The following is a 55,898-nucleotide window of genomic DNA, read 5'->3' on the forward strand; positions in this document are numbered from 1 at the left end:
CAACGTCTACGAGGTGGAAAACCGGACGGTTCCGACCGGGCCGGGGGGCTTCAGCCCCCACGCGGACCCGTCGGAGGACACACCCAACCCGGGCGGGAACGCCTTCTACGCGGCGGAGCGCCAGCTCGAGAGCGAGCAGGAGGCCCAGCGGCTCATCAACCCGCTCGAGGGGCGGTACTGGAAGGTCTCGAACCCCAACGAGACGAACCGCCTCGGCAACGAGGTGGGGTACCGCATCGAGCCGTACGAGAACGTCAAGGCAGCCCAGCAGGACGACAGCAGCGTCGTCCGGCGGTCGGGCTTCGTGAAGAACCACCTCTGGGTCACGCCGCACGACGAGGACGAGCGGTTCCCGGCCGGCGACTACCCGAACCAGGCCGAGGGGCCCGAGGGACTGCCCGTCTGGAGGGAAGCCGACCGCGACCTCGACAACGAGGACCTCGTCGTCTGGTACACGCTCGGGAAGAACCACGTCACGCGACCGGAGGACTGGCCGGTGCTGCCGGTACAGATGGCGAACGTCAAGCTGACGCCCGACAACTTCTTCGACCGCTCGGAGGCGCTGGACGTGCCGCCGGAACACGCGATAAACGAGGGGCACACCATCCCCTCGCGCGACGAGTTCGACGACGAGACCCCCGAGAGCGTGGACGGCACCGCGGACGACGACTGATCGCCCCCGACTCGGGCGTTCGACCGCCGAGATCACGACGAGCGGTCGTGACGTCCGCCGGGCCCCCGACTCGTGGGGCGACCGGACTGGGCGAACGATCCACGCTCACGACCCGCCGCTGGTGGTCGTGTCGGGGTCCTCACCGACGAACACGGAGAGCAGCGCGCGCTCGGCCTTCCGCAGGTGTTGGTGGAGCGTCGAGGACGCGATGTCGAGGTCGCTGGCGATCTCCTCGGCGGTGTGTTCTCGCGGCCACTCGTAGTACCCCGCCTCGAACACCGTCCGTGCGATCTCACGCTGTCTGGGGGTCAACAGCTCCGAGACGTCTCCCCGGAAGGCCGCCGGCGGTCGGTCGACCCGATCCCGCTTCGCGACGAGTTCCGCGTCGGCGTACCGCGACTGGATCGCGTCGACGACGGCCCTGATGTCGGCAGTTCCGGGGGCCGCTGCGGTCAGACGGGCGACGCCGTCCTCGGCGACGATGCCCTCTAGGACGGCCCCCGACTCGACGAGCACCTCCGGCGGTGACTGTTCGACGACGACCGTCACGTGACACTCGTCGTCGTGGTCGTGTCGGACCGTACAATCGATGACCTCGTCGGACGCCGCCGCGAGTCGCGACACGTCGGCCGCCGACGCTCCTTCGATTCGGACGTGATGCTTGATCTGCCCGGCGGCGAACGGGGTGCCACCCTGGTAGACACACCGACACCCGAGTCGGTCCGAGAGGTGGACGAAGAAGGTCCGCCCACGGATCTCGAACACCAGTTCGACGGCGGTGTCGGTCATGAGCATGTTCCGTCGGTGGAGGGCGTCGATGGCGTAGCCGACGAGGTTTCCGAGCGCCTCCAGGCCCGCCGTCGCCTGGTCGCCGAACACGTCGGAGCGCGAACTGGAGAGGACGAGGACGCCGTGGGTGCGGTCGCCGGACAGGAGCGGAACCGCGGCGACCGCCCGCAGTCGACCGCTCTCGATGCCGACCTCGTCGACGCCGGCACCTGTCGCGACGTACCGTCGGTGCACACGCGCCGTCCCCCTGTCGAGCGCGTCTGCGACGAGCCCCCCGTTGACGGCGTTCAGATCGACCGAACCACGCTCGAGCACGAGCTCGGCCCGTTCGCCGGCGGCCGCCTGTGGCGTGACCGTCTCGTCGACTTCGTCGACGCTCCCGATCCACGCCTGTTGGTACAGCTCCGACGCGACGAGATCCGCACAGACGGTCTCCTCGATAGTCCGCCTCGATTTCGCCTCGACGAGCGCTTCGAGCAGGTCCCGCACGAGGACGTTCACCCGGTTCAACGTGTCCAGTTCGTCCCGCTGGGTGCGGACGGCTCGTTCTTTCGCTTGCAGCGTCGCCTCGCGGGCGGCCCGCTCGAGCGCCGCGGTCACGATCCCCGCGAACACCTCCGCGGTTCGGCGTTGATGATCGGTGAACGTCGCCTCCGGTGCGACGACCGAGAGCGTCCCGTACTCCCCGAGTGGGAGGTGGAGGCTCGATTCCGTCTCCCCGCGCTCGTAGGGATCGGTGGCCGACGTCGTGTTTCGGACGGTGGTCCCCGAGCGGAACGCCCGACCGGCGTAGGTCGCCTCGAAATCGTACGCCGGTCGGTCTGCGAGGAGCGCGTCCGCCGCGTCCGTCGTCGCCACGCGGTCGAGCGCGTTCGCCGACTCGTCGTAGGAGCGGACACACGCCGCGTCGAAGCCGAGCACCGACGAGACGGCCTCGACGGCCTGGGCGGCGACGTCCCGCCCGGTCTCCGCACGCAGTAACTCCTCCGAGACGGTCGAGAGCGTCCTGAGTCGGCGTTCGCGCCGTTTCTGGTCGCTCACGTCCCGAACGACGAGCACCATCCCACCCCCCTCCAAGAGCGAGAGCGTGAGCTCCTGTGGGAACGTGCTGCCGTCGGTTCGCGTGCCGACCGCCTCGCCCCGCCAGGACCCGTCCTCGCGGAGTTCAGAAAGCGCCTCCCACTCCAGCCGGTTGACCTGTTCGTCGCCGTAGAGCTCCTGCCACGGGCATCCGACGAGGTCTTCCGGGTCGTCGTAGCCGTACATCCGGGCGTACGCCCGGTTCACGTAGACGAACTGCTCTTCGGGCGAGAGGATCGCCGTCCCGTCCATCGCGGCGTCCATCGCCTGTGACTGACGCCGAAGCTCCACCTCACGCTCGTGCCGCTCGGAGATGTCACGGATGCTCGCCAGTACCTGGCGACTGTCTCCGTCGCCGACGACCGAGGCCGAGATCTCGGCGGGGACGACCTGTCCGTGCTTCGTGTAACAGCTGAGTTCGCTCGTGAAGCTCGCCCCCTCCTCAAGGACGGTTTCGACGAACGCCTCCAGTCGGTCGACTTCGTGTGGGTGGACGTCCGCCGGCCGCAACTGCAGGAGTTCCTCACGCGCGTACCCGAGGAGCGAACACGCCTGTGGGTTGCACTCGACGATCCGTTCGTCGACGGGGTCGAGGATCAAGATCCCGTCGTTGCAGTGTTCGAAGATCGTCCGGTACCGCTCGGAGGCCGTGCGGAGCCGATCGGTCGCCCCACCCTCGGCGTCTCCGACGACCACGACGTACTCCACGGCCGCGTCGTCGAACGCGTACACGACGAGTTCGGCCGGAGCCGCGTCCGCCGTGTCGACCGAAAGTCGTACCGGGCCGTCCGTCCGGTCCGTCGTCTCACCACTCCAGTCAGCCGGTGGCCACGGCCCGTCGACGTACTCGCTCAGCGACTCGCCGACGAGTGCGCCGCGCGTCGTCCGGAGTCGGGCGGCCGCTCGCTCCGTCGCACCCGTCACGCGGCCGTCCGCACCGACCGTGATGAGTCCGTCCGTTGCGGGTGCTGGCCGGTTGAGAACGGTGCCGGAGTCGGGTGGATCTGTGCTCATAACCGATGTGATGACCCCTCGGAGATCGATCCCGGAGCGTGCGACCGATGGTCTACCGCGTCGGGGTTGTGTATCGGCAGAACCGAAGCGCCCGACTCAATTAATTGTTTCTCAGCGCACGAGTTCGTCCGAAGGTGGCGGTGCTGTCACCGACCCCATCGACGAGGGCGATCGGGTCGCTCCCGGAGTGAGGCGAGAGGCGTCGCTCGTCACGGGCGAACCGGTCGATTGCCGCGACACGACGAGTTATGACTGGAGGGAGAGACGTCACCCGAGAAGATCGACGGTGTCCGAGTACACGATCACGGACGGGGACACTCCGGGTGTCGTCGGGAGGCGCACCGACCGATACGACGGACGTACACGCCGGGTGGGGGACGACAGTTGGGGATCGGTTGTTCGAGTGGGCCGGATGCGGTCTGCTCTCCCGTCGACTCATCCGATCGGCAGGAGTTCGTATCCCTCTTCGACCAGGAGGGCGACGTCCGGGGCGTGTTCGTCGGGCGAGCCGAGCAGTGTCACCCCCGCCTCCTCACACGACGCCGTCGTCTCGTAGGCGCTTGCACAGAGAGCACACGCGCCGACGGTCGCGCCCAGTTCGAGGAGGTCGTCGAAGTACGTCCGCATCGGATGGTCGAGCCGTGAGACGAGTTCCCCGGGCCACGCCGTCGCGGCCCCATCGAAGTACACCGCGACGTCGTGGTCGGCCGCGGCGAGGGTCGCCGCGTATCGCAACGCGTTCGTCGCGGGTCCGGCGTCCTTCGGTCCGGCGTTCAAGAGGACTGCGTACTTGCCCATCGTTGTCGACTCGTCGTGACGGCTCGGTTTATACTGCGGCTCACCTCGGGGTAACCCGGCTGCCCGAGCGGACGGGCGCGTATTTATGCATTCGGAGGATGTGCCGGGGTGGCGCACATCGGCGGAGTCTACTGATGTTCCCGGAGCCTTCCTCAGGCCACGGAGCACCAGTATGCAACGAAACAGCCCTCCGCGGACGGGACGGTCCGACGGGGTGGTGACGCCGGCTCGGTCCCAAGAGGCCCTCGTCTCCATCACGGACGTCGTCGGGAGGAAGTGGCAGCCGGTCATCGTGTATCACCTCCACACCGCCGGCCCGCACGGGTTCGGCGAGCTGCAGGACCGGATCGACGGGATCTCACCGAAGATGCTCTCGACCAGCCTCACCGAACTCGACGAGACGCACGCACTCGTCGAACGGCGCGTCATCAGCGAAACCCCGTTTCGTGTCGAATACGCGCTCACGGCCGCCGGCGAGTCGCTCGGTTCCGTCGTCGAGGACCTCCGGCTGTGGGGACTCGAACACTGCCGGTCCTGAGGTCACTGTCTGTCCACGGTCGTGTCCGTGGCGTCGCTGGAACCGACCGCGGACAGCGTCTGCCACGGGCCCGACTCCCGCCGCGGCCTCCTCCGGGCCCTGGAAGGCCAGCGACGAGCCTGCGAGCGCGGGTCCCTCACGGAGCGCTCAAAAGCCCGCGGGTTGCTCGACCGCGACTGCAGAGCTCCCGGACTCACGCAGGGAGAGGGCGTCGACGAGTTGGGCGGCCGCCAGCCGTGCACCGATGACGTTGCCCGCGAACGGACCGACGGATCCCATCGCGAGGGCACCCACGACGTGAATCGACGACGAGACGCCGTCGGGTCGAGTCCACGCGAGCGTTCGGTCGTCAAGGACCGGCATGCCAGCCTCGCCGCGAACGAGCTCTTCCGCAGCGGCGACACGCTCGACGAACGGGTGGTCGAACGGCGACTCGAAGCCGGTCGCGAGTGCGATGTGGTCCGCCCGCAGGCACCGACCGTCGGTGACTGCGAGGCGGACGCCCGACTCGTGATCGTCCCGTGCACGCAGCACGTCTCCGTCGACGACCGAGAGCTCGTTCTCGGCGACGGCCGCCTCTATATCACGCAGCAGATACGAGGGCACTGTCCCGTCGTACCGCGCCCGACTGATGCGTCGGAGTCGGGCCCGATGGCCCGGTGGGTGGCCATGGAGCGTCTGCTCGATGTGGTTCCATCGCTGCCACCGCTGGTCCGCTTCGATCGTCCGTTCGGTGAGCCCGCTCCGGGCGAGAAGCGTGACGTCGGCCCCGCGTTCGGAGAGCGAGAGCGCCGTCTGTGCGGCCGTCACACCGCCGCCGACGACGACGACGCGTCCCCAGTGGTCGAGGTCGAAGGAGCGGTCCCAGACGTGGTCGACGGCCGACCCGTCGAGTGCCGTCGTCCAGGACGGACGGGTGTACCGGTTCCCGTGGCCGATCGCGAGCACGCACCGGTGTGCGTCCAGCGTCCCCTCGTCGGTCTCGACGACGACCCTGTCGTCGGACTCGCGGAGAGCAGTCACCCGTGCCCGGACGTGCAGGTCGTCGAGGTCGTACCTGTCGACGACGTGGTCGACGTGGTCGAGAAAGAGCGAGAGCGACGGACGGGGAGGGTAGTCGTCGGTCTCGAACAGTTCGTCAGTGCGGTTCCGCCGTGCGGCGAACAGCTCCAGTTCTAGGGGGTGGACACCGACGTGATCGAGAGACGACGAACGCATCGACTCCATCCCACACTGCGTTGCCTTCGCTCGGAAGTTCGTCGCGAGCCGGTGGTTGAGGTCCACGATGCGCAACTGGCCGTGGTCGATCTCCGTCTCCTCGAGGAGTTTGGCCGCGACGTGAATCCCGTGGAGCCCGCCACCGACGATGACGCACTCAGACGGTCGACGGTCGAGCGTGCCGCGTCCCGGGCTGTCCTCCGCTGGCCGGCCCGGGACGGCTGGTTCGTCCGGACGGCGCGTGTCGGTCGACATCTGTGCTCGTCGTCGACACGGCCTCGCCCCCAGTAACGTGGGCCTAGGTGTTTGTGCGACCCCGGCCGACGTGCTTCACCCCGGCCCGTGTCGGCGGACCAAATCGCTCGCGGGCGTCGCTCCCCGGGCTCCGCGTCGATCACGGAGCTACCCCCGCTGGCGCTCCGTTTCGATGCAGGCTCTCCAACGCGAGCGGTTCCAGACTCATCCGTGATAAATATACTTTCTCTCGATGTGCGTCCCGTTCGACGAGTTCAAAAAGAAACGTATCAATGGCTATTTAGAGTTTTTACGGATTGAAAATGTAAGACATTGATAAGCTTTGTCGAAATCGGTTTTGGTATCTAAGACGGTGTCGAACCACCGCCCGCGAGCGCTCGGGCCGGGTGTTTCGACTCGGTCGGCCGAGGGCAACTCACGCGCACAGCCCCGAAAGTGATACACACGTATGACTGTCTGTCGTTCTTTCGTCGACAATCCGGGCCGGGCGGCACCGCGTCCAAGACGGGAGACTGCCCGGTGTCCTGGGCTGTCGTGTCCGCGCCAGGCGCTCGGGCCGGTGTGGGCGGGAGAACGGATCGGCGTCCGTGAGCGTTCAGCGCCGCCCGTCGATCACTTTCGCCGCCGTCAGGATGGGGTCCCACGTCGTGTTGAACGGCGGTGCGTACGCGAGGTCGTAGTTGGAGAGTTCGCTCACGGTGAGCCCCTCGGTCACCGCACCGACGATAGCGTGACTCCGGTGGACGGCTCCCTCGCCGTACTCCGAGACGAGGCTCCCACCCAGGACGCGCCCCGATGGACGGTCGACGGTGAGTGTCACCGTCACCGTCCCTCCGTCGGGGTAGTAGCCGGCCCGGGACTTCGCCTCGATGCTCTCCGTGATCGGCTCGAAACCGGCGTCCCGGGCGACGTCGTGGTCGAGGATGCCCGTCCGGGCGGCTTCCATCTCGAACGCTTTGACCGCGGCCGTCCCCGCGACACCCCCGCCATCCGTCGGTCGTCCCGCGACCGTCCGGCCGATGGCTCGTCCGTGTCGGTTGGCCGTCAGTGCGAGCGGGACGTACACCGCTTCCCCCGTGACGACGTGTTCGGCCTCGGCGCAGTCGCCCGCGGCGTACACGCCGGGGAGGTTCGTCTCCCGGGAGGCGTCGGTCGCGATGGCACCCGTCTCGCCGAGTTCGACACCGGCCGCCTCGGCGAGGTCCGTTCGGGGCCTGACCCCGGTCCCGACGAGGACCATCTCGACCGGGACGCGGGTGTCGGCCGTCACGACCGCCTCGACGGCCCCGTCACCGTCGAGTTCCCGGACCTCCGTGTCGAGGGAGACGGCGACGTTCTGTCCTGCGAGATGGTCGAGCACCGCCTCGCTGGTCGCCTCGCTGAAGGGTTTCAGCACCCGGCCGCCGCGCTGGAACAGGTGAACCTCGAAGTCGTTGGCCGCGAGCGCCTCGGCCATCTCGACGCCGATGTAGCCGCCGCCGACGATGCCGACCGGTCCGTGACACGTCTCGAGGAACTGGCAGGCGGGGCCGCGGTCGGGTTGCTGGAGGTTCCCATCCGACCGCGCCCGGGCGACGTACTCGCGGAGTTCCTTCCCATCGGACATCGACCCGAGCGTGTAGACCCCCTCACGGTCTACCCCTTCGATCGGGGGTGTGACCGCCACCGAACCGGTCGCGACGAGGAGGGCGTCGTACGCCTGCGTCACGTCTCCGTCGTCGTTCCGGGCCGTGACGACCGCGTCGTCGGGATCGATATCGACGACTTCGTGGCCGGTGCGGAGGTCGATGTCTCGCTCCTCGCAGAACTCCTCGGGCGTGACCGACACCAGGTCGTCGAGCGACTGGATCTCCCCTTTGATATAGTACGGGAGCCCGCAGGCACCGTAGGAGACCCACTGCCCCTTCTCGAAGACGACGACGTCGAGATCGGGGTCGTCACGCTTTGCTTTACTGGCCGCGGACATCCCGGCGGCGTCACCGCCGACGACGACGAACGTTGACACGGAGAACGGATCGGGAAGCGAGGAGATAAAGCTCGGGTGGCTGTGCGCTCGTCGTCCGTGCCTTTCGCGGCTGTGCGATCGGGGTGACCCCCCGCGCGAGGTTCTTTATCGGCTGTGCTGTCGCTGTGGTACGTATGACCGACTTCGACGTCCTCGTCATCGGTGGCGGAACCGGGAACAACGTCGCGGCGGCGGCGGCCGACGCCGGGCTTTCGACGGCGCTCGTCGAACCGGGGCCGCTCGGAGGGACGTGTCTCAACCGCGGCTGCAACCCGTCGAAGATGCTTATTCAGGCCGCTAACGCGGTGAACCACGTCCGGGACGCTGAACGGTTCCACGTCGACGCGGCGCTCGACGGCGTCGACCACGCGGCGGTCGTCGACGAGATGGAAGCGCTCCTCGGCGGGATCTCCGAAGGGATGCAAGCGCGGTATCGCGAGAAGGAGAACCTCACGCTGTTCGACGAGTACACGCGGTTCGTCGACGACCGGACGGTCGTGCTCGGTGGCGCCGAAGTCACCGCCGAGAAGGTCGTCGTCGCGGCGGGGAGCCGTCCGATCGTGCCGCCGATCGACGGCCTCGACGAGATCGACTACCTCACCAGTCAGGACGCCCTCTCGCTGCGAGAGACCCCGGACAACCTCGTCGTCATGGGCGGCGGGTACATCGCCGTCGAACTGGGCTACTTCTTCGACGCGATGGGCGCTGACGTGACCATCGTCGAGATGATGGATTCGCTGGTCCCGCGCGAAGACGGGGACGTCGCCGACGCGTTCACCGAAATCGCCGCCAAGCGGCACGAAGTCCACACCGGCTATCGCGTGACCGCCGTCGAGGGGACGGCCGCCGGCGTCCGCGTGCGCGCCGAAACCGAAGGCGGAGACGAACTCGTCGCCGACGGGGACGAGGTGTTGGTCGCGCTCGGGCGACGACCCAACAGCGATACGCTGGACCTGGAGGACACGAACGTCGCGGTCGACGACCGGGGGTTCATCGAGACGAACGAGTACCTCGAGACGACCGCGGAGGGCGTCTGGGCGCAGGGTGACATCGCCGGGAACGCCCTGTTCAAGCACGCCGGCGACTACGAGACGCGTGTTACCGTCTCGAACGTCGTCCGGGACGAAACGCGAGCGATCGACCTCTCAGCGATGCCACACACGATCTTCACCGAACCGCAGATCGCCGGCGTCGGGGCCACTGAGGCGGAACTCGTCGACGGAGGGGTCGAGTACGTCGTCGGACGGGCCGACTACGCCGACTCGGCGATGGGGCGAGCGAAAAAACTCGACCACGGCTTCGTGAAGGTGCTCGCCTCGCCCGACGGCGAGATCCTGGGTGCACACGCCATCGGATACGAGGCGTCGACCCTGCTCCACGAGGCGGTCCTCGCGATGCGCGCCGAGCTCACCGTCGACGAGGTCGCCGGGACGATCCACGCCCACCCGACGCTGAGCAAGATCGTCGAAGCGGCGTTTCGAGACGTCCCGGCGTAGGCGATTTCTTACGCCCTCCCGCTCGACACTGCGTCGGACGAACGTCTACTCTCAGTTGCGCGGCGAGCGTTCCGATCGCGCCGAACGTGTTACAGTCGGGCTCGAAACTCCTCGGCCCGTCGCTCGCCCAACGTCGTCAGCTCCTGGATGAACTCCGGGCTCCGGTCGACCTTCGTCGAGCAGTGATACGCCCGGCCCATCGGGATCCGGTGGATCTCGGTCCTCGTGAACTCGCCCTCGGGGAGGTGGCCGGCGTCGACCCACTCGTTGACGCGCTCGATGACCCGGAGTTCTTGATTCAACGAGATGTTGCCCGACAGTTCGTTGCGGCGATCGGCGATCGCTTCGAGCGAGGTCGGTTCACCCTCACGCTCCTGAGGGTTGACCTGGATCACCCACAGCTCGTCGGGCTTTCGGTCGGCGTCGACCGTCATCAGGTCGTCTATCGGTGGATTCTGGCTGAACAGCCCGTCCCAGTGGTAGTGTCCGTTGATCTCGACCGCCTCGAAGAGATGAGGGACCGCTGCGCTGGCGAGCACCGCCTCCGGCGTCACATCCTCGTTGGTGAACGTCTCGAAGATGCCAGCGTTGATGTTCACCGTGCCGACGACGAGTTCGGGCGTGTCACGGCGACAGAGGTCGGGAACCGCGTCGAAGTCGATGTGCCGCTCGAGCACTCGTTTGATCCGGTTCTTTCCGACCGTCGAACCGGGTGTGAGATACGGACTGAGCTGTGGAGCGGGAAAGCCACTGCTCTCGATTCGAGAGAGACCGACGACCCAGTTGTTGGCGAGTCGGTCGGAGACGCTATCGGCTGCGAGATCCTCCCAGAGCGCGTCGAGCAGTTCGATCGACCGCTCCATGTCGGCCGTGACGAGACCGTACCACGCCGCGAGCGCGTTGAACGCCCCGCCGGACGTCCCGCTGATCCCGACGAGTTCGTCCGCGTCGTCCCACTCGCGGAACAGCCCCTTCAGCACGCCGGCGGTAAAGGCGGTGTGACTCCCACCCCCCTGGCAGGCGATCGCGACCCTCGTCCGTTCACCCTCACTCATACGTCGTGGTGTAGCCGCCGTCCCAGAGCAGGTCGCCGCCGTTGAGATGTTTGCCATGACGGGAGAAGCCGAACGTGAAGAGGTTCGCGACCTCGGCCGGTGTCATCATCTCCTTCGTGCGCGCCTGTCCGAGCATCACGTCCTCGACGACCGCGCGTTCGGAGATGCCGCGCTCCTCGGCAGTGTCCTCGATCTGGTCGACCATCAGCGGGGTGAGGACGTATCCGACGCTCACCGAGAAGCCGCGGAGCGTTCCTTCGCCCTCGGCAGCGATAGACCGAGTCAGTCCCTGGAGCCCGTGCTTGGCAGTGATGTATGCGGGTTTGTCCTGCGTCGCGTAGTGGCCGTGGACCGAGGACATGTTGCCGATCGCGCCGACGCCGTCGTCGGTCGCGCGGATGTGCGGCATCGCGAGTTTCGCGGTCAGGAACGGAGCGCGCAGCATGATGTCGAGGAGGAGGTCGTACCGCTCCATCGGGAACTCGTGGATCGACGCGATGTGTTGCATCCCGGCGATGTTCGCGACGTATCTCAGTTCACCCGTCTCCGCGGCGACCTCGATCATCGTCTCCACGTCGGCGTCGTCGGTGAGATCGGTCGGGACTGGGTGGATCTCCCCCGACGCACCGACGTCGTCGGCGAGGTCGACCGTCGCTTCGAGTCCCCCTTCGTCGATGTCCGCGCCGACGACGGTGAGGTCGTTCGCCGCGAGGGCGACCGCCGTGGCCTGGCCGATCCCCGAAGCCGCACCCGTCACGACGGCCGTCGTCTCGGGAGTGAAGTGTGGATCGTTCAGCACGAGCAGGTCGTCGGCGGTCAACTCCGGTTCCGTGAGATCGAACTCGGTGGACATGTTCGCACGGGAACGAACGCCGAGCGGTCGTATAGTGCTACAGCGGGTGTGTGACGGGGGCGCACAGGGGGCTGCGTGCCGGTGGCCGCCGGTTCAGCAGACCGTTCCCCATCGAACACCTCAGTCAACAGCCCGGCACCGATCGCCTGCGAGGAGGAAGAGGCCGACGACCAACATGAAGCACGGGCTGAAAAAGAGCGCGCCCGACGAGGGGGTGATCGCACCGGTTACCCTCGCGACGGGACGGCGACCACTCCAGTGGCGCCGAAGAGGCCACTGTACATCAGGGTCCGATTACGACGCATGGTCCGTTGTCATATGAGCTGCCGTGTTCGAGGTCGATGCCGGGACGGCTACTCGAAGAGCGCTGTGACTAGCTCTTCGTTCGGCGTCCAGCCGACGAACTCCCCGCCCTCGAACGGAAGGTCGACGGAGGCGATGTAGTTACACAGGCCGACGTAGAAGTCGACGAGCAGGCCGATGGCGACGACTTCGCTCGGCGCGTAGTGTCGGGTGAGCGCGTCGTGGATCTGGTCGGTGACGGTCCCGGACTCGACCGCACGGGCGTACTGGAGGAGGACGAACTCGGCGTCGTCGAACAGCGACAGCTCACCCCCGCCGATCGCTCTCATCTCCTCGATCGTGACGCCGCGGTCGCGGGCGATGTCGACGTGTTGGTGCCACTCGTAGCGAGCGTTACGGGCTCTCGCGACGGTGAGGATCACCAGTTCCTTGCGCCGGTCGCCGAGTTGGTCGTACAGGACGTTCAGGTACTCCAGCGTGGCTTCGAGGACCTCGGGGTTGTGCGCCCACGCGCGGAAGATGTGGCGGTCGCCGAGGTAGTCGTCGGTGAACAGGTCGTGGTACTCGTCGGGGATCTCATCGAGTTCGAGCAGCGGGAGTCGTGACATGATCGGGTTGAGGCCGTGTCATCGGTCCGGACTCGACGACGCTCGTCGTCCGGACACCCTCACCGGCCTCGACGACGATTACGGCACCTCAGCCGGTGGCGACGGGATCACGGTGAGGGGAGCGAGTTACCGGACACAGCCAGTCGCATCAGATTCGGGCGGCGCAGTAAACCGCGACGCGGTCGGTGAGCACTCGTGCACACGCGCGAAAGGATTGATACTGATGTCGACAGCAGTCCAGTTCGCGTCGACAGCGCGTCGTCGAGCGCTCCGCGACTGAAACGCGCGGGGGCTCTGCGTCCCCGTTGGGCGCTGCGTCGGGGCGTCGTGGACCAGTCGCCGGCACGTCGGCGAGCGACTGCCGGTCTCTCGCGTCGGGCGCTTTCGAGGTTACTTACGCCAGAAGGCCCGCGCGCAGGAAGCCACCGAGGACGACACCGGAGACAGCTTAGCGCCTACATTCAGCGACATCGCGATGCGGTCGGTGTGTCTCGCTGCACAGCCCCGAACCGACGGCCGAGCCCGTGGCCCGTCGGTTCGTGGGTTCAGGAGGGGATCACGGTGAGCGTGCCGGTCGCTCCCGCGACGACGAGGAGGTAAAAGACAGTTCCGAGGGCCGCACTACCGAAGACGGTTCGGTCGGGGTCGCAGTCCGGGAGGGTGTGCCGAACGACCGGAACGGCTCTGATTTCGGGGTGCGTGAGCACGTGATTCGTCGCGACGGCGAACACGCCGATCAAGACGGGTCCCGGGAGGAGACTATTGACGACCGCCAGCAACGTCCCCGTCGTGGCGTCGGAGAGGGCGACAGTGGCCACCGGGCCGAGCACCCCCGCCGGGTCCGGAAGGACCGGGAGCGACCCGCCGTATTTCGCGTACACGAACAGGAGCGGGCCCCCGACGAGTGCGGAAAGTTTGCTCCCGCTGGCCGCTCGCGGCGAGGCGAACTGCGGGAGGACGAGCAACCCGACGACGAAGACGAGGTTCATCCCGATCCATGGACCGAGCGCTTGCAGCGACAGTGGGAGGCCCGTCGCGAGGATGCCGACGCTGAACCAGTCGAGACTCAGCAGCTCGGTGCGCGGACACGACCCCGAGAGGACCTGCTGTCGGTGGACCGGGTGAGCGAGGTGGAATCCCGCACGAAGCGCGAGGAACGTCGGGACCAACAGCAGATAGGCGACGACACGGAGCTGCAACCCGGCCGGGGAGACGACCGCACCGAGGACGAGCGCCGTCGAGAAGTCGAGCACGCCGTTGATGAACCAGAAGGTCAGCAACGAGGGGGCGAACAGACAGCCGCTCAGGAACGCCGTCAGGTGCCCCGTCGAGAACGCAAACTCGCGTGAGAGCAACTCGGAGGCGGCCGCTCGGAGGCTCAACCAGCGCCCCCGAGCGAGACGAGATCCAAGCGGCGATGAGTCCGAATTCATCGAGTACGTCGCGGCGGTTCCACGCGAGCGCTCGTTACCGTTCCCGGGTCGAGAGTTCGTTCGTCGTCGCCGCGCGGTACAGACAGTGGAACCCGGCGACTCGTCCGTAGAAGGCCAGGAGGACGTCGGTTCGGAGGTCCGCGTCGGATCGATCCGCGAACGCCTCCCGTGCGTCGTCGATCGATCGCTCGACGTGGGGCGGGACCTCGGGCTCGTCGACCGAGCTCAAATACGCCCAGACGAACGCCGATTCGAGGCGGTCGAAGAGCGAGTCGTCGGGTGAAAAACCCGCTCGTTCGGCGGCCGTGAGCCCGTAGTATGTTCGGGTGACGAGGTCGACGGCGTCGTCGACGCCGTGGTCGCTGAACGACTCGGTCGTCGTGCAGTCGCCCGTGCTTCTTTCCTGACCCGGGTCGAACTCGCCCATACACGGAGAGTCGGTCCGGGGAGACAAGTAAGCAGTCAGCGTGTGCCGTCCGGATACACGACCGACGAACCCTCATATCCGAGGTAGAGACGGCCGGGTGGGGGACCGTGGCTCCCTCTCGTCGTTCGACCCGCTCGGCGACAGCGGTCTATCCCTCGAGTCGGAGCCAGTCGTGGTCGTCGAAGGGACAGTCGTACGCGATGTCGAGTCGTTCGTACACCGTCGCGGGGATCCCGATGTCCGCGACGAACACCTCCCCGCCGACCCCGATGAGTCCCGTTTTCGGGAGCGCGAGTGTGACCGTCCTGTCCGGCGTCACTGTCGCCCCGAGCGGTTCACCGGTCGTCGCGTCCGTTCCGGACGGGACGTCGAGTGACAGGACCCGCGCGGAGTGGTCGTTCATGCTCTCGATGAGGGTGCTCGCTGGCGGGCGAACCGTCCCTGACAACCCGTATCCGATGAGTGCGTCGACGACGACCGAGTCCGCGACGGTCTCGAGTGACGGTTCGCTCGTGGTGACGGGGACCGACATCTCCGCGAGGATCCGGTGTTGGTGCGCGGCGGCACCAGTCAGTTCGTCCGGAGTTCGGTCCAAGACGACCTGCACCGGAACACCTCGATTCGCGAGATGTCGGGCACAGACCATCCCCCCACCCCCGTTCCCCCCGTTGCCGGCGACGACCGCGACGGACCCGGTGTGGAGGTCTCGGACGTGCCAGGCGAGTGCGCGGCCTGCGTTCTCCATCATCTGCATCAACTGGAGGCCGATCCCCTCGACGGCGACCCGGTCGACCGCTCGCATCTCGGCGGCCGTCACCGCACTGATCTCGCGGCCGGTGGCTGTTTCGAACGACTGTCGAGTCACACCCGACGATGCGGGGCGGCGTCTCAAATACTCACTGTCGCACGGCCGACCGAGGCGACCGTGCGACGACCTACTCGGCGTCGCGGACGACCCACCGCGTGCGTATCCGATTCGGATCCTCGGCCACCACGAAATCGTCAACCATGTTCACAGAGCGACCGATCCAGCGGGAACGGCGGACGGCTCAACCACCCGTGTCTGATTGTCGATAGCCGTATGCTCCGAACGGTCGACAGAGGATGGATCGTTTGGGCGATCCAATCAGTATTCAGCCTCACTCGTTGGTCAGCGTTCCGGGGGTGCCGAGAGACGGTGATTTCGACTGAATCGTTCGAACTGATACGGCCCGTCGCTCGTTCTCACGAACGACGAGGGACGGCCGTGCCACGGCGGGCGATACGTTGACCACGCTACGTGTTGTGCCCCCGATGGGGACAGAGCGCCCGTCCGCCCGCTGAATCCAAGCGCTCTGCTTCCCGCAGACAGTGTCTGTGCAGAAGTTGAGACCGGAGCTCTCAACCTATAGGTGACGGAGTTTGTCTGACCACCCACACTAGTTCTCCCTACTCCGCCATCTCGAACTCGAACCGTGCTCCACTATCTGTTCCCTCAGTCACTGACAGCTCCCAGCCGTGAGCTTCCACGATTCGTTTTACAATAGTCAACCCGAAACCAGTGCCACCACGGGCCGACGAATGGCCCGGTTCGAGAACTTCTTTCCGCTTGTCTGCTGGGATTCCTCGCCCATCGTCTTCGACGTGAATTCTTTGTTCGCCATAACATCCGACACGAACGGTCACGTCAGAGCCACCGTGTTCGACAGCGTTCCGGAACAGGTTCTCGAACACGTGCTGTAACCGGTCGGGGTCGCCTTGGAAAGTCATCTCGTCGACGATTTCGATGGTCGCGTTTTCGGTGTCTACTGTCGCCCAGCACTTCCCGACGAGATCGGTCAAACCGATTGACTCCGTCTCGTCAATCATATCGCCTTGGCGAGCGAGCGTCAATGTGTCCTCGACGATAGCGTCCATCCGGTCGAGCGCTTGCAAGAGTGGGTCAAGATGTTCGCTTTCTGCTTGCTCGGCAAGGAGCGTCGCACGACCCTGTGCGACGTTGAGTGGATTACGCAAGTCGTGCGAAATAACACTTGCAAACTCGTCGAGTCGCTCGTTTTGCTGGCGTAACTGTCGTTCCCGTTCGACGCGATCGGTCACATTCCGAGTGACCCCAATGAGGCGAGTTATCTCATCATCGGTGACAACGGGTTGCCTTGTTGAACGCAAGACAGCGTCGGGGTGGGGTTGCTGATCTACAATTTTACGGCGCTAAAGACGGCTTCTCGCCCTCAGAAGATGCAGTAGCTGTCACTCACAGCGGTTGCTGATGAGTCAAAACTATGGTACCTTGCTCCATTGTTCCGGTGACGGCGGCGATGCCTCTCCCGGATACGTCCGGAGAAGGGGAGCAGACGGCGAGCCCTAACTCGCCGCCTGCGTCAGGTTATGCACGATGCACTTGCGAGTCAGCTCCCGGAACTGGCCATGCCAGCTCCGGGAGCGGAGCTTCTCGCCGTCGTCTTCCTTCAACTGCGAGAAACCTGTCTCGCTCATCCAGCGTTGGTTGTAGTCCTCGTTCATCCGGGCGTTGTGGGCCTTCTGCAACGGTGTCTGCTCCCTGTGCTTGATCAACGGTCGCGTTGAGTTGGAGCGACACTCCTCGCGGAGGTCGCTCCACGAATAGTTCGCATCAGCAGACAACACACGCAGGTCTTCCGCGTTCCGGCGGAAGACCTGCATCCCGATGTGGCCGTCCCAGGCTTTCTTCGTCGTGAAATGAACGTCCTTGATCGCCAGCGAGTTCACGTCGATCAAGATCGTCGTCTTCATCGACTGGAACGAGTAATTCGCGCGGTCGCGGTAGTGGTAGCTGGTTTGATCGCGCTGGAAGCCACTCGCGTCAATCGCGGCTTCACCACTCCAGCCCGCCTGCTCCGCCGAAGCGCGGAGCAGGCGGCGCAGGTCACGCATCCGGTACTCTTGTTCCCACCGGCAGAACGAACTGTAGTGCGGTGCCTCGTCAAGTTCGAACACGGCGAGGACACCGGGCATCTCGTTAAGATAGTCTTCAGTCTCACGGAGGCTCTTCTCCAACTCGACGCGGTACAGAATCAAGGCGATCTGCACCCATTTCGCGTACCCGCCCGCGCCGTCCGGCGCGGCGGGTACTTCCGGGTCGTCAACGTGCTGTTTGGCAAGATCTCGACACATCCGTGCTAGCCGTCTGAGCGATGCCATATCGCCAGACGGCGTCCAATTACGGGTTAGCGTGACGGAATCTTCCCGTGAGAGCGTCTGAAGCTGCCGTTAGTCGACCGCAAAACAAGGCACAACGGGTGCAAGCTTCGTTTGCCAGAAGCGTGCTCCCTCCTCGACCCGTAGCTCCTCTTGGTACGAAATTGGCTCACCAACGTTGACACAGCAGTGGTAGTTTGCTTCGAGGCCCGCCCCCTGCTCGTCACCGAATACGTTTCGTGGCGTCCGGCCTTGCACTTCCTCGGTCGTAATCCCAGTTTGTCGCTCATAGGACGGACTGAGCCGTTCAAATTCGAATCTGACAGCACCATCATCCGCCTGTTTAACGTCGATAAGAAAGATCGGTCCTCCACGTTGTTCAACAGGGCTTCGTACTCTTCGGCGAGTTCCCGAACTTCGATCTCGTACTCTTTTCGCTCAGTGATATCTCGACTGCTGAGGAGAATCCCATTGATCAGGCCGTCGTCAAGTCGATTCCTCATTGTGGCTTCGATCCAGCGCCACGATCCGTCAGCATGCTGGAACCGGACTTCGACAGTCTGAGGTTCAGACGGGGTCGATAGAACGGTCTCGACCGCCTCGGCGTTTCGCTCTTGATCGTTGGGATGGACGTATTCGTATCCCTCGTGGCCAACCAACTCGTCAGGTTCGTAGCCAAGAATGCGTGTGACGGCTGGACTGACGTAGGTTATCGTCCCGTCGGTATCGACGACTGTTGCAAGATCGTTCACTTCTTCAACGAGCGTCCGATACCAGTCAGCCCCGTGTTTATCATCCTCGCCGGGGGTCGCACCGTCTTCCATTGATCCTAATGTGATCAGTACATACAAAAACAGTCCCAAACATCAACAGAAGGCATCGGATCATCCCTCCGCAAGCGCCTGCTGGACCGTCACCTCGACGGGCGTCTGCTCGATGGGAACGACCGACTGCAGGTCCCGGTCGGGGTCGACCGTCACGGGGTTTCGCATACTCTCGGCCAGCGGCCGGGCGATAGCGTACTGGACGTCCGTTGTCAGTCGGAGCCAGTGCGAAGAGAGTCCCGGGGACATCACCGGCACCGGCACGATCAGGACCCGCTTTCCCTTCTCCTCGGCGGTCAACTTCAGCAGGGACTCGTAGGACCACACTGTCGACGCGCCGATGTCGTAGATGCCGCCACGGGTCTCCTCGACGTCGAGGACGCCGACCAGATAGGCGACAGCGTCGTCGATACCGATCGGCTGGCACGGCGTACGCACCCACTTCGGAACCGCCATCACGGGCAACCGGTCGGTGAGGTCGTCGATGATGCGGAAGCTTGCGCTGCCGGCACCGATGATGATCGCCGCCCGGAGGACGGTCAGATCGAAGCTTCCGGCCTCGAGCACCGACTCGACCTCCCGGCGAGATGCGAGGTGTGGCGAGAGGTCCCGCTCGTCGCCGCTGATTCCGCTCAGGTAGACCACCCTGTCGACGCCGGCCGCCGACGCCAGCTCCCGGAACCGGCGGGCGTAGGTCCGGTCTAGCTCCGCGAAATTCTCGGCCGTCAGCGAGTGGATCAGGTAGTAGGCCACATCGATCTTCTCACAGAGCCCCTCCAGCGATGCCGGATCGCCAAGGTCGCCTTCGAATATCTCGACATCGTCGGGGAATCTCGACTGGCTCGCGCTCCGGGAGAAGGCGACGACCTCATGGCCGGCCGAGCGCAACGACTCGACGAGCCGGCCGCCGACGAACCCGGTCGCTCCAACAACGAGGACACGCATTGTTGAATGTACGGACCGTTACCTCAAGGGTGTTCGGTTGGCCTACTACCTCCGTGGTGAAAACAGCGAGGGCAGTTCGTCGGGCTGTGACCGGCGACGATACTTGGTCTCGCCGTCTCTCAAGCTATAGTAATCTCCAGAAGTTTCTACTCCCATCTCTCAGAGCATTCCAGGAATCGATAGAGTACACGTATATTCGTCAGTTGACACCGCAAAGACTTCCAGATTCTACCATAGACCAACTGAAAAAGATATTACAAGACTCCAGGAACTGAGAGCGAGGAGTCTCTGGCGACCCGCAGTGCTTCGGGTCGAGGTTGGGGGTGTTTTGTCCGTCGGCCCCCTATAACACGTAATGAGTGAACTCCCAGAAACCCTGGCGGGCGTGTCCGACGTCGACTGTACCGGACTCCAGGCCCTGGTCACGGGATCGACGAGCGGAATCGGCCGCGCCGCCGCGCTGGCGCTCGGCCGACTCGGCGTGGACGTCGTCGTTCACGGCCGGGACCCACAGGCCGGCGCGGAAGTGGTCGAGGAACTCTCCCGGACTGGCGCCGACGCGACGTTCGTTCAGGCAGACTTCGCGAATCTTGAGGCGGTCCAGGAGCTCGCGAGCGCTGTGCGCGAAGAGACCGAGGGGCTCGACCTCCTCGTCAACAACGCCGGCGGGCTGTTCCGGAACGGGGGGCTGACCGACGCTGGCGTCGAGTACACCTTCCACATCAACCACCTGTCATCATACCTGCTGACGGCTGACCTGCTCGATCACCTCCGTGAGGGCGCCCGGATCATCACGACTGCCTCCGACGCTCACAAGGGGGCCTCGCTGGATCTGGACCGGGTGCGGGGCGCCGATCGATACACCGGATTCAAAGCATACAGCCACTCGAAACTCGCGAACATCCTCTTCGCCACGGAACTTGCCAGAAGACTCGACACAACCGATCGCGGAGTCACCTCCAACAGCGTCCATCCGGGCGCGATTCCGGGGAGTGGATTCAGTCGGTTCCTCCCTGGACCGCTCCCAGGCCTGTTCCAGCGACTCGAAGCGGTCCCCGGGGTGACGTCCGTCGCCGACGGGGCCGCAGAGATCCTGTTCGTCGCCGTCTCGCCACGCGCTGCGGAGGTCTCCGGGCGGTACTTCACGAACCAGCAGCCGCGCATCCCTTCGGAGGCCGCCCGAGATAGCGAGGCTTCCCGGCGGCTCTGGTCGGAGAGTGCAACGCTACTCGGCACCGAGGAACCACTGGTGGAACGCGACCGAGACCCCGTCGCTGCCGGTGATGGGACAGCCCCGGGTGACGTCTGACTCCCCCAGCATGAGTCACGACCGTATTCACGCACGGGGGCCCGCCCACCACCGTGATCGGTGGTCGGTCGGGACTATCGCGTCGGTCGCGGAGCGGGACGGCCACTGTGTCGTCACGGTCACCCACGAGGAGGGCGAGACGATAGACCTCGTCGTCACGCTGGCCGTTCGCGACCTGTTCGTGAGTCGGCTGGATATCGACGAGGGTGAGTCACCCGTTGGCGAGCGCGTCTGGTACGGAAACGCGGCGGTCACGTGTCCCAGTCATAGACCTGAGATACGTTTCTCACGATCACATCCAGGTCCTTCCGATCATCTCTGTGGTTGACGCAGGTTACAATCTGACGACGCAATACCTGATACTGTGAAACGCGTTTGCTATCATATACAGCTTATCGTCAACCAATCACCGATTACGCTGTTGACCCGCCCCTCGGATTGGAGCACGGGAATTGATCTGCTGAAAGGGAACTTCTAGAAGGGTGCGGTCGGGGCTCCATCATCGCCTCCACCGCTTTCTCCGCTGTCGGTTGTTTCTCCAGGGAATGACGGGCTCTTGTCGCCGTGGCCACTCCCACCACCACCGCCAGTGTTAGCCTGAACGGTCTCTATCTCGGCAATCTCGTTCACCATCCGTTTCTTGATTGCCTGGATCGTCATCGGCGAGATACCGCACCCGCTACACGCACCCCCGAGTTGGATGCACACTTCGCCGCTTTCTCGGTCAAGGTTCTGGATCGCTGCCGATCCCCCGTGCATTTCGATTTGTGGGAAGTTCTTCTGTAGGAAGGTCCCGATCTCCTCGCGCAGGTTCTCCTCACTTTTGACTTCGGAACTCATATGCCCCCTGTTTCGACTCTGGCTGTATAACTCTGAATCAACATGATTTTTGATTTGTTTCAAAGTGACATCACCAGCGGTATAATTGGTGCCCCGACTCTCGAGTGGCCGGGGGTGTAGTTACTGCCAGGTTCCGCCACTGAATCTTTTATTTCTTCCGACCGTCGATCCAGTGATGACCGAATTCGATCCAGAGAAATTCGAAGAGAAATACGTGCATTATTTCGAGGAACTGGAGACGGCATACTCGAACGCGTATCAGCAACTCCACGGGCAGGCTAACTCAGAGGTGCTCCGCGCTATCGACCGGCAGGTGCTCAACGAGAGTGAGCCGGTCTACGAGGGTGATGGACAATTTCGCGTCACCTTGCCCGACGACGTCGAAGAGCGGAAACAGTCCTTGCCCGGCGACGAGGAGACCTTCGATGCCCTTCTCACTGAGTTCGTCGATCGGATCGAAAATGAATTACGCCAAATTTTCGGATTTGAAGAGTAAGCGCGGGGTAGGGTCCTTTGATCTGGAGGGCGGATAAAAAAAGTAGTCTCGACGAATACAGCGGTAGCGATATCCTTGCGCTCTCGCCCCCTGCTCTGCTGAATTGAATTATATTTGATCGCTACGCTCGCGTGTGGCTTCTCCGATGCCAGCGTTCGCTGAACAAGCAGGACACGCGTACACTACGCCACTCTCCTCGCCAAACACTCGTATGAACCGATCTGAAACGTGCTCTCCGCAGGTACTACATTCTGGCATGGTGTTATCGATACGGTATGCATCTGACCACGGATCTGGGAGTGGCGTCGTCTACGCGATTCATCACAGCCCCAATGCTGATCAGAGCGTCTGTACACCCACGATAGTGCGACACGACACCGGTTGGGACAGCGACCGAACGATGAACCGACATATCAGTATCTATCATCGCTCAGTAGAACTCCCGGACGAGGTCCATCGCGTCGTCCGGGGCGCCGTCGGGAATGTCGGCCATGTTCTCGGTGAGTCCTTCGCGCTGTTCCCAGGGGATGGAGCCTTCGTCTCGGTAAATGATGCCCTGATACTCTTTGTCGGCGTCGAGGATGGCATCTTTGGCATCGTCGTAGTCGGTGGGGTCGTGGTCACTTTCTTGTAGGTCGACGATGGAGTCTCTGAAGTAGTCGTAGGTGTCCACGTCGTTGAACGTCACACATGGTGAGTAGACGTTGACGAAGCCGAAGCCGTCGTGTTCGACCGCCTGCTGGACGATCTCGGTGTGGCGCTGTGCGTCCGACGAGAACGACTGGGCAATGAACGTCCCGCCGGCAGCCAGCGCGAGCGCGAGTGGGTTGACCGGCGGCTGTTTCGGACCATCGGGCGTCGTCGACGTCTCGAAGTCCTCACGCGATGTCGGCGAAGCCTGCCCTTTCGTCAGCCCGTAGATGCGGTTATCCATTACGACGTAGCTCATATCGACGTTGCGACGGACGGCATGGATGAAGTGGCCCGCACCGATCGAGTACCCGTCACCGTCACCACCGGCGACCATTACCTCCAGGTTTGGGTTGGCCAGCTTTGTCCCAATGCCAACCGGCAGGGCGCGACCGTGGACGCCGTGGAGCGCGTAGCTGTGCATATAGGTGCCGATCTTCCCCGAGCACCCGATACCGGCGACGACGAACGTGTTGTCCGGGTCATTGCCCGTGTTCGCGAGCGCGTTCATCATCCCGTTCATCGTCCCGAAATCACCGCAGCCGGGACACCAGGTGGGCTGCTTGTCGGATTTGAAGTCGGTGAATCTGACGTCTGAGCTCATGTTGTTATCCTCTCTGCCTCCCGATCTTGACAGCCGGATTCGCCGGCGTATTGTTTCTCATTCCCGGTCACCAGTCGCTCAAGTGATTGCCTGTCATCACTTCGATTGTTTCGGTGTGTTTCCACCTACTCGTTCAATTCCTGCGTCAGCGAGTTCGGTTTTCACTGCCGGGGGAAGCGTTTCGAGTGTCTCGTCTACTTGTGGAGCAACTGATATACCGTCGACTCTCAGTGCCACTAACTTTCCACGATTGCCCTGTGCGGCGACCTCGAATTCGAACGGGCGATCCTGTTCGTCGAGCGCATACACCCAGACTTTCGAGAGGCCGTTTGCACTCTCCCAGTGAGCGCTGTTGAGGACGCTGAGACTCCCTGCAGGGGGAACACACGGCGAGCCACACGCCTGGCACTGACCTGGATGAGGCGAGGTGCCGACGTACTCGTAGTCGGTTCCGCATCGGTAACACTGCAATGCCAGGATCATCGTCAGCGCTCGTCCACCCGGAGTTTAGAGCCTCCCCGCTCGTCCCGGGTCAACGTCGATGGCGTCGACAGGACAGACATCGACACAGAGCATACAGTCGATGCACTGGTCCTCGTAGGTGGGGTCGGCCTTGATTTCGGACTCGGGGTGGCCAGGGGTATCGGTCCACTCGAACACGTCAACGGGGCAGTCCTCCAGACAGGCCCCGTCCGCAATACAGATGTCGAAATCCACTGCGACATGGGTTCCGTGGATGCCCTGTTTGTCCTCCGTTGGTTCCTCACCATCTGTCGTCCATACCCGGTGGTCCTCGTGGCGGTCAACTTCCTCGTAGGTGTTCTCGAAACTCGAATCGATAGCCATTGAGATATCCTCTAGTACGTTGTTTAGCGATCAGACGACCTGGTCACTACCCGAGCGATCCCTCCATCTCGAGTTCGATGAGCCGGTTCATTTCGACCGCGTACTCGATGGGCAGTTCCTCCGTGAGCGGCTCGATGAAGCCAGCGACAATCATCTGCTTGGCGTCGTCGTCGTCCAGCCCACGCGATTCGAGGTAGAAGACGTCCTCGTCGCCGATCTTGCCGACCGTCGCCTCGTGGGCGACGTCGACCTTGCTCTCCTGAATCTCCATGTAGGGCATCGTATCCGACGTACTCTCGTTGTCGAACATCAGGGCGTCACACTCGACGGAGGTTGAGGCGTTCTCGGCGCCGTCGGCGATGTGGACGAGGCCGCGGTAGTTCGTGCGGCCGCTGTCCTTGGAGATGGACTTGGATTCGATGGTTGATTTCGTGTCGGGCGCGTTGTGGTACACCTTCGCGCCGGTGTCGATGTTCTGTCCTTCGCCAGCCATGGCGATGGTGATGTGGTTGTCCGTTGCTCCCGGTCCGTTGAGGATCGTGGAGGGGTACAGCATGGTGGCCTTCGAGCCCATCGAGCCCGAGACCCACTCCATTGTGGCGTCCTTTTCTGCGATGGCGCGCTTGGTGTTGAGGTTGTAGGTGTTCTTCGACCAATTCTGGACAGTCGAATACTGGACGTGAGCGTTCTCCTTGACGAACACCTCGACGCCCCCGCTGTGGAGGTTGAACTCCGAGTACTTCGGGGCGGAACAGCCCTCGATGTAGTGGACTTCAGAGTTCTCCTCGGCGACGATGAGCGTGTGCTCGAACTGGCCCATCCCCTCCGAGTTCATCCGGAAGTACGCCTGCACGGGCATGTCGACAGTTGTGTCCTCGGGGACGTAGACGAACGAGCCACCCGACCAGATCGCGCCGTGTAGCGCCGCGAATTTGTTGTCGCTGGGCGGGACGGCCTTGGTCATGAAGTACTCCTTGACGATGTCTTCATGTTCCTGGACGGCCTTGTCCATGTCACAGAAGATGACGCCCTTCTCTTCCCAGCGCTCCTGCATGTTCTGGTAGACGATCTCGGACTCATACTGAGCGCCGACGCCCGAGAGGGCGTTCTTTTCGGCCTCGGGAATGCCCAGTTTGTCGAAGGTGTCCTGGATCTCCTCGGGGAGGTCTTCCCAGTCCTCGGCGCCGCCCCGCGTCTCGATGTCCGGGCGGATGTACGGGACGATTTCGTCAATATCGACCTCCGAGAGGTCCGGCTGACCGGGCCAGTCGGTCGGCATCGGCATCTCCTGAAACTGCTTGAGGGCGCGCAGGCGTCGTTCGAGCATCCACTCGGGCTCGTCCTTGTCTTCGGAGATGACCCGGACGGTCTCCTCGGTCAGGCCCTTCTCGGTCTCGAAGGCCGATTTCTCCTCCTTCTTGAACTCGAAGCGTGCTTCGGTATCGGTGTCCTGAAGATGGTCCTGTTCCGAACTCATAAATTCACGTTGAGACTCTGTCCCCATAAGTTTGATTTATAACTATCTTTGATAGCTATCTGAGCAAATATTCTCTAAAACTCCTATATTGAGTATCTAAATTGCTAAGCGAATTTTTCGATATAAAAACTTAGTATCGCTCAGATGCAACAGAGCTGTATGGTATCATTGCCCACTGATTGTCCATCCAGGAAGCAGTCAGACAACCGATCTCCGCTCAGAGTTAGTATACCCAGCTCGTATGCTAGCTTCCGGAGTGGCCGGGATTGGGATATCCGTTTGTCCAGCCGGCAGTGCCGCTCCCGGCTTCTTTCCGGGGGTAGCTGAACGTGACTGAATCATTTACCACGTCAGGAGTTCGCGAAGAAAGCCGTCCAGAGGAACACGAAAAAACAGGTGAAGAGGAGCAAAATGAACCATCGGCCAAAACGTGTCCCGAGTGCAGTGGACGCATCGTCCACGACGAGGCACAGGCCGAAACCCACTGTCAAGACTGTGGTCGCGTAATCGAATCAGATCAGATTGACCGCGGGCCTGAATGGCGCGCGTTTGATTCGCGCGAAAAGAACGACAAGTCGCGGGTTGGAGCCCCTCAAACCCAGCAATTACACGATCGTGGCCTGTCGACGGTTATCGACTGGCGAGACGAAGACGCGTATGGACGGTCGCTCTCGTCCCGTCAGCGAAAGAAAATGCAACGCCTCCGGAAATGGGACGAGCGATTCCGGACAAAGAACAGTCAAGAACGGAATCTAAAGCACGCGCTGGGAGAAATTAACCGGATGGCGTCTGCGCTTGGGTGCCCCGATCCGATCAGGGAAACGACGGGTGTATTGTACCGGCAGGCACTGGAAAAGGACATGCTCCGGGGCCGATCGATTGAGGGAATGGCGACAGCAGCCCTCTACGCCGGGTCACGTCTGGAGAATGCACCCCGGACACTCGATGAAGTTGCTGCCGTGAGTCGTGTCGATAAGCTTGAAATAGAGCGCACCTATCGCTATCTCGCAGACGAGTTGGAGCTGGAAATGGCGCCAACGGACCCTGAAGCATACATTGCTCGGTTCGCTTCCCAGTTGGGGTGTCCGGATGAAACGGAACGCCGAAGTCGGGAACTAACCCAAGCCGCGGTCGAAGCGGGTGTTCACAGTGGGCGAAACCCTGTCGGGATTGCCGCAGCAGCGCTGTATGCGGGTGCCAAGCTCACACATCAGGACGTCATTCAGGACGATCTAGCCGAAATCGCTAATGTTAGCAAGGTCACGATTCGGAACCGGTACACAGAGATTCTCGAAGCAGCAGAAGAGGTGTCGAGTGGGTGAGCAGATCTAAGCGGAAAGCCGTCCTGTTTTGTTCGTCATGTGGGCACGAAAGCCCTATTGAAGGCGATTGGAACGCTCCTTCTGATAGTGGCCAGTACCGGCTCGAATGCCCAGACTGTGGATCTCGGCTATTCGCCTCTAGCTAGGGGTCAGCGCGTCATAGAAACGTTCACAGCCAATCTACTGCGGCGCAGCTAGAAGTGAGAGATGTTGGAATAGGTATAGGAATAGGGAGCGTTGCGAGATATAGAGCATCTATTCAGCAGTTCGGATGAGAGGAGAGATAGTTTGACGAGTATGACCTAGTTCGCTATATCTAAGAACGAATACACGCTGATACGCAAGATATTTTCGCTTTCAATCAGATGTTCACGCAATGACTGGGGATACCCTGTACGACCGGCTTGGAAAGAAGGAAGGGATTCGGACGGTCGTTGACGACTTTTATAATCGGCTTCTCGCAGACGCCGAGTTGGGTCCGTTTTTCGAGGGAGCGGATATGGAGAAACTCCGCCGAACGCAGACGGATTTTTTGTGCGAAGCAGCGGGTGGCCCGGAAACGTATGACGCTGAACCAGTCCGTGAGGCACATTTCCACCTCCCGTTCACCCCCGATCATATCAAGCGAGCCGTTGAGTTACTGCATGATAGTTTAGACGCGTTCGACGTGCCTGAAGAGGATGCAGACGCCGTCGTTCAGGCAATCGCCGCATACGAAGAGGATCTATTAGCAAGACCCGACGACACCGACGAAGAGTGAGCCGATAAACTGCAACAAACCCGCCTCACAGACGGGGAGGCTTTTGACCGTGGATCACGCTCTATCGGTATGCCCGGACGAAATGTCCTTGGCGAGGAACTTGCCACCTGTAGTACTGATCCGAGGACTGGCTTTGACCGCGATGGCTGCTGTGGAACGCATCCCAACGATCGAGGTAGACACGAGCTTTGTGCGGTCATGACCGACGAGTTCCTGTCGTTCAGTAAAGAACAGGGTAACGACCTCGTAACGCCGCGTCCGGAGCTGGCGTTTCCCGGGCTTGACCCCGGCGATCGCTGGTGTCTCTGTCTCGGACGGTGGATCGAGGCGCTGGAAGCCACGCAAGCCAACCGTCTCCCGGTGACGACCGTCCCACCCGTAGTTCTCGAAGCAACCAATGAGGCAGTGTTGGATTCCGTGGCTCTGGAGACGCTCGAAAGCCACTCCTACGACGCGTGAGCATCCGACGGATATGAGATCGTGCGAGTATACACGATAATTTCGACTGCTCTCGCTTCGGTGTTCATCCTCACTGGTGTGATGATGATGATGATCGTTCTCCGACACCCTGTCTAGTGAGTATTTGTAATTGGTGCAGGCTACCTGTAACAGCGAGAGAGTCCTGCCCTTCCCGTGAGGGACGAGTGTTCCGACACGCAGTCGGAACCGAGGACCGAACAGGGCGGGCGTGAAGCGCGTAAGCTCCGGCAAGAAACCACCGCGTTACTACTGGTCTTGAGTCTCCAACGTGTCGAGTCCTGTTTCCAGAACCTCGATATACGCTTCATCAAGCGACAGGTCGTTTGCTTTGGCGTAGTCTTTCACCCGTCCGTGGAGGCTATACGAAATATCTATTGCTGGTCGCATTGTCTCAGCAGACTTATTTGACACAGCGACGTGAAAACGATTGTGGCATGAAGCGTACCAACACGTTCGCCGTGCGACCGCTCTCCGAGGATGGAGAGCAACTGCTGGGGGACCTGTTGGACGCTTCCGCCGCTCTCTGGAACGAAGTCAACTATCAGCGTCTTATGCAGTACAACGATGAGGACGGCTTCGAGGGCGACGTATGGGAGGCTGATACTGGCAGTCTCGAAGGCCGATACAAAGGCGTTCTCGGTGCGTCCACTGCCCAACAGGTGATACGCAAAAACAGCGAAGCGTGGCGGGCGTTCTTCGAGAACAAGAACGCGTATCACGACGAGTCGAACACGTCGGTCACGGAACACCCGGAACCGCCGGGGTTCCGTGGCAACGAGGATGAAGGGCGACAACGCAAAGGCGTCATTCGCAAGGATGCGTACACCGTCGAATGGGGCGAGCGGTCCCGGCTTGAGATACTGGTCGGGAGCGAATTGAAAGACCGATACGACCACACCGGGCGTCTCCGGCTTGAGATCGCTGGCGACCCGAACTGGCCCGAGTACGAGAAACAGGGCCGGTTAGACCTGTGGTACGACGAGACAGATTGTACGTTCAGAGCTTCGCAACCCGTGACTGTTTCTGATGATGCACGGGACACTCCACTGGCCGACGAGAAGGCCGCTCTGGACATTGGTGCGAACAATCTCGTCGCCTGTACCACGACGACCGGCGAGCAATACCTGTACGAAGGCCGTGAGTTGTTCCAACGATTCCGTGAGACGACACGAGAAATCGCCCGGTTACAGTCCACGCTACCGGAAGGCCGCTACAGTAGCGAGCGTATCCGGCGGCTGTACCACAAGCGCACCCGACGCTGGGACCACGCGCAAGAGGCACTGTGTCGTGACCTGCTGGACCGACTGTACGCCGAAGGTGTCGATACCGTGTATATTGGCTGGTTGACCGACGTGCTGGAAACCCACTGGTCGGTCGAAACCAACGCCAAGACCCACAACTTCTGGTCGTTCAAGAAATTTACCGAGCGACTGGTCTGTACCGCCGAGGAATACGGTATTTCGGTGGAGGTCCGGTCGGAAGCGTGGACCAGCCAAGAGTGTCCCCAGTGTGGTTCGACAGAGCGAACGACACGGCACCAGGACACGCTCACCTGTCGGTGTGGGTTCGGGGGCCACACCGACCTCACGGCGTCAGAAACGTTCCTGAAGCGGCACACAGAACAGGTAGTCAGGCCGATGGCACGGCCCGTGCGGTTCGAGTGGGACGACCACGACTGGTCGGAGTTACCACGCTCTCACCGTCCCAGAGAACAGCGCACAGACCCGAGTACCGTCCACCGTGACAGGAATGTTGCTTCCGGGGAATCGGTATAGCCGAGACTCCCACGGAGGAAACCGCGCCGTTCAGGGCGTGGAGGATGTCATTCTGGGGCGTATTCTTCGTGAATCCGATCCATTCGCGCCGCCATTACGAAGTCGGTCTTGTGCAGTCCGTCAATTTTGTGCGTCCACATTTCGACTCGCACCTCGCCCCATTGGAGATGGATGTCCGGGTGATGCCACTCTTTTTCAGCAAGTTCTCCGATCTCGTACGTGAACTCAAGTGCATCGCGGAAATCTTCGAACGGATACGCCGCTTCAAGATGATGGTCGTTAATGACTTCCCAGACATCATCGTCGATTTCAGTTAGGTACTCGGCGTACTCTGCCTCTGTGAGCGGTTCGTCCTCTGATGTACAGGCCTCACATGCTTCGTCGGCAAGTGATGATGCCATGCCCATACGTTCGACGGGCCCAATACTTGTGTGTTCGTTCTCCGGTCCCGCTACGCTACAGAAGAGCGATCTTACCAGATATCTCAGAGCGTTCCAACCCTGCCGAGAACTCTACTGGAGTCCGGACGAGAAGCACTCGAACACGCTGTCGAAGCCACTCTCTGAATCAACAATGTGCTCGAGAAGAACGTTCGTCAAATCCGGGGTTGATCCCGACGTTTTAGATTGACGGGGCACAGTCAACGAGCGCTCGAGGTCAGGGGCTCTGTTCCCCGGGTCCGAACGTTCGGAATGTAGGCGGGTGTGGAAGCACTAGCCGACAACCGATGATAGAGTAGCGCTAATCAACCTCGAAAACTGAACGAATTCCCGTTTGCGTCTGCAACCTCCTCCCACGAGTCGGCACGTTCCGAGTCGTGGGCCGTGACATCGATGGTGCCATCACGTCTTTAAACCGGAACGTCACCCGGTACACGGGCGTATCATCAGGCTGATGGTAAACTCGGATCTGCGCGGTACCGCTGTCGTGGGGGTAGATCTCGGTACTGCCACCTTCGCCGTATTCCCACTCATCCAGGGTGAACCGTCTTATTTGAGCCGTTCTTGAAGAACAGCCGGGCAGGCCGTGGTCACGCCCTGAATGGAGAGAATCTGATCGCTAACGATCTCATTCAGCTCGGTACTTCCTGTCGCCTCAAGTTCGGCCATCAACATGTGGTCCCCGGTCGCGGTATATAACGCAGTCAGCGAGTCGAGATCCCTGAGTTTACTCGTCGCCTCAACGTACTGGTCACTCTCGATGTCAATTCCCACCATCGCAATACTCTGGTGGTTGACTTTCTTCGGATCAATTTCGACAGTGTAACCGACAATAGCGCCTTCTTCCTCGAGTTTCTGGATATACTTCCGGGCGGTAGGTCGCGCGACGCCAGCCTGGTCGGCGATCTCTCCGAGGGAAGCTTTCGAGTCCTCTTTGAGAATAGAGAGAAGACGATGCTCGAGTTCCTCAGCGTCCATTGTGTCTACTTTTATTTGCAGTGGTGATCATCGTGCTGGCAGTCGTATTCAGGTGCGGAAAGATTCGCCACAGCCACACTCCGAGACGACGTTGGGATTTTCAACATCAAAGCCTGCGCCTTGGCGTCCTGTCTCATACTCAACAACACTACCCGAAATATATTGAATACTCGCAGGGTCAACGAACACCCGTGGGCCGTGGTGCTCGTAGACAATGTCATCTTTATCCGGACTCGTGTCGAACCGCATACCATATGACAGACCCGCGCAGCCTCCTTGTTGGACGAACAGTCCAAGTCCTGCCGTCTCAGTGTCCAAATTTTCTTTCTCTAGAGGAGCGAGAGCCCTATCCGAGGCAGTTCCTGAAACTTCGATCTCAGGTTGTTCACTCTCCTCGGCCGTTGTACTCATATGTTCAGTTGATTGGGCCAGGGTGTTAACCATGACGCTCAAAAGGCTCTTACCGAACACAGTGAAACAATCATCGAAATAGTGATATTATTACCGGTTGTCGTGCAAGATATACAGGGTGTAGTCAGCCGACGAGAGCCGTCGCATCGAGAAGCTTTTCAAGCGCTTTCATCGGGCAACGTGACTAAGTTCTCTCGACCGAGTTGGAGTTTGTCAACCGACCCCTCGTCCGACAGCCGCCCGACCACACGTGATGTTTTCGAGGGAGACCAGTCGAATTCATCGGCAATCGCCGCCTGTCGCAGTCGGCCCCCATTCGCGTTCAGGAGTTCGAGAACCCGCTCCTCGTCGGTCAGAACTGCCTCCTGCGTTTCGTGACCATTGGGACCGTCAGCTCGGCCAGTCGTCGGTGATTCCCCGGCGTGTCCACCGGTTCTCTCCGCCGGTCCGTCAGGGTCATCGGTGTCACCGTTGCGTCGGCCGTACATCACGGCTCCACCGAGTCCAAGAAGGACCACAGCGACGATACCAACGAGAGCGACCCTCCCGATATCCTGCAGTGGGGTTCCCCCTACGTTTGATGGCGCGTCTGAACTCGTGCCCGAGTCGTTCTCGCCAGTCTGCTCAGTTGACGGAGCGAACACGACGCGTGGATGAGCATCCGCGAAGTCCTCCCGACCGTTCCACGTTACCACATCAATATCTCGGCTGTCTGGGTTCGGATCGACCCGAGTGACGCCATATCCGTCGGGGCCAACGATCTGGATCGTGTCGTTCGCTGCAATGAAAAACCCGCCCTGGAAGATGTCGCCGACGATCACCTGGCCGTTCTCCTGGGCCGCGAAGTTCGTCCACGTGAAGTCGTACGTGACGACCCCCCATCGCCGGGGAACCTCCTGAATACTGGTCGAGGCAGTGAAGTTCGACGCTTGCATCTGTCGGCCAGTCGCGTCCTCTGCGTTCGCGACGACCCCTCGCATTCGACTGCGGAACGGGCCGAGATACTGCGCCGTGTCGTTCCTGAACCGGGACTGGAACGTGGTGTAGTCGTTGACACGCCGGTCGGTGTCGAGTCGCGTCCGGATCTGAATCGTCCAGCGTGCCGACCCGTTCTCGAACACCTCGATTCGCGTGACCGTGTTGTCCGTGTCGGGCTGTGTCTGCTGGGCAACGGCCGTGTCGCCTGCGACTGGCGCCAGCGCCGACCCGATCAAGAGGCTGATGACAGCGACGGAGATGACCATCTGTCGCCCAGCAGGTGATAACACAGCCATTCAGATACAGTGATTTCCGACGGAGGCCATATGACTGTTTCAGTACACCATTCGCCGACTCAGCCCGTAAATCGACCGGTGAACACGGCGATCCAGGCTGGCGCATCCCACGGCAACCGACGGTTCGTCCGGTCGGTCATGCCATCGGAGGCGCGACTGTATCAGTCGTCCTCGCGTTCGTTTTCGTCGTCACCTTCGTCCTCGTGTTCGTTTTCGTCTTCGTCTTCACCTTCGTCTTCACGTTCGTCTTCGTCCTCGCGTTCATCCTCTTCCAGTCGTTCGACATCCTGCTCGTATTCGATCACGTCACCGCTGCTGCCATGGACGCGGATCTCGACCTCACCCGGGCGGTCAGCGTCGACGAGGACGTACTCGAATTCGTAGTAGTTGTCCTCCTCGTGTGCGTCCGCTTCGACGAGCCGCCAGTTACCCTGTGGCGGCTCCTCGAGGGTGGCGTCCGCAGTGGCACGCGCATCAGCCATGCTAACACTTAGCCGCTCGTCGTCGCTGTACTGCGTCGTATTGTCGTCCTCGCGATCCCCTGCTCGCTCATACTCGTACTCTTCTTCCAGTAGCGAGAGCGAGCCCTTCTCGACGCGGTACTCGAGTTCGGCACTGAACACACCTTTCGTGAGGTGGACCTCGAAGATTGTGACGTTCCGCGACTCGTTTTCGGGCGTGAGGTCGAACGCAGTCGTCCCGTTCGCATCGGTTGTCCCGATGCGCTCGTACGCACTCTCGTCGTCCTCTCGTGCGTCGTAGTCGCCCTGGTACTCACGCTTCACGTCGACGGTTGCGTTCGCGATACCCTCGCCTTCGTCGACGAGGGTCAGGGCCACCGTCCCGTTCTCGTACGTTGTGTCCACGTCGGCGTTCGTCACACTTCCTGCGTCACTCGTTGCAGCTTGGCCACTGCTCCCCGTGCCAGCGGCCGTGACGGCGCCAGCTGCGAGTAGCACCACGAGACCGGCTGCGAGGATCTTTGTGAAATCCATTGCAGATCTACCTTCGGACATTGTGACAATAAATCGAGAAGATATTCGCGGTGAGTTGCAGCCTGCAAACGAGTGGAAACGACGAAAGTGGCTGCAAACGTCCGCAACTCGCCCCCAGTACCTCGTCGGTTTATGCCGCTGTGGGTTGTTCCTCTTCCCAATAATGGATCGGACGGCACTCGGCTCCGTCCTGTTCGCGACGCTCGTCGTCATCGGGATGGCTGTCCCGGCGATGGCACTCTCGGCGAACACCGGCGAGCCATCGACCAGTGATCTCACAGGGACGTCAACCGAGGTGACCGCACAGACCGACTCGACCACCCAGACCGCACAGACCGACTCACGCGTAAACGCCAGGGTCGGGCCGCAGCTCTCGACGGTCATCGACGTCTCGAGCGACGAGGTACAGACGGACTTCGATAACACTGCCTTCGAGCTCTCCGTTGAGGGTGCTAGCGAGGAAGCCCGGGCCGAAGTGATAGCGGAACGGGCCGACGAACTCCGTGACCGTGCTGAGTCCATCCACGACGATTTCGACGAGGCCACCGAAGCGTACGAGGAAGGCGACCTCACCCAATCCGAGTACGCCCAGCGCCTCGCGGTTCTGAACGCCCGCGCGACCAATCTACTCGACAGCTACGAGCAGCTCCGACAGCGGGCCGCGAACGTCTCCGCGCTTGAGCTCAGGGCCGCCGGCGTCACCCAGTCAGCGATCGACAGGTCCGTCGAGAACCTGAGTAGCGTCACCGGTACTGGCGCCAACGCGCTCCTCAAACAGTTCACTGGCGAATCGGACGGCGAAATCGAACTCGAAACCGAGAACGGCCTTTCGATCGAGGTGGAGAGCGAGGACGGCGAGCGATCCCGCGAGTTCGAGCGGCCAAGCGACGATACCGACACCGTCACCGTGAGCCAATCCGCCGCCCTCGAGACGGCACGCGGCGCACTCTCGTCAGTGGGCGGAGATTGGGTTCTCAGCAGCTCGGAGGTCGACGCGGACGATGGCGCCTACGAGTTCGCGTTCGTGCTCCGGAACGCCTCGAACCTGACTGGCGAAGCCGAGGTCGCCGTGGATGGCTCGTCGGGTGACATCTTCTCACTCGAAGAAGAGATCGAACCCCGGGACGATGATGGCGAGGCCGCCGACGAAGAGGACGACAGCGACCGGGAGCTGACGATGGTCGTCGCCGAGGGCACGCCGGGCCCGAACGAGAGGATTACCGTTCAGGTCCTCGTGAACGGTGAACCAGCCGGTGATGTGCCTGTCTACCTGAACGACCGGCCAGTGGGAACGACCGACAGTGAGGGCCGGGCGACAGTCACGCTCCCCGCCGCTGACGAGGCCGAACTCACTGCGGAGACCGACGACGCCGAGGCCGAACTCGAATTCGAGTTCGAAGACGCCGAGGAGGACGACCAGGAAACGGAGTCCGAACCCGTGTCGGAGTCCGAGGGTGACGACGAGGAGGACGACCAGGAAACGGAGTCCGAACCCGTGTCGGAGTCCGAGGGTGACGACGAGGAGGCGGAGACGCCGAACGACGAACACGAAGAGGAAACCGAGTCCGAGAGCTGAGCAGTCTTTATCTGTGATTGAGGGCGCTAAGCCCCCTTCCTCAGCAGCGTCAAAGACGCGAGCAGGGGGATACAGCGCCCGCCCGAGTTGTTTGCACGTTCTTCTTCACGTTTAGTATCTACGCGGTCGAGCAGGGTAGTACGATGCTCGCCATGTCTCCGACGGTGTTCAAGCGTGACAAGAAGCGCGCACCGTCGGTCGTGGCCGAGTGTCCATCCGGTAGGAGTGGGACACTCCGAACCACCCGTGAAGGGAAGCCGCCTGCGGAGTCTGGAGCCGCTGTGTCCACGTCGGGTGCAAGCTCCGACACAGAAACAGGAAGCCCCACCCCCAACAAGCGAGGGGCCAGTAGCCCCGAGCGCGGTAGGGTGGGGTAGTTCACCTGGCCGGTTTCCCGCTCGGCCGTCATAACGAGAGCGGTAGTAACTGCGCCCTCAGAGGAGGTAGTCAGCATATCCCGGTGACGCGATAGCTGCTCTCTGCCAACCGAGTTCGCCGTTCCCCTCGCTACGTAATTCAGATGATACGGAGGTTTTCGAGCTGTCTCTCTACGGCCCAGCGTTTCGCGGGCACGTACTCATGCCCAACACGGAGTAAACGGGACAGGAGCGAGTGGCTGCTGTTCCAAGCATGATGAGCGCAACGACACCGAGCACCGGCGAGGCGAGAGTGGGGACGGCGAGTTGCCCGGCAAGGATCGCAAGGGAAAGCACCCCAGCGATGGCACCGATGAGTGTCCGCACGGACTTGTCTGTGGCACCAACGTTGATGTCCATGGAATACAACGGCGGTGCTGAGGTTTAACAATGCGTCGCCTGTGCGGGACGCTCACCAGACCGGTTCGGGGGGGGGTGGGCCGACCGCCGTGCAGCCATATGCCCGATTCACGCCCTCTATGCAGCAGTCGATTCACTGATTCCTTGATTCCTGTCAGTATTGGCGTGACCGGTGCAGAGGATGTAGCAAACTCACTGATGTCGAAGCGGTTCGACCGCGGAGGCCAGCGCTGGGAGCCTGTCGCGGGGTCGAATCGTTCCGCACGCCTCTCCCACCCGGCCTCCCCGTTGGAGTTCGGACAGACTCCCTGCGTGACGCAGGTCAGCACCGAGCGGGCCACGAGACCAAACAGCGGATCAGTTCACGCTCTTCGACAGCTCGGCTCCCGATTTGAACTTCACATCCGCCGACGCACGCCCGGCGTTCACCAAATGCAGGATCGGGACATCCAACACGAGGTGCGACAACCGGACGTTCCCCACGTTCTCGCTTCCACGACGGGGGCGCTTCCGAAGCAGCGCGTCGACCCCCTCACGCCCACCCTCGGATAGCATGTATCCGACGAACGTATGGAACGGTGCCGAGTACAGCCGTGCCCCCTGTCGGGCACGGGCACCCAACTGCAGCCGCGCCACCACATCCGCGAGCCCGTCACCATCCGAATCCAGATCATCGAAGTCGACACCGACAATCCGTCCCGCGCTCTCCATCGTCAGTACGGTCACCGACCCCGCATAGAGCGCCGCGTCGTCGAGAACCCACCCACCGGAGTAGACAAGCTGGCCATCACTCACCCCGCGACTCACGTGCAACAACACTTGAGTTCGAGTTGGAGTGGGATGAAGACGGAACCGGTACTGGAGATCTCAATATCGAGTGAAGAATCTCTTACAAACCGAACTCGGTACGATATGGAATATATGGCACAGAGCATCGGACAACGAATAGACGAATTAGACACATCTCGCCTGCATCGGGCGAGGGTGCACAGCGGCAACCGCACGACACGAGACCTGGGCGGTCAGGATTGTTCGATGTCGGTCGCCGGTGGGTTCGACCCATACAGCGCAGGCACCCAGTTCTGGCCGTCGATCGCCGGGCGCTCGTAGTTGGGATCTTGCTGTCGGTCCGGCAACTCGGTCGGCCCGGGCATGGTGTCCTCGTACTCGATCTGTGAGAGGAGGTGACTGATACAGTTGAGCCGGGCATGTTTCTTGATATCGGCGTTGATCACGTGCCACGGCGAGTTACTCGTATCCGTGTAGGTGAACATCGCGTCTTTCGCTCGCGAATACTCGACCCACCGCTCTCGGGCTTCGAGGTCGATCGGGCTGAGCTTCCAGCGACGTTTCGGGTCGTTGCTACGCTTCTGGAAGCGTCGTTCCTGTTCCTCGTCGCTGATCGAGAACCAGTACTTGATGAGGATGATCCCCGAGCGCATGAGCATCCGCTCGAACTCGGGGGCCGACCGGAGGAACTCCTGGTACTCCTCGTCGGTACAGAAATCCATCACGCGCTCGACGGTCGCACGGTTGTACCAGCTCCGGTCGAACAGCACCATCTCACCGGCCGCGGGGAGGTGCTCGACGTACCGCTGGAAGTACCACTGACTCTGCTCGCGCTCGGTGGGTTTGCCGAGCGCGACGACTTTTACCACCCGGGAACTCGTCCGGCGGGTGATTCGGTGGATCGTTCCGCCTTTACCGGCCGCGTCTCGACCATCGAAGAGCACGACGACCCGGAGTCCCTCCTCTTTGACCCACATCTGGAGCCTGACGAGTTCCTCTTGGAGGCGCTCGAGTTCCCGCTTGTAGTGTTTTTTCTTGATTTTGCCGCTCTTCTTGTACAGGTTGTCCTCGTCGACCGTGGTCAACACGGACTCGTCGTCCGGTAGCACCGGGTGCTCGGTCATCGGAACTGCCGCTCCTCGTCTCCGCCACTGGTCATCGATGCGTACATGTAGAACTATCCATGATAGTAGTACATAATTCTCTCCCCGCAAAACGGCCGGCCAACTCCCCGAGCGTGCGGTGTCCGGAGAGACGCCGGGCGAACACGCCGGTCCGCCGCAGACGGCGAACCGTCGGTGTCAGGGGAACTGGCGTTGATCGAACTGGATAACGGGCGAAGACGCGGCTGATACTGCATTCTCTCGCTATCGTGTGCGTGATTTCTTCCAACGCCAGTACATACTGCGTTTCGGAGCCGACGGGGGCGTATCCGTTCCGAGGTACGACACCACTCCCGGTGGCTATGGGTGCGATACTGACCTGATACACGCTCACTAGATTGCAGTATCAGAGCAGACCGCCAGGATTCCGTCAGAACTGGATTGCTGCATAGAGAAAAATCATGCAGCAGTCCGGCTCTGCTTGTCCAGACGCTTGCTACCTGTGAGTACTCATTCCGGGTTCAGTCTCCCAATCTCAAACTGACTGCTACCCATTAGGAAGTATGAGAACTACCAATATCAGTACATCACAAAGCCAGTTAGTTGAGACGTCTGCTTGCTGAAGATGTGTCCAAGCAACCACAGCAAGCAGACGATGAAATCCACGAGGACCAGCTCCTTAACTTTCTCGTCAACATCCTCACTGAGGCGTTTAGTGTCGAACTCGGTGAGAACGCTGAGATCGATCCCGAGGACATCTTCGAGGTCCTCGTCGGCGCCAGCGCCGACGGGACCTCGGTCTCTTCCCTCTGCGAAGACAGTGCTGACGCGCCCTCAGGCAACGACGTTCTCCACCATCTCCGCACGAAGTTCGACCTGGAATCGGTCGCTTCGACAGGGAACACGCTGCTCCAGCAGGATGTCGTTGAAACGCTCCCTGAGCAGGTGGAGGTCGTCGCGGACCTCCACCTGCGACCCTACTACGGTGACGAAGACGACACAGATGGTCTCTACCACTCGGAGGCGAAACGTGGAACGACCGCCTTCCATGCGTACGCGACGCTGTACGCACGCGTGGATAACAAACGATACACGCTGGCGGTGCGCCGTCTGACCGACGGCGACACCGCCAGCGACGTCCTCGCGGAGTTTCTCGGTCTGCTCAACACCTTCGAGTTTGATGTCAAAGCGGTCTACCTTGACAGCGGCTTCTACGACGGGAAGTGTCTCACGCTCCTCCACGCCCACAACTTCGCGTACGTCCTCCCGATCATCCGGTGGGGAAACGCGATCAAAGCTGAACTCAACCAGGGGTGGAGTCGTGAGATCGAACACGACCTTACTACGGAATTCGACGGTCACGAGTGGACCGTCGAATTCCCGGTCTACATCGACTGTACGTACAAGAACGGGAAGTACGACGAGCACGGGGTGGCGCGTCACGGCTACGCCGCTGACGCGCCGTTCATCAACACGCCACAGCAGGCGCGATACCATTACTCGAAACGGTTCGGTATCGAGGCGACCTACCGTCTCTCAGAGTCGACGCTCATCTCGACGACCACCACAGATCCGACGCGTCGGCTGTTGTTCGTCGTAATCAGCCTGCTGTTGCAGAACGTGTGGCGGTTCCTCCACTGGAAGTATGTGGCGACGCCCCGCCGAGGCGGGCGTCGCCTCTGGCGGTGGCCGTTCGAGGAGTTCATCGACATGGTAACGCGGGCTGCGTGGACGGCCCTCGCGGTGCGTCGGGCCGTCCCCGCGAACCAACCACCAGACGAGCGGTTCACCCGGTAATCACCGACCGGGCTAGCCTTCGGCAAGAGTGGCGACGCCGTCGCGTCGGCGGCTGATCGCCGCCGACAGCGACGCCTCGTGTCGATTCGTCCCGGAGTCGTTCATCTAATCCGTCAATCCAACCACTTCGTCACAGCACTTGGGCTTCAGAAACAGCTGGCCGAGGATGCTTTGTGAGGTACTGAATATAGATGCAGTCTTAGGGAACAAATGAACGAATCAGATCGGACTGAGCCTCAGTACTACCTCAATCGAGAGCTCTCGGAGCTCGCCTATCAGGAGCGGGTTCTCAATGAGGGCACTGACAAGCGCAACCCACCACTTGAGCGCCTCCGGTTTCTTGCGTTCTTCACCAAGAATACCGACGAGTTTTTTATGAAACGCGTCGGCGGACTTGAACAACAGATTTCTGCCGGCGTTACCGTGACAACATCTGACGGCCGCACACCCAGCGAGCAGTTGCATGACATCACTGACGCCGCACGACCACTGTTCCGCCGCCAAGACACCTACTGGCAGACCGAACTCAAACCCGAGCTCGCGGATGTAGGTATCGCGATCTGTGAGTACGATGACCTGAACAGAGGGCAGCGCGGCCAACTACGGACGTACTTCGAGGAATCTGTTCTTCCCATCCTCACGCCGCTCGCCTTCGATCCCGCCCACCCGTTCCCGTTCATCTCGAACCTGTCCCTCTCGCTCGCCGTCCTCTCGACGGAGGCGGGTGAGGACACGACGTTCACGCGAATCAAGATTCCGCCAAATCAGCCGCGTCTCGTCGACGTCCTAGACACCTCCGAACAGTACGTCTTAATCGAGGATCTCATCGAGGCCAACCTCGACATGCTCCTCCCCGGTCTCGACATCCTCGATGTCTCGAAGTTCAGGGTGACGCGGAACGCCGAGGTGCGGCGCAACGAAGAGGTTGCCGAGGACCTAGTCGATATCATCGAGGACGTCCTCGAGCAGCGGCGGTTCGCGACCGTCGTCCGCCTGGAAGTCGACGCAGATATGCCGGATGAGTCAGTCTCGATTCTGACAGAGCACCTCGACATCGGCGACCACGAGGTCTTCCACCGAGAGGGCCCGATTGACTACGAGGATTTTTTCACTCTCCTCGAGTTGGAGCGGCCGAACCTCAAACTCCCGTCGTGGACACCACAGCCACATCCGCGACTACTGCCGCAGGCTGGCGACAGCCGAAACGAGACGACGACGACGATCTTCGACGAAATCCGCGCGGGCGACATCCTCGTCCATCACCCGTATCACGCCTTCGATGGCACGGTCCAACGGTTCCTCGATGCGGCCGCGAATGACCCGGGCGTCCTCGCAGTGAAGGCCGCGATCTATCGGACGGCGAGCGACTCGAAGGTGATTCAGAGCCTCATCGACGCTGCGGACAACGGTAAACAGGTGGCAGTGATGGTCGAACTCAAGGCTCGCTTCGACGAGAAGAACAACCTCGAATGGGTGCGCCGCCTCGAAGAGGAGGGCATTCACGTCGCCTACGGGACCGTCGGGCTGAAGACGCACACGAAGACGGCGCTTGTCGTCCGTCGAGAGGAAGATGGAGTCCAGCTCTACTCACACGTCGGCACCGGCAACTATCACTCCAAGACCGCCAAAGGGTATTCCGATCTGGGACTGCTGACCGCAGATCGCGGCGTCGGGCAAGACCTCACGAAGGTCTTCAATTTCTTCACCGGGCCGACGCTCGACGAGCGCTTCCAGAAGCTCCTCATCGCACCGGTGACGATGCGTGAGCGCTTCACAGAGATGGTCTGTCGCGAAGCCGATCACGCCCGTGCTGGCCGACGTGCGCGAATCGTCGTGAAGGTGAACGGCCTCGAGGACCCGAAGATGGTCGAAGAACTGTATCGCGCCTCGATGGCCGGCGTCGAAATAGACCTCATCGTCCGCGACATCTGCCGACTCCGGCCCGGCCTCGAGGGCGTCAGCGAGAACATCACGGTGCACTCGATCGTCGGGCGCTTCCTCGAGCACGCCCGTATCTTCTACTTCGAGAACGCTGGCGACCCCGACTGGTACATCGGCTCCGCGGACTGGATGACGCGCAACCTCGACTACCGCGTCGAGGCCGTCACGCCCGTTGAGGCAACGCGACTGCGCAACCAACTCCGGTTCGTTCTGGCGGCCTCACTCACTGACAACCGCCGCCGGTGGGTGATGCAGAGCGACGGGAGCTACGAGCAGGTCATACCGGGCGATGAGCCAGTACGGGACATCCAGGAGATCCTGATGGCGGCTACGGACGCCGCCCTCGAACGCGACTACGGACCTGGTATGGAAGTTGACACGGACCTGATCGAAGAGGACTTTCTCATCGAACCCTCTCATGACAAAGTTGACTTTCCATCAGTGAAGTAATATCTCTAAATTTGTATTTTCTAATGGTTTGGAACAGAGACTAAACCAAACTAACCTATAATCGCTCACTCAGACCTTTTCACGACCTCGGCGAACGCAACGTTCTCTCGTGCGTCTGTAACTCGCACAGTCACTCGGTCCCCGACTTCTGCATCGGGATTGACATCCTCCCGCGCCTGAAGACGCGGGAATCCCACGGCACCGCGCCGCTGAGTTGGGATATTAAGGTTTGCAGTCCACCACCTCTGTCCGAGGTTGGAATCCTCGGGAGAGGTCATGAAGGTTGACTCCGGGCTGTGCCAACCAGCCGGTACTCCTATCCTCGCCCAAATTGGACGCAGACTCGGAGTTACTTTCGCTATTGTTGATGTTGAGACGGATGTTCTCCGCCCCGTTCACGTCAGCGTTGAACACCGCATCACACTCTTCGCACACGTACAAGCCACGTTCAACACGCTGACTATCATCTTCTGTACCGCAAACACAGCACGTCTTGCTCGTGTCGCGTTCTGAAACTTCTACGACTTCGATACCCTCAACCTTCGCCTTGTACGTGAGTATCGACGTGAAGCGGTCAAACGCCCAGCCGTGCAAGTCAAGCTTTCCGTGCTTGCCCCAGTTCTTTGAGTCACCGTTTCCGTCCCCGCGGACGCCAGCGAGTTTTCCGATGTTGATTCGGCCAACTCCACGTTCGATGCACTTCTCAACGATATCTTTCGCTAAGGAGTGGAAGAAGTGAGTGCAGCGCTCTGACCATTTGTGATGCAGACGAGTGGCCTCAGTACTACCCGAGTCGTCACATTTGGCGATTTCTTTCGGGAAGTAGTAGCCATCCTGCTTCAAGCGGTTGCCGGGGTACAGGTCGGCTTCCTCGGTGCTGTACGCGACTGCCGCAAAGTTGCAGATGCCGAGGTCAACGCCTGCCGTCTCGTTGCCGGGAGTCTCGGGAGTCTCAATTTCGTCTTTGCAGACGAGGTGAAGTTCCCACTCTTGGTTGGCCTTGTTGTAGACGGCTCTGACCTGTTGTAGGTTCTCGACCGTAACGCCGGGTCGGGTTTCGTACTCGACAAGGATGTACTCCCACGCTTTGGGATGTTCCTTGTGATTTGCGCCTTTCGACAGACGGACCCGGTTGTGCTTGGTGTCGTGACGGATTCCGTTTTGCTTCCACGTTACGGTCGAACGAGGATGTTCTTCATGAACGCGGTTGCCGTCGTTGTCGTAGTAGTTTTTCTTGCGGTATCCGGGCGGATTTGCTCGGTCGTCTGACTTGCGTTTGCCGTACCACGAGTTGAAGGCTTCAGCGAGTTCCTCTAGAACGCGCTGACTGGACTGACTGTGTAGTCCTTTGTAAGTTGTGTGACTCTTCAATTCGTTTTTCAAGTCTTCGTGACCGGGTATTTCGCCCGTTTCGTCCCACACTTGGCGGGAGTGATAGTTGGCTACGTTCCAGAGTTTGCTGGCGCTCTATCCGTGGTGGTCGAGCATCCGCTCCACTTGTGAGTGGTTGAGGATTTTCGCTCGATGGGTGCGGTGGATCTCCAACATCTCGGAACGCCTGTATAATCACTTATACTTCCTTCTCTTGTAAAAATATGGATTACCGTGGAACATCCAGATGAGCAATCGAACGGTGGACTGTGTAAGTTATTGTTGGATTCATCCTGAGCCTAAAGGGTCAGGTATTCTCCTTGTTTTCGTATAACGTACGAGCCATTTTGCTCGGTAACTGACGCGCTGTAGATGCAGAGCAGGTCTTCAGATATATTCATTTGTTCCCGGTAATTGCGGGAGTGCCGTCATAGATGTTCTGTTCAGGTTCCACACTGCGTATGACTGTTCAGGCGGGTAACAAAGAGTAAATATCAGTCGATCCCATCGAGTTCGAGTGAGTGTCTGCTTGGATGTGGCGTGGAACCAAGCACTCTGTCGACTGAGCGACGGGCCCTCAAGAAATTATTACCGACACCGAAACAGCGTCATTGTCATCGAGTGAGTTCACTGCTTCCGCGCCTCAGCCTCAACCGCCGAGCGAGTCGACGACAAGATCGCCCAGAAAACACCACTCTCGGAAAAATGAGTACCCCCCGGTAGTCGCCTATGATGCCTCGCCGGTTCGATGGAGAACGAATCCCGCGGATACGCCACACAGGTCGGGGTGTAGCCGTCGTCGAGCATCTGCTGGTTGTCGTGGACGACGACGTCCTCACTCGGCCCGTCTTGGATCTGTCCGGCACAGGAAACACATGAGCCCTGTCGGCATGCATACGGCAGGTCCCAGCGGTTTTCCTCGCCGGATTCGAGGATGGATTTGTTGTTGGCGATCTCGATCGTGTCTCCCTCCTTGACGAACTCCACCTCAAAGATTCGATCTCGTCCTCGGGGCTGTCGGCGGGGCCGGTCTCCTCGACCGTCTCCTCGCCGCCCTCTTCGAGCTCCGCGCCCTCGGCGGCACCGCCGGCAGCGACTGCCGCCGCAGTCCCCCCACCGATCAACCGGTTCATCGGCTCGAGGAAGTCGGTCTCGGGCACCGTCTCCGCTCGGCGGTCGAGCACCTCTTGGAGATGTCCTATGTCGAGCGCCACCCCGTGTCCCCTTGGAGTAGTGCAGCGTGACAGCGATGAGCGTCAACAGGACGCCCATATTGAGTCCCACGACGTTGATCTCGACCATGCGCGCCGCTACGGATGGGGGGCTAAGCGGATCGTGACTGCTTCGCTCCGATGCGCCGTCGGCGCTCAATTCGGGTGAGCGAGCGTTACTGCCGTCTGCCGCCGTCGGTTGCGGCCTGCGTCCCGCCACTCACGCCACCGGTGTCGATACCAGTGCCCTGTGTCCCGAGGTCGAACGCGTCGAGAAGCGACGAGAGGTCGACCGCGCGGTCGGACAGCGACTCGGCGCTGTCGGACACTTCTGTCAGTGAGGCGGTCTGTTCCTCCGCGGCGGCTGAGACGGACTGCGCCTCGGCGGCGGTCTGCTGGCCAATCGACGACACCTCGTCGACGACGGCCACGACCTGTTCGGAGGTGGCCGCCTGCTCGTCGGTGGCGTCGCTGATAGACTGCACGCCGTCGTTCGCCGACGAGACGTCGTCGCCGATTCCCTCAAGCATGCCGAGTGCCTCCTCGATCGTCTCGGTGCCGCTGGCGACCCGCTCGCGCATCTCCGTCATGTCGTCGACGGCATCGGCGGTCGACGCTTGGACGTCGTCGACCAACCCGGATATCTCGGTGGTCGACGATGCCACCTCCTCGGCGAGTTCCTTGATTTCGGCCGCGACGACAGCGAACCCTTCGCCGGCGTCGCCCGCGCTGGCGGCCTCGATCGAGGCGTTCAGCGCGAGCAGGTTGGTCTGCTCGGCGACCCCTTCGATGAGCGAGACGACTTCGCCGATGCGGTCCATCTCCGCGTCGAGCGCCGCCACTTCCTCGGCGGATTGCTCGCTTTGTCGCTCGATACGGCCCATCTCCGTCATCGCCTCCGAGGCGTACGTTTTCCCCTCCTCAGCCTGTTTGGCCGCGTTCTCAGCTGTCCCGGCGACCTCAGCCGACGAGGAGGCGATCTCCTCGATGGTCGCCGAGAGATCCGTCATCTCGTCTGCGACCTCCTGCATCCGTTCTTCCTGGTCGACCGCCCCGTCGGAGATCTCCTGTACCGAGACGGCCACCTCGTCGCTCGCACTGCTCACTTCCTCGGCGCTAGCGGTCACCTCCTGGCTCGCTGCTGCCACGTCGTCGGCGAACGACCGAACCTGGCTGAGCGTGGTCGCGACCGACTCGACCATCCGGTTGAAGCCGACGCCGACCTTCTCCATCGCGTCGCTCTCGCTCGTCGGGTCGACCCGAACCGTGAGATCACCGTCGGCCGCCCGGGCAAGCGCCCCGTCGTACTCGGTTGCCTTCTGGTCGAGGTGGGTCGCCAGCGCGTTCGCCTCGTCGAGTTGGGCGCGGATGGAGTCGCGCATCGCGCCGAACGCCTGGTAGAGCCGGCCGATTTCGTCCTGTCGGTCGGTTTCCACTGAGACATCGAGGTTGCCGCTCTCCAGCTTTTTAGCGGTCTCTTGGAGGTTGTCGAGTGCCCTGACCGTCCCACGACCGATCGTCAAGCCGATGGCGATGAACCCGGCTGCGAACAGCCCGATGAGGAGTAACAGGTCCTTCTGGACGGTGCTGACGAGCGCGTAGGCGCTCGACTTGGGGGCGTGGGTCAGCACGACCCAGTCGGTCCCCTTGACTGGTGCGTAGCCGACGAGGAGTGAACCCTGCTCGAGAGCACCCGTTTCGCCGGCGATGCCGGCCTGGAGCGCCTCGTTGTCGGTTCCGCCCTCGTACTCGGCGAGGACCGCCTCGTCGTCCTGTGCGAACTCGACGACGCCGTGACTGTCGACGACCTGGGTGTAGCCGCCTTCGATGGGGTCGCGGAAGTGGTCCGCGCGTTCGGCCGCGTCGACCGTCATCACGACTGCTCGGCCCTCCGACCCGCTGCTGGCGAACGCGACGAGCTCCTCGTCACCCTGTTTGTACCCTTGGGAAACGAGGGTGTCCCCGTTCCCGACGGTGGCTAGCGAGCTGTCGACCCAGGTGACGCCCATCGCGTCGAGCGTCGTTCCCTCCTGCACGTCGCCGGTACTCGCCAACACGGCACCCGACTGCCGGTCAACGAGATGAATCGCTTGCACGTATGAGGGGAGTCTCTCCTGCTCCTCGGCCAACTGCGCAATGGCCGTCGACTCGTCGCCCTCGACGCCCTCGAGGTCCGAGAGCAGCCGGACGATCTGCTCGTTCTCCTCAACCCACTGAGCGAAGACGTCGGCCTCGAGTTCAGCGACGGTCTGCATCTCGGCATGTGTGTCGTGTTTGAGCTCGGTCGCGACCATGTCCTGGATAACCAGCCCGGCCCCGGCGATGACGAGCAGAATCACGAGGACGACAGCGGCGAACTGCCGGAGGTAGCTCCCCGCGAGCCACGAGGGAAGTTTTGACTGTACGTTCATATCCTCGTATCGCAATCGTTACGTATCTACGTACCACCACAATACATTGATACTAAATATCGCCAGTAATACCCGGCTGCCGAACAGTCGCCGTACCGGACCTATTCGAACAGTTCGGTCAGCACGGTTTCCAGCGCGATACGGAGATGTTGGTGGAACGTCGACGCCGAGATGCACATCGTCTCGGTGACGTCCTCGGCGGTCTGCTGGTGGGGGGCGCACGAAGTAGCCGCCGTAGTACGCCGCCTGTAACGCCGCCAGCTGTCGGTCGGTGAGAGTCGTTCTCCATTAAGCTGTATACGATCCGCCGAAACCTCACGACGGTAGTACAAATTGCCTAGCTTCGGTCAGTCGAGAAACGAGTTTTTGAGCACATCGTGACCATCATCTAGTAGTGACCCTCACCTGTGAGTCGCGTCGGATTACATTTCGCCGGATTGCTCGACGGTTATATGCTCAGTGGCCAGCGTACGAGTCGACACCACTGTACGATCGAACGTCGCTCGCTGGACTGGAGTCAGATGTGCGAGTAGTCGCAAAGACGTGGGTCGAGCATGAGAGCCACGACTCGGTCGAGGAGTTCGTCTGTGCACTCCCGCTAGCCTACTTCCGGTTCAATGCCCACGATCGGTATAAGCGGTCGACACGCTACTAGATGGACACCCTCTTTCGGGTGTTCGCCCTGAAGGAACTCCACGGGTGGGAGCATGAAACCGCACTCGTCGACCACCTCGGGAACCGTCCTGAACTTTGCGAGCAACTGGGTTTCGAGACGATCCCGGACCAGTCAACAATGTGGAGAAGCTGGCACCAGCGGTTCACCGCTGACCTCAGGGGGACAGTCGAGACGGCGACTCGAACGATCCTCATCAAAGCCCAGAATACAGGTGTCGCGATTCCGCGTGAACCGGCACGGAAGCTCCGATACCATGGGAGGCAGTCTGGTGGGTTAGAACTCGACGATTAAACTACCGTTAGAGCAGGCAGAGAAGATCACCGACGACGTCAGCCGCATTGTCTTCCCGGCATTCTCGCTAGATCGAGGCGAGGGCTGTGAGATCCACGAGAACACCTACTGGGACTTGCAGACGTATCTGGGGCTTCGCGAGGGGCTGGCTGCTAACGAAGGGGCACGCAATTTCGTCGACGAATCGACTCGGGATCGGACGCCGCTGGGCCACGCCCACCGTGAGCACATTCGTGACCTCTCAGTATCAGAGATTCGTGAGATGTACCGACAGGCAGTTAATATGCTCCTGAACTGGGTCGCGGAGACGGAGCAGTTCTTTCGAGCGGGCATCGTCGCGGTCGACATCACTGAAGCAGATCCCTTCACGGGTGATCGGACGGGGTACAAGGACGAGATAATCGGGACGACGGAGAAGACCGACGAGTACGCCTACCAGTGGGCGACAGTCCAATTAGTCGGCAACGCTGTCCCGATTGTGCTGGACGCACGGCCAGTCCGGAAGGGTGAATCTCGCTTAGAAATCGTCGAGGATCTCTTGGATTCGGCCGAGGAGCTGGTTCACGTCGACAACGTGCTGATGGATCGCGAGTTCGACAGCCAGCACATTTTAACAGATGCTCAGCCAGCGTGGCTTGTCGTATGTCGTGCCCAAGCGGATGCAGACCAGCGAAAAAGCCCAAGCGAAGCGCCTCCTCAAACGGGAAAGGACCGATACGAAACTGACCGGAAGTTGCATCTCGGCAAGAACGAGTGGCACGAGACGACGCTGATCTACCGGCGGAAAGAGAACTTTGAGCACGATGACCACCGGCAGTACTCGGTGTTTATGTCGAATCGAGGCAGCGGGCATCTCACCGAGTATGGGTATCGGTGGGAAATCGAGAGTGGCTACAAGTCGATCAAGCGGTTCATGGCTGCGACGACCTCGAAGAATTTTGGGCTGCGGTTCTTCTACTTCGCGTTTGCCTGTCTGTTGTACTCTATCTGGCGAGCGGTTGATCTCCTCGTCCAAGTGGCATTAACCGATGAGTACGAACACGCCCCGGTCGTGACAGCGGACAACACGCTGACGCTGCTGAAGAAGGAAACCGGAACCGGGTAGTGAGGCGTTCAGTCCGAGAGAGCGCCGATATTTGAGTGGAAACGCTGGCGGCAGTCTCAGAAATTCGTCAATACTGTTGTTCGTGCGACAAGACATGACAAGTTAGAGTGCCTTGTTGAACGCAAGACAGCGTCGGGGTGGGGTTGCTGATCTACAATTTTACGGCGCTAAAGACGGCTTCTCGCCCTCAGAAGATGCAGTAGCTGTCACTCACAGCGGTTGCTGATGAGTCAAAACTATGGTACCTTGCTCCATTGTTCCGGTGACGGCGGCGATGCCTCTCCCGGATACGTCCGGAGAAGGGGAGCAGACGGCGAGCCCTAACTCGCCGCCTGCGTCAGGTTATGCACGATGCACTTGCGAGTCAGCTCCCGGAACTGGCCATGCCAGCTCCGGGAGCGGAGCTTCTCGCCGTCGTCTTCCTTCAACTGCGAGAAACCTGTCTCGCTCATCCAGCGTTGGTTGTAGTCCTCGTTCATCCGGGCGTTGTGGGCCTTCTGCAACGGTGTCTGCTCCCTGTGCTTGATCAACGGTCGCGTTGAGTTGGAGCGACACTCCTCGCGGAGGTCGCTCCACGAATAGTTCGCATCAGCAGACAACACACGCAGGTCTTCCGCGTTCCGGCGGAAGACCTGCATCCCGATGTGGCCGTCCCAGGCTTTCTTCGTCGTGAAATGAACGTCCTTGATCGCCAGCGAGTTCACGTCGATCAAGATCGTCGTCTTCATCGACTGGAACGAGTAATTCGCGCGGTCGCGGTAGTGGTAGCTGGTTTGATCGCGCTGGAAGCCACTCGCGTCAATCGCGGCTTCACCACTCCAGCCCGCCTGCTCCGCCGAAGCGCGGAGCAGGCGGCGCAGGTCACGCATCCGGTACTCTTGTTCCCACCGGCAGAACGAACTGTAGTGCGGTGCCTCGTCAAGTTCGAACACGGCGAGGACACCGGGCATCTCGTTAAGATAGTCTTCAGTCTCACGGAGGCTCTTCTCCAACTCGACGCGGTACAGAATCAAGGCGATCTGCACCCATTTCGCGTACCCGCCCGCGCCGTCCGGCGCGGCGGGTACTTCCGGGTCGTCAACGTGCTGTTTGGCAAGATCTCGACACATCCGTGCTAGCCGTCTGAGCGATGCCATATCGCCAGACGGCGTCCAATTACGGGTTAGCGTGACGGAATCTTCCCGTGAGAGCGTCTGAAGCTGCCGTTAGTCGACCGCAAAACAAGGCAAGTTAGAGCCGATCTGAAGAGATCTTCCTCACTGAGTCGGCCGAAACAACGCATTACAGGCCCGCTAAACTCGCTGTAGTCTCAACTTCCAAACCAACACCAGAAGTTACGACTGGTCCTCTCGACGCATACGATTGGATTCGACGGTTGGACGCCAATCGTTTTCCCAGCCACCCCCCTTCGTTTGAGTTGTATCGATCGCCGAGCACGTCGCACCGGCCGTGTGTCCAGATAGCAACGTATGCCACTCGCTCAACTCCTCGAACAGTACGTCAGTCTCGGTATCTTCGTCCTCGCTGGGGGGCTCAGCGTTCTCAGTTTCCTCGCGTGGCGACGGGAACGGGATCGTCGTATGCGAATCGTCACGTTGGGGTACGCGATGTTTGCCGTCTACGGATTCATCGTGTTTCTCGAGTATCCGCTGCTCCCGTATATCCCGTACGCGACGCTCGAATTGCTCGAACACGGGAGTGCAATCCTGATTCTCGGTGGCCTCCTGGCCTTCTTCATCGCTCTCACGCGGGACTGAGCAATGTCGGCACCGGACCTCGAACTGGACTCTCGGCGGGCTATCTACCAGCGGATAGCCGACACGCCTGGCGTTCACTTTCGCGCACTCCTCGACGACCTCGGCTACGCGCAGGGAACGCTCCAATATCACCTCCGATGGCTCGCTGACGAAGACCTGATCGAAATCTCGGACGACGGCAAGTACACGCGGTACTATCCGGCTACCGAGTTCGACGAAGCCGATCGAGCAGTGATGAACGCGTTGCGACGGGAGTACAGTCGCCGCATCCTCGCACACCTTCTCACGAACGGCCCGCTCTCAACAACCGAACTCAGCGACCGCTTGGACAAGGCGCAATCGACCGTCTCGTGGCATCTTTCGAAGCTCGCCGAGGCCGACCTCGTCACGAAAGAGCGCGACGGCCGGAGCGTCGTCTACGAGGTCAGCGATCCTGATCGGGTCAAATACCTCTACACGGTTCACCGGCGCTCGTTCACTGACAAAGTTGTTGACCGTATTCTGGGTCTCTGGGACAGCTACTAACTCGGGGTCGTGTTCGATGGTAGCCCGCGAAGCACCAGCAGGCGCAACAGGAGCACGTACACGAGGAACGCCACTGAGGGCCCCAACAGGGGACGGACGAGTCCCGTCAGATCAGTCCCGATCGCTGCAGCATGGATTGTCCCGAAGACGAACCCGGCGTACGCGAACGAGTGAACGACACGCGGCCCCCACGGGCGCTGGAAGCGTTTCGCGTCAGTAAAGCCAAGCACCGCGACGACGAGCAGTAACAGTGCGCCTGCGCCGACGGCGACACCACCGAGGAAGTACGGCATCGAGTATGCCGGCGCCGGAACCTGTCCGGTGACGACGAACCACGCGTCGAGGATACCGAGCCCCGCGTGCAGCAGTGTGACGATCATCGCGAACACGGACAGTTCGATGTGTATGCGTTGGGCGGCCTCGTGGAGCACGCCGAACGACTCCGTGTTGTAGAGGACGCCTGTGAGTGCGGCCAGGTACAGCAGTGGGTATGTGACGAGCGCGGCACCGCGGTCAAGGAGCCAGACGAGTTGAGACATTACGATGCTCCCGTCGTTTCGACGACATCGGGACAGCCATCCGAGTCTTGAAACCCGTTCGCTGACTCCGGTCGAGTCGGACACGTGTCGGTCGTGTCGCTGATGCCATCCCCGTCGTAATCTGCCGGTGCCCGTCTCTCCGAAACGGTCTGATCGACGAGGTCGGTCTGTGTTTTCTCAGTCGCTTGGGTGGTCCGGACGTCGTCAATCTGCCACAGGACTGGAACGGCCACGACCAGAACGACGATCGCGACGACGGTGATTCGCTGCTTATGCGTCCATGACATGTGTATTGAACCTCTCTGTCGTGTGGAAGACGCCGTCGTGAATGATCAGCGCCTCTAGTCCGTCCCACTCGGCTGCTAATTCACGTGCCTCGTCAAGGGGAAGTGCGGCGAGCGTCGTGGCCAGGGCATCAGCCTCCATACAGTCTCGACGCGCGACGACGGTAACGGACTCGTGACGCGAGCCGAACGACCCGCTCGTCGAGTCGTATATGTGGTCCGTGCCGTTTCGCGAGCGTCGGTATCCACCGGATGTTGCGACGTGCCAGTTCGTGTCTAGGATCTTCAGCGGTGTGTCGTCGCCGTACGGGCTCTCGATGCCGACCGGACCCGTCGGCGGAGACATATCCCCACCACCACTGACGAAACCACGTCGACCAAGACCTGCGAGTGCCTCGCTGGCCCGGTCAACAATGTACCCTTTCGCGAGACCATTGAGATCGAGTTCGACATCGGCAGTGACGTGAGACCCGCTGACTCGGACGGTTCCGGTATCGAATCCTGTGGGTGGTGTTTCACTGTCACCACACAGGAACGTTTTGAGTTCCTGTTCGACGCGGCCCTGATGGATATCGAACACCCCCTCGGTTCGATCGTTGTATTCGAACCCACGGCGGACGATACGGGCGACGTGTTCGTTCACGACCTCACCTTCGCGGTTGAGATGGCTGACGGCACTCGCCGCATCGAAGGCGTTCAGCTGCCCTTCGAGTGACTCGGCCGTGTCTCGCGCCGCAGTCACCGCAGTGTCAGCCCGGATGCCTGTCGCTTGGATCCGAAACGTCGTATCACAACAGTCGAACTCGCAGCGAGTGTCTCCGAACCGTTCGGTAAGCGATGCGAGCGATCTCATCATCTCGGTCACTCGTCCCCTTCGTGTTCTTCGTCCTCGTCCTCCTCTTCGTGTTCTTCCCCGTGGTCTTCGCCGTCCTCGTCTTCTTCATACTCCTCGTGTTCCTCGTCATCTTCATACTCCTCGTGTTCCTCGTCCTCGTAGCCGGATTGCGTCTGGACTGCTGGCGTGAAGTCCTGGTTGGGCGTTGGGGCATCGGCAGCAACCTGTTGTGACGCGTCCGACGTGGACGTTCCAGGTGAGTCACCTTGCTCGCCAGCCTGCGCGAGGCCGCCGCCGGGCATCGCAAGAGCTCCGGCCACGACGGTCGTGAGGAGGGCGCCTGCAAGCGTGAAGGCGACGAGTTTGTTATTGGGAACTGGAATTCGCATAATCAGCTGCACCCCATTCTAGAGTCGCTACCCTCGACGTGTCGGTCGTTGCTTCCTGCCATTGCAAATAGAGGGTTGAGACGGCCTTAGTAAGCCGTTCGCGTCCAACTATCGAATCTTCGTACAGCTATCGAATCGATTCGATATGGAGCGGCCTCATCCGATGGGCCACAGGAGGTGTAGCGCAACCCCAGTTGAATACCCTCAGTCGGTAGTTCGTGTTGGCTGCATCGTAGCACTGCATCGGCCACTGTCCTCCTGAGATGGAGTACAAAGTCTCGTCAATCAGATCAACAACTGGATCAGTAAAGATGCCGTCGCTCTCTCGGGGGTTGCCGTCCCTCATGGAGAATTGGAACGCGGATCTTCTCCGGCACGTTACGATAGTGCCGTCCAGTGACTCGAACGAAACGGGTACATTATCGATCAGGATCTGGCCGTCTTCGGTCACGGGACCGACTTCGAGTTCGGCGATTCTCACGATACGACCGTCTCCGGAACTTTGGACTGCGATTCTTTTATTTCGCGTTCGCGTGTCTCCTGTACTCGATCTGGCGCGCAGTTGACTTGCTCGTACAGGCCGAATTGATTGGAGGGTGCGAATATTCGCCGGTGGTGACGGCAGATAATACGCTGACGCTGTTGAAGAAGGAGACAGGGATCGGGTAGACAGCCGTTCAGGTCCCAGAATGCCTGTTTCTGAGTGGCAACACTGGGTGTAGTCGGGAAAATCGCCGAAACAGTTGACCAGTGGACAAGAATTATGTCCTCAGAGGCATCCTGAGCCAGGTTCCGTGACGAAAATCGGCCGAAACCACGCATCACAGCCACGCTAAATCCGGTGTAGTCTCAACTTCTCAGGCTTTGCAGCAGTTGAGATTGCTGCTCTCAATGTACGAGTGCCGATGGATAACTCTCCCCCGTTCGCTGCTTACTTCTCGTAGACCTATTCGAGTGCTTTGACGACGTTCTCGACCCTTTGAAATCCCACAGACCGATACGTGGCGGAACCCAAGTGAAGTATTCCCGAGATGGCGTGCATCTTCAAAACAGGTGTCGTCAGCATGGCAGATCGATTAGTCAAGGGGCCGTTCTGGGCCACTACTGACTGGAAGGGACTCTATTATTAAGATCCTCCTCGTCGAAGTCGAAAGGTGCGATAGTCGTTCCAATACTGGTTCGGGAAGTCATGCACGCACCTGCCGAAACCATCGCAACCAGTATGTCCATTCCGGACGTTGCCGAGCGGCTCAAGGCAATCGATGACAATGCGGTCGTGGTCCTACGGGATACTGAACCAGTCGGTATCATCACGCGAACTGATCTCGTCGATGCCCTCGCCGCAGGAGAGAACCTAGAGGGGCAAACAGCCGAGAGCGTCATGTCGCATCCTCCGATTACGGTTTCCGAATCGGCACCGATCCAGATGGGTGCCGCGACGTTGTACGAACACGACGTCGATCAAGCACTCGTGATGGAAGGTGAGGCTATCGTCGGGTTGCTTCGGACGAGCGAGCTGACACCCTATCTTTCCGACTGTGCGATAAATCGCCCGGAGGAACCACTCGAAGCCGAGGAGCGTGAGTGGGAGTCCGAGTACGACGACGAAACGATGCCCGGCATCTCCGTCGGCGACGTGGTCAGGTTCAGCAAACCGATCACCGAGCGCGACCTCGAACTGTTCGCCGAGATCAGCGGTGACAAGAATCGACTCCACCTCGACGAGGCGTTCGCCGAACAGACTCGATTTAAACGTCGCATCGTCCACGGTGCACTCGCCTCAAGTGTGATCAGTGCTGCCCTGTCGAAACTACCTGGGCTCGTCATCTATCTCAGTCAGAATGTGACGTATAATGCCCCGGTCGAGATCGGTGAACGGGTCACTGCACGGTGTGAAGTGATCGC

Annotated in this window: 53 protein-coding genes and 5 pseudogenes (2 of these 58 running past the window's edge); 19 read left to right on the forward strand and 39 right to left on the reverse strand. The window is 61.2% G+C overall.

Going from position 1 to position 55,898, the window contains the following annotated elements; genetic code table 11:
• Positions 1–673, forward strand: partial view of a primary-amine oxidase gene (locus NKJ07_RS23295; protein ID WP_318570948.1) — the final stretch only. It extends 1,379 nt beyond the left edge of the window; 673 of the gene's 2,052 nt are visible here — the last part of the coding sequence; the start codon falls outside the window, past its left edge; the stop codon is at positions 671–673.
• 105 nt (positions 674–778) lie between these two features.
• On the opposite strand, the gene NKJ07_RS23300 is transcribed toward NKJ07_RS23295, so the two are convergent.
• Together NKJ07_RS23300 and NKJ07_RS23305 are read right to left on the reverse strand one after the other, a co-directional pair.
• On the reverse strand, positions 779–3,556 hold the full coding sequence (locus NKJ07_RS23300) for a PAS domain S-box protein (protein WP_318570949.1): 2,778 nt from the start codon (positions 3,554–3,556) through the stop codon (positions 779–781).
• Positions 3,557–3,991: 435 nt separating this feature from the next.
• Positions 3,992–4,354, reverse strand: coding sequence for a DsrE family protein (locus NKJ07_RS23305; RefSeq protein WP_318570950.1), 363 nt, complete (start codon positions 4,352–4,354; stop codon positions 3,992–3,994).
• Positions 4,355–4,526: 172 nt separating this feature from the next.
• On the opposite strand from NKJ07_RS23305, the gene NKJ07_RS23310 reads away from it, so the two are divergent.
• The gene (locus NKJ07_RS23310) at positions 4,527–4,892 is read left to right on the forward strand and encodes a winged helix-turn-helix transcriptional regulator (RefSeq protein ID WP_318570951.1); all 366 of its coding nucleotides are present in this window, start codon (positions 4,527–4,529) and stop codon (positions 4,890–4,892) included.
• Positions 4,893–5,039: 147 nt separating this feature from the next.
• On the opposite strand, the gene NKJ07_RS23315 is transcribed toward NKJ07_RS23310, so the two are convergent.
• Positions 5,040–6,365: an FAD/NAD(P)-binding protein gene (locus tag NKJ07_RS23315; protein WP_318570952.1), complete on the reverse strand. Its 1,326-nt coding sequence runs from the start codon at positions 6,363–6,365 to the stop codon at positions 5,040–5,042.
• Positions 6,366–6,960: 595 nt separating this feature from the next.
• Entirely contained in the window at positions 6,961–8,331 is a 1,371-nt protein-coding gene (locus NKJ07_RS23320; protein WP_318571169.1) for an FAD-dependent oxidoreductase, read from the reverse strand.
• A 173-nt stretch (positions 8,332–8,504) separates the two neighbouring features.
• Between NKJ07_RS23320 and NKJ07_RS23325 the strand changes: the two genes are divergently transcribed.
• Complete coding sequence (locus tag NKJ07_RS23325) at positions 8,505–9,866, forward strand: dihydrolipoyl dehydrogenase family protein (RefSeq protein WP_318570953.1); 1,362 nt, start codon at positions 8,505–8,507, stop codon at positions 9,864–9,866.
• 89 nt (positions 9,867–9,955) lie between these two features.
• Here NKJ07_RS23325 and NKJ07_RS23330 read toward each other — a convergent pair whose 3' ends face one another.
• The 10 genes from NKJ07_RS23330 to NKJ07_RS23380 all read right to left on the reverse strand — a co-directional run bounded on the left by NKJ07_RS23330 (position 9,956) and on the right by NKJ07_RS23380 (position 19,470).
• Positions 9,956–10,921 (reverse strand): patatin-like phospholipase family protein, encoded by a 966-nt coding sequence (locus tag NKJ07_RS23330; RefSeq protein ID WP_318570954.1) that lies wholly within the window; start codon positions 10,919–10,921, stop codon positions 9,956–9,958.
• Positions 10,914–11,774: an SDR family oxidoreductase gene (locus tag NKJ07_RS23335; RefSeq protein ID WP_318570955.1), complete on the reverse strand. Its 861-nt coding sequence runs from the start codon at positions 11,772–11,774 to the stop codon at positions 10,914–10,916. The genes NKJ07_RS23330 and NKJ07_RS23335 overlap by 8 nt, the downstream gene beginning before the upstream one ends.
• A gap of 353 nt (positions 11,775–12,127) precedes the next feature.
• A complete protein-coding gene (locus tag NKJ07_RS23340) occupies positions 12,128–12,685 on the reverse strand; it encodes a carboxymuconolactone decarboxylase family protein (RefSeq protein WP_318570956.1) in 558 nt (185 codons plus the stop codon).
• A 545-nt stretch (positions 12,686–13,230) separates the two neighbouring features.
• Positions 13,231–14,118, reverse strand: coding sequence for a hypothetical protein (locus NKJ07_RS23345; protein WP_318570957.1), 888 nt, complete (start codon positions 14,116–14,118; stop codon positions 13,231–13,233).
• A 34-nt stretch (positions 14,119–14,152) separates the two neighbouring features.
• Positions 14,153–14,545 (reverse strand): hypothetical protein, encoded by a 393-nt coding sequence (locus NKJ07_RS23350; RefSeq protein ID WP_318570958.1) that lies wholly within the window; start codon positions 14,543–14,545, stop codon positions 14,153–14,155.
• A gap of 148 nt (positions 14,546–14,693) precedes the next feature.
• A complete protein-coding gene (locus NKJ07_RS23355) occupies positions 14,694–15,410 on the reverse strand; it encodes an NAD(P)H-hydrate epimerase (protein WP_318570959.1) in 717 nt (238 codons plus the stop codon).
• Positions 15,411–15,973: 563 nt separating this feature from the next.
• Positions 15,974–16,624: a sensor histidine kinase gene (locus tag NKJ07_RS23360; RefSeq protein WP_318570960.1), complete on the reverse strand. Its 651-nt coding sequence runs from the start codon at positions 16,622–16,624 to the stop codon at positions 15,974–15,976.
• Between the two features lie 264 nt (positions 16,625–16,888).
• Positions 16,889–17,704 (reverse strand): IS5 family transposase, encoded by an 816-nt coding sequence (locus tag NKJ07_RS23365; RefSeq protein ID WP_318566907.1) that lies wholly within the window; start codon positions 17,702–17,704, stop codon positions 16,889–16,891.
• Positions 17,705–17,730: 26 nt separating this feature from the next.
• Positions 17,731–18,525: a PAS domain-containing protein gene (locus NKJ07_RS24525; RefSeq protein WP_425504791.1), complete on the reverse strand. Its 795-nt coding sequence runs from the start codon at positions 18,523–18,525 to the stop codon at positions 17,731–17,733.
• 60 nt (positions 18,526–18,585) lie between these two features.
• A complete protein-coding gene (locus NKJ07_RS23380) occupies positions 18,586–19,470 on the reverse strand; it encodes an NAD(P)H-binding protein (protein ID WP_318570961.1) in 885 nt (294 codons plus the stop codon).
• Between the two features lie 355 nt (positions 19,471–19,825).
• Here NKJ07_RS23380 and NKJ07_RS23385 point away from each other — a divergent pair, with 355 nt between their 5' ends.
• Positions 19,826–20,779, forward strand: coding sequence for an SDR family NAD(P)-dependent oxidoreductase (locus NKJ07_RS23385; protein WP_318570962.1), 954 nt, complete (start codon positions 19,826–19,828; stop codon positions 20,777–20,779).
• 10 nt (positions 20,780–20,789) lie between these two features.
• Positions 20,790–21,017 (forward strand): annotated as a pseudogene (locus tag NKJ07_RS23390) (DUF7861 family protein); the annotation flags it as partial.
• Between the two features lie 236 nt (positions 21,018–21,253).
• Here the strand turns inward: NKJ07_RS23390 and NKJ07_RS23395 are convergent.
• On the reverse strand, positions 21,254–21,619 hold the full coding sequence (locus NKJ07_RS23395) for a NifU family protein (RefSeq protein ID WP_318570963.1): 366 nt from the start codon (positions 21,617–21,619) through the stop codon (positions 21,254–21,256).
• Positions 21,620–21,794: 175 nt separating this feature from the next.
• Here NKJ07_RS23395 and NKJ07_RS23400 point away from each other — a divergent pair, with 175 nt between their 5' ends.
• Positions 21,795–22,115, forward strand: coding sequence for a DUF5783 family protein (locus NKJ07_RS23400; RefSeq protein ID WP_318570964.1), 321 nt, complete (start codon positions 21,795–21,797; stop codon positions 22,113–22,115).
• Positions 22,116–22,223: 108 nt separating this feature from the next.
• On the opposite strand, the gene NKJ07_RS24530 is transcribed toward NKJ07_RS23400, so the two are convergent.
• From NKJ07_RS24530 to sufB, 5 genes are all read right to left on the reverse strand, one after another.
• Positions 22,224–22,373: a DUF7563 family protein gene (locus NKJ07_RS24530; protein ID WP_425504792.1), complete on the reverse strand. Its 150-nt coding sequence runs from the start codon at positions 22,371–22,373 to the stop codon at positions 22,224–22,226.
• Positions 22,374–22,545: 172 nt separating this feature from the next.
• Positions 22,546–23,409, reverse strand: coding sequence for a 2-oxoacid:ferredoxin oxidoreductase subunit beta (locus NKJ07_RS23405; protein WP_318570965.1), 864 nt, complete (start codon positions 23,407–23,409; stop codon positions 22,546–22,548).
• A gap of 96 nt (positions 23,410–23,505) precedes the next feature.
• The gene (locus tag NKJ07_RS23410; RefSeq protein ID WP_318570966.1) at positions 23,506–23,892 is read right to left on the reverse strand and encodes a hypothetical protein; all 387 of its coding nucleotides are present in this window, start codon (positions 23,890–23,892) and stop codon (positions 23,506–23,508) included.
• Positions 23,893–23,916: 24 nt separating this feature from the next.
• A complete protein-coding gene (locus NKJ07_RS23415; protein ID WP_318570967.1) occupies positions 23,917–24,255 on the reverse strand; it encodes a 4Fe-4S dicluster domain-containing protein in 339 nt (112 codons plus the stop codon).
• Between the two features lie 46 nt (positions 24,256–24,301).
• Positions 24,302–25,732 carry a Fe-S cluster assembly protein SufB gene (gene sufB, locus NKJ07_RS23420; protein WP_318570968.1) on the reverse strand — a complete coding sequence of 477 codons (1,431 nt, stop codon included), beginning with the start codon at positions 25,730–25,732 and terminating at the stop codon, positions 24,302–24,304.
• Positions 25,733–26,061: 329 nt separating this feature from the next.
• Between sufB and NKJ07_RS23425 the strand changes: the two genes are divergently transcribed.
• The 5 genes from NKJ07_RS23425 to NKJ07_RS23440 all read left to right on the forward strand — a co-directional run bounded on the left by NKJ07_RS23425 (position 26,062) and on the right by NKJ07_RS23440 (position 30,069).
• A complete protein-coding gene (locus NKJ07_RS23425) occupies positions 26,062–27,054 on the forward strand; it encodes a transcription initiation factor IIB (protein WP_318570969.1) in 993 nt (330 codons plus the stop codon).
• Positions 27,051–27,200, forward strand: coding sequence for a DUF8106 domain-containing protein (locus NKJ07_RS24630; protein WP_484593997.1), 150 nt, complete (start codon positions 27,051–27,053; stop codon positions 27,198–27,200). The genes NKJ07_RS23425 and NKJ07_RS24630 overlap by 4 nt, the downstream gene beginning before the upstream one ends.
• A 230-nt stretch (positions 27,201–27,430) precedes the next feature.
• A complete protein-coding gene (locus tag NKJ07_RS23430) occupies positions 27,431–27,814 on the forward strand; it encodes a truncated hemoglobin (RefSeq protein ID WP_318570970.1) in 384 nt (127 codons plus the stop codon).
• A 69-nt stretch (positions 27,815–27,883) separates the two neighbouring features.
• Positions 27,884–28,273, forward strand: coding sequence for a DUF2237 family protein (locus NKJ07_RS23435; RefSeq protein WP_318570971.1), 390 nt, complete (start codon positions 27,884–27,886; stop codon positions 28,271–28,273).
• Between the two features lie 455 nt (positions 28,274–28,728).
• On the forward strand, positions 28,729–30,069 hold the full coding sequence (locus NKJ07_RS23440) for an RNA-guided endonuclease InsQ/TnpB family protein (protein ID WP_318570972.1): 1,341 nt from the start codon (positions 28,729–28,731) through the stop codon (positions 30,067–30,069).
• Between the two features lie 47 nt (positions 30,070–30,116).
• On the opposite strand, the gene NKJ07_RS23445 is transcribed toward NKJ07_RS23440, so the two are convergent.
• From NKJ07_RS23445 to NKJ07_RS23465, 5 genes are all read right to left on the reverse strand, one after another.
• Entirely contained in the window at positions 30,117–30,470 is a 354-nt protein-coding gene (locus NKJ07_RS23445) for a 4a-hydroxytetrahydrobiopterin dehydratase (protein WP_318570973.1), read from the reverse strand.
• Between the two features lie 588 nt (positions 30,471–31,058).
• Complete coding sequence (locus NKJ07_RS23450) at positions 31,059–31,487, reverse strand: Lrp/AsnC family transcriptional regulator (RefSeq protein ID WP_318570974.1); 429 nt, start codon at positions 31,485–31,487, stop codon at positions 31,059–31,061.
• A gap of 48 nt (positions 31,488–31,535) precedes the next feature.
• The gene (locus NKJ07_RS23455; protein WP_318570975.1) at positions 31,536–31,898 is read right to left on the reverse strand and encodes a HesB/IscA family protein; all 363 of its coding nucleotides are present in this window, start codon (positions 31,896–31,898) and stop codon (positions 31,536–31,538) included.
• Between the two features lie 158 nt (positions 31,899–32,056).
• Positions 32,057–33,019, reverse strand: coding sequence for a helix-turn-helix transcriptional regulator (locus tag NKJ07_RS23460; protein ID WP_318570976.1), 963 nt, complete (start codon positions 33,017–33,019; stop codon positions 32,057–32,059).
• A 314-nt stretch (positions 33,020–33,333) separates the two neighbouring features.
• Positions 33,334–34,038, reverse strand: coding sequence for a hypothetical protein (locus NKJ07_RS23465; protein ID WP_318570977.1), 705 nt, complete (start codon positions 34,036–34,038; stop codon positions 33,334–33,336).
• 118 nt (positions 34,039–34,156) lie between these two features.
• On the opposite strand from NKJ07_RS23465, the gene NKJ07_RS23470 reads away from it, so the two are divergent.
• Positions 34,157–35,743, forward strand: coding sequence for a DUF7096 domain-containing protein (locus tag NKJ07_RS23470; RefSeq protein ID WP_318570978.1), 1,587 nt, complete (start codon positions 34,157–34,159; stop codon positions 35,741–35,743).
• 548 nt (positions 35,744–36,291) lie between these two features.
• On the opposite strand, the gene NKJ07_RS23475 is transcribed toward NKJ07_RS23470, so the two are convergent.
• From NKJ07_RS23475 to ppk2, 3 genes are all read right to left on the reverse strand, one after another.
• The gene (locus tag NKJ07_RS23475; protein ID WP_318570979.1) at positions 36,292–36,519 is read right to left on the reverse strand and encodes a YgaP family membrane protein; all 228 of its coding nucleotides are present in this window, start codon (positions 36,517–36,519) and stop codon (positions 36,292–36,294) included.
• A gap of 357 nt (positions 36,520–36,876) precedes the next feature.
• Positions 36,877–37,314 carry a hypothetical protein gene (locus NKJ07_RS23480; RefSeq protein ID WP_318570980.1) on the reverse strand — a complete coding sequence of 146 codons (438 nt, stop codon included), beginning with the start codon at positions 37,312–37,314 and terminating at the stop codon, positions 36,877–36,879.
• A gap of 227 nt (positions 37,315–37,541) precedes the next feature.
• Positions 37,542–38,432 (reverse strand): polyphosphate kinase 2, encoded by an 891-nt coding sequence (gene ppk2 / locus NKJ07_RS23485; RefSeq protein ID WP_318570981.1) that lies wholly within the window; start codon positions 38,430–38,432, stop codon positions 37,542–37,544.
• Between the two features lie 606 nt (positions 38,433–39,038).
• Between ppk2 and NKJ07_RS23490 the strand changes: the two genes are divergently transcribed.
• Both NKJ07_RS23490 and ppk1 read left to right on the forward strand, forming a co-directional pair.
• The gene (locus NKJ07_RS23490) at positions 39,039–40,208 is read left to right on the forward strand and encodes an ISH3 family transposase (RefSeq protein WP_318570982.1); all 1,170 of its coding nucleotides are present in this window, start codon (positions 39,039–39,041) and stop codon (positions 40,206–40,208) included.
• 210 nt (positions 40,209–40,418) lie between these two features.
• Positions 40,419–42,599: a polyphosphate kinase 1 gene (ppk1, locus tag NKJ07_RS23495; protein ID WP_318570983.1), complete on the forward strand. Its 2,181-nt coding sequence runs from the start codon at positions 40,419–40,421 to the stop codon at positions 42,597–42,599.
• A 65-nt stretch (positions 42,600–42,664) separates the two neighbouring features.
• On the opposite strand, the gene NKJ07_RS23500 is transcribed toward ppk1, so the two are convergent.
• From NKJ07_RS23500 to NKJ07_RS24535, 5 genes and pseudogenes are all read right to left on the reverse strand, one after another.
• Positions 42,665–42,940, reverse strand: a complete 276-nt coding sequence (locus tag NKJ07_RS23500) for a TRAM domain-containing protein (protein WP_425504794.1) — start codon at positions 42,938–42,940, stop codon at positions 42,665–42,667.
• Positions 42,822–44,147 (reverse strand): annotated as a pseudogene (locus NKJ07_RS23505) (RNA-guided endonuclease InsQ/TnpB family protein). Before NKJ07_RS23505 ends, NKJ07_RS23500 begins: the two are co-directional and overlap by 119 nt.
• Positions 44,148–44,714: 567 nt before the next feature.
• Positions 44,715–45,272 (reverse strand): annotated as a pseudogene (locus tag NKJ07_RS23510) (2Fe-2S iron-sulfur cluster-binding protein); the annotation flags it as partial.
• Positions 45,273–45,357: 85 nt separating this feature from the next.
• Positions 45,358–47,592, reverse strand: a complete 2,235-nt coding sequence (locus tag NKJ07_RS23515) for a methyl-accepting chemotaxis protein (protein ID WP_318570985.1) — start codon at positions 47,590–47,592, stop codon at positions 45,358–45,360.
• A 101-nt stretch (positions 47,593–47,693) separates the two neighbouring features.
• Positions 47,694–47,771, reverse strand: coding sequence for a hypothetical protein (locus tag NKJ07_RS24535; protein WP_425504795.1), 78 nt, complete (start codon positions 47,769–47,771; stop codon positions 47,694–47,696).
• A 215-nt stretch (positions 47,772–47,986) separates the two neighbouring features.
• On the opposite strand from NKJ07_RS24535, the pseudogene NKJ07_RS23520 reads away from it, so the two are divergent.
• Positions 47,987–49,664: pseudogene (locus NKJ07_RS23520) on the forward strand (transposase).
• Positions 49,665–49,984: 320 nt separating this feature from the next.
• Here NKJ07_RS23520 and NKJ07_RS23525 read toward each other — a convergent pair.
• A complete protein-coding gene (locus NKJ07_RS23525) occupies positions 49,985–50,800 on the reverse strand; it encodes an IS5 family transposase (protein ID WP_318566907.1) in 816 nt (271 codons plus the stop codon).
• A gap of 333 nt (positions 50,801–51,133) precedes the next feature.
• Between NKJ07_RS23525 and NKJ07_RS23530 the strand changes: the two genes are divergently transcribed.
• Together NKJ07_RS23530 and NKJ07_RS23535 are read left to right on the forward strand one after the other, a co-directional pair.
• Positions 51,134–51,421 (forward strand): hypothetical protein, encoded by a 288-nt coding sequence (locus tag NKJ07_RS23530; RefSeq protein ID WP_318570986.1) that lies wholly within the window; start codon positions 51,134–51,136, stop codon positions 51,419–51,421.
• Positions 51,422–51,424: 3 nt separating this feature from the next.
• Positions 51,425–51,946, forward strand: coding sequence for a winged helix-turn-helix transcriptional regulator (locus NKJ07_RS23535; RefSeq protein WP_318570987.1), 522 nt, complete (start codon positions 51,425–51,427; stop codon positions 51,944–51,946).
• Here the strand turns inward: NKJ07_RS23535 and NKJ07_RS23540 are convergent.
• From NKJ07_RS23540 to NKJ07_RS23560, 5 genes are all read right to left on the reverse strand, one after another.
• Positions 51,943–52,485, reverse strand: a complete 543-nt coding sequence (locus tag NKJ07_RS23540; protein WP_318570988.1) for a hypothetical protein — start codon at positions 52,483–52,485, stop codon at positions 51,943–51,945. The genes NKJ07_RS23535 and NKJ07_RS23540 overlap by 4 nt on opposite strands.
• The gene (locus tag NKJ07_RS23545) at positions 52,485–52,772 is read right to left on the reverse strand and encodes a thrombospondin type 3 repeat-containing protein (RefSeq protein ID WP_318570989.1); all 288 of its coding nucleotides are present in this window, start codon (positions 52,770–52,772) and stop codon (positions 52,485–52,487) included. Before NKJ07_RS23545 ends, NKJ07_RS23540 begins: the two co-directional genes overlap by 1 nt.
• On the reverse strand, positions 52,756–53,625 hold the full coding sequence (locus NKJ07_RS23550) for an FAD:protein FMN transferase (RefSeq protein ID WP_318570990.1): 870 nt from the start codon (positions 53,623–53,625) through the stop codon (positions 52,756–52,758). The genes NKJ07_RS23545 and NKJ07_RS23550 overlap by 17 nt, the downstream gene beginning before the upstream one ends.
• A gap of 5 nt (positions 53,626–53,630) precedes the next feature.
• Positions 53,631–53,993, reverse strand: a complete 363-nt coding sequence (locus NKJ07_RS23555) for a hypothetical protein (protein ID WP_318570991.1) — start codon at positions 53,991–53,993, stop codon at positions 53,631–53,633.
• A 127-nt stretch (positions 53,994–54,120) separates the two neighbouring features.
• Complete coding sequence (locus NKJ07_RS23560) at positions 54,121–54,474, reverse strand: hypothetical protein (RefSeq protein ID WP_318571172.1); 354 nt, start codon at positions 54,472–54,474, stop codon at positions 54,121–54,123.
• Between the two features lie 17 nt (positions 54,475–54,491).
• On the opposite strand from NKJ07_RS23560, the pseudogene NKJ07_RS23565 reads away from it, so the two are divergent.
• Together NKJ07_RS23565 and NKJ07_RS23570 are read left to right on the forward strand one after the other, a co-directional pair.
• Positions 54,492–54,662 (forward strand): annotated as a pseudogene (locus tag NKJ07_RS23565) (transposase); the annotation flags it as partial.
• A 553-nt stretch (positions 54,663–55,215) separates the two neighbouring features.
• Positions 55,216–55,898, forward strand: partial view of a MaoC/PaaZ C-terminal domain-containing protein gene (locus NKJ07_RS23570; RefSeq protein ID WP_318570992.1) — the 5' portion only. 124 nt of this gene lie beyond the right edge of the window; 683 of the gene's 807 nt are visible here — the first part of the coding sequence; the start codon lies at positions 55,216–55,218; its stop codon lies beyond the right edge, outside the window.

It is taken from the genome of Salinigranum marinum, from assembly GCF_024228675.1.
Lineage (GTDB): Archaea > Halobacteriota > Halobacteria > Halobacteriales > Haloferacaceae > Salinigranum > Salinigranum marinum.

What these genes read in the sequence shown, in the direction of transcription:
- NKJ07_RS23300 (WP_318570949.1), bottom strand. Translation starts at nt 3,556, where the DNA reads ATGAGCACAGATCCACCCGACTCCGGCACCGTTCTCAACCGGCCAGCA.
- NKJ07_RS23305 (WP_318570950.1), bottom strand. Translation starts at nt 4,354, where the DNA reads ATGGGCAAGTACGCAGTCCTCTTGAACGCCGGACCGAAGGACGCCGGA.
- NKJ07_RS23310 (WP_318570951.1), top strand. Translation starts at nt 4,527, where the DNA reads ATGCAACGAAACAGCCCTCCGCGGACGGGACGGTCCGACGGGGTGGTG.
- NKJ07_RS23315 (WP_318570952.1), bottom strand. Translation starts at nt 6,365, where the DNA reads ATGTCGACCGACACGCGCCGTCCGGACGAACCAGCCGTCCCGGGCCGG.
- NKJ07_RS23320 (WP_318571169.1), bottom strand. Translation starts at nt 8,331, where the DNA reads ATGTCCGCGGCCAGTAAAGCAAAGCGTGACGACCCCGATCTCGACGTC.
- NKJ07_RS23325 (WP_318570953.1), top strand. Translation starts at nt 8,505, where the DNA reads ATGACCGACTTCGACGTCCTCGTCATCGGTGGCGGAACCGGGAACAAC.
- NKJ07_RS23330 (WP_318570954.1), bottom strand. Translation starts at nt 10,921, where the DNA reads ATGAGTGAGGGTGAACGGACGAGGGTCGCGATCGCCTGCCAGGGGGGT.
- NKJ07_RS23335 (WP_318570955.1), bottom strand. Translation starts at nt 11,774, where the DNA reads ATGTCCACCGAGTTCGATCTCACGGAACCGGAGTTGACCGCCGACGAC.
- NKJ07_RS23340 (WP_318570956.1), bottom strand. Translation starts at nt 12,685, where the DNA reads ATGTCACGACTCCCGCTGCTCGAACTCGATGAGATCCCCGACGAGTAC.
- NKJ07_RS23345 (WP_318570957.1), bottom strand. Translation starts at nt 14,118, where the DNA reads ATGAATTCGGACTCATCGCCGCTTGGATCTCGTCTCGCTCGGGGGCGC.
- NKJ07_RS23350 (WP_318570958.1), bottom strand. Translation starts at nt 14,545, where the DNA reads ATGGGCGAGTTCGACCCGGGTCAGGAAAGAAGCACGGGCGACTGCACG.
- NKJ07_RS23365 (WP_318566907.1), bottom strand. Translation starts at nt 17,704, where the DNA reads ATGGCATCGCTCAGACGGCTAGCACGGATGTGTCGAGATCTTGCCAAA.
- NKJ07_RS24525 (WP_425504791.1), bottom strand. Translation starts at nt 18,525, where the DNA reads ATGGAAGACGGTGCGACCCCCGGCGAGGATGATAAACACGGGGCTGAC.
- NKJ07_RS23380 (WP_318570961.1), bottom strand. Translation starts at nt 19,470, where the DNA reads ATGCGTGTCCTCGTTGTTGGAGCGACCGGGTTCGTCGGCGGCCGGCTC.
- NKJ07_RS23385 (WP_318570962.1), top strand. Translation starts at nt 19,826, where the DNA reads ATGAGTGAACTCCCAGAAACCCTGGCGGGCGTGTCCGACGTCGACTGT.
- NKJ07_RS23395 (WP_318570963.1), bottom strand. Translation starts at nt 21,619, where the DNA reads ATGAGTTCCGAAGTCAAAAGTGAGGAGAACCTGCGCGAGGAGATCGGG.
- NKJ07_RS23400 (WP_318570964.1), top strand. Translation starts at nt 21,795, where the DNA reads ATGACCGAATTCGATCCAGAGAAATTCGAAGAGAAATACGTGCATTAT.
- NKJ07_RS24530 (WP_425504792.1), bottom strand. Translation starts at nt 22,373, where the DNA reads ATGCCAGAATGTAGTACCTGCGGAGAGCACGTTTCAGATCGGTTCATA.
- NKJ07_RS23405 (WP_318570965.1), bottom strand. Translation starts at nt 23,409, where the DNA reads ATGAGCTCAGACGTCAGATTCACCGACTTCAAATCCGACAAGCAGCCC.
- NKJ07_RS23410 (WP_318570966.1), bottom strand. Translation starts at nt 23,892, where the DNA reads ATGATCCTGGCATTGCAGTGTTACCGATGCGGAACCGACTACGAGTAC.
- NKJ07_RS23415 (WP_318570967.1), bottom strand. Translation starts at nt 24,255, where the DNA reads ATGGCTATCGATTCGAGTTTCGAGAACACCTACGAGGAAGTTGACCGC.
- sufB (WP_318570968.1), bottom strand. Translation starts at nt 25,732, where the DNA reads ATGAGTTCGGAACAGGACCATCTTCAGGACACCGATACCGAAGCACGC.
- NKJ07_RS23430 (WP_318570970.1), top strand. Translation starts at nt 27,431, where the DNA reads ATGACTGGGGATACCCTGTACGACCGGCTTGGAAAGAAGGAAGGGATT.
- NKJ07_RS23435 (WP_318570971.1), top strand. Translation starts at nt 27,884, where the DNA reads ATGCCCGGACGAAATGTCCTTGGCGAGGAACTTGCCACCTGTAGTACT.
- NKJ07_RS23440 (WP_318570972.1), top strand. Translation starts at nt 28,729, where the DNA reads ATGAAGCGTACCAACACGTTCGCCGTGCGACCGCTCTCCGAGGATGGA.
- NKJ07_RS23445 (WP_318570973.1), bottom strand. Translation starts at nt 30,470, where the DNA reads ATGGCATCATCACTTGCCGACGAAGCATGTGAGGCCTGTACATCAGAG.
- NKJ07_RS23450 (WP_318570974.1), bottom strand. Translation starts at nt 31,487, where the DNA reads ATGGACGCTGAGGAACTCGAGCATCGTCTTCTCTCTATTCTCAAAGAG.
- NKJ07_RS23455 (WP_318570975.1), bottom strand. Translation starts at nt 31,898, where the DNA reads ATGAGTACAACGGCCGAGGAGAGTGAACAACCTGAGATCGAAGTTTCA.
- NKJ07_RS23475 (WP_318570979.1), bottom strand. Translation starts at nt 36,519, where the DNA reads ATGGACATCAACGTTGGTGCCACAGACAAGTCCGTGCGGACACTCATC.
- ppk2 (WP_318570981.1), bottom strand. Translation starts at nt 38,432, where the DNA reads ATGACCGAGCACCCGGTGCTACCGGACGACGAGTCCGTGTTGACCACG.
- ppk1 (WP_318570983.1), top strand. Translation starts at nt 40,419, where the DNA reads ATGAACGAATCAGATCGGACTGAGCCTCAGTACTACCTCAATCGAGAG.
- NKJ07_RS23515 (WP_318570985.1), bottom strand. Translation starts at nt 47,592, where the DNA reads ATGAACGTACAGTCAAAACTTCCCTCGTGGCTCGCGGGGAGCTACCTC.
- NKJ07_RS24535 (WP_425504795.1), bottom strand. Translation starts at nt 47,771, where the DNA reads ATGTGCATCTCGGCGTCGACGTTCCACCAACATCTCCGTATCGCGCTG.
- NKJ07_RS23525 (WP_318566907.1), bottom strand. Translation starts at nt 50,800, where the DNA reads ATGGCATCGCTCAGACGGCTAGCACGGATGTGTCGAGATCTTGCCAAA.
- NKJ07_RS23530 (WP_318570986.1), top strand. Translation starts at nt 51,134, where the DNA reads ATGCCACTCGCTCAACTCCTCGAACAGTACGTCAGTCTCGGTATCTTC.
- NKJ07_RS23535 (WP_318570987.1), top strand. Translation starts at nt 51,425, where the DNA reads ATGTCGGCACCGGACCTCGAACTGGACTCTCGGCGGGCTATCTACCAG.
- NKJ07_RS23540 (WP_318570988.1), bottom strand. Translation starts at nt 52,485, where the DNA reads ATGTCTCAACTCGTCTGGCTCCTTGACCGCGGTGCCGCGCTCGTCACA.
- NKJ07_RS23545 (WP_318570989.1), bottom strand. Translation starts at nt 52,772, where the DNA reads ATGTCATGGACGCATAAGCAGCGAATCACCGTCGTCGCGATCGTCGTT.
- NKJ07_RS23550 (WP_318570990.1), bottom strand. Translation starts at nt 53,625, where the DNA reads ATGATGAGATCGCTCGCATCGCTTACCGAACGGTTCGGAGACACTCGC.
- NKJ07_RS23555 (WP_318570991.1), bottom strand. Translation starts at nt 53,993, where the DNA reads ATGCGAATTCCAGTTCCCAATAACAAACTCGTCGCCTTCACGCTTGCA.